The 57,671-nt window shown below is 70.8% G+C and carries 47 protein-coding genes and 3 pseudogenes (1 of these 50 running past the window's edge); 21 read left to right on the forward strand and 29 right to left on the reverse strand.

Annotation, left to right across the window (positions count from 1 at the left end; all coding sequences use genetic code 11):
- Positions 1-214 precede the first annotated feature (214 nt).
- The gene (locus tag HTV45_RS24955; RefSeq protein ID WP_215208119.1) at positions 215-1,390 is read left to right on the forward strand and encodes a hypothetical protein; all 1,176 of its coding nucleotides are present in this window, start codon (positions 215-217) and stop codon (positions 1,388-1,390) included.
- Positions 1,391-1,630: 240 nt separating this feature from the next.
- On the opposite strand, the gene HTV45_RS34885 is transcribed toward HTV45_RS24955, so the two are convergent.
- From HTV45_RS34885 to HTV45_RS24965, 3 genes are all read right to left on the reverse strand, one after another.
- Positions 1,631-1,756 carry a hypothetical protein gene (locus HTV45_RS34885; protein ID WP_285899682.1) on the reverse strand — a complete coding sequence of 42 codons (126 nt, stop codon included), beginning with the start codon at positions 1,754-1,756 and terminating at the stop codon, positions 1,631-1,633.
- A 192-nt stretch (positions 1,757-1,948) separates the two neighbouring features.
- Positions 1,949-3,277 (reverse strand): class I SAM-dependent RNA methyltransferase, encoded by a 1,329-nt coding sequence (locus HTV45_RS24960; protein WP_215208120.1) that lies wholly within the window; start codon positions 3,275-3,277, stop codon positions 1,949-1,951.
- Positions 3,278-3,345: 68 nt separating this feature from the next.
- On the reverse strand, positions 3,346-5,391 hold the full coding sequence (locus HTV45_RS24965) for an APC family permease (RefSeq protein ID WP_215208121.1): 2,046 nt from the start codon (positions 5,389-5,391) through the stop codon (positions 3,346-3,348).
- A 670-nt stretch (positions 5,392-6,061) separates the two neighbouring features.
- On the opposite strand from HTV45_RS24965, the gene HTV45_RS24970 reads away from it, so the two are divergent.
- Both HTV45_RS24970 and HTV45_RS24975 read left to right on the forward strand, forming a co-directional pair.
- On the forward strand, positions 6,062-6,733 hold the full coding sequence (locus HTV45_RS24970) for a TrkA family potassium uptake protein (protein ID WP_215208122.1): 672 nt from the start codon (positions 6,062-6,064) through the stop codon (positions 6,731-6,733).
- Positions 6,733-7,401, forward strand: a complete 669-nt coding sequence (locus HTV45_RS24975) for a TrkA family potassium uptake protein (protein WP_215208123.1) — start codon at positions 6,733-6,735, stop codon at positions 7,399-7,401. Before HTV45_RS24970 ends, HTV45_RS24975 begins: the two co-directional genes overlap by 1 nt.
- Before the next feature lie 128 nt (positions 7,402-7,529).
- Here HTV45_RS24975 and HTV45_RS24980 read toward each other — a convergent pair whose 3' ends face one another.
- The 7 genes from HTV45_RS24980 to HTV45_RS25010 all read right to left on the reverse strand — a co-directional run bounded on the left by HTV45_RS24980 (position 7,530) and on the right by HTV45_RS25010 (position 14,466).
- On the reverse strand, positions 7,530-8,300 hold the full coding sequence (locus HTV45_RS24980) for a DUF3159 domain-containing protein (protein ID WP_215208124.1): 771 nt from the start codon (positions 8,298-8,300) through the stop codon (positions 7,530-7,532).
- 3 nt (positions 8,301-8,303) lie between these two features.
- Positions 8,304-8,702, reverse strand: coding sequence for an OB-fold nucleic acid binding domain-containing protein (locus HTV45_RS24985; RefSeq protein ID WP_215208125.1), 399 nt, complete (start codon positions 8,700-8,702; stop codon positions 8,304-8,306).
- A gap of 110 nt (positions 8,703-8,812) precedes the next feature.
- Complete coding sequence (locus tag HTV45_RS24990; RefSeq protein WP_215208126.1) at positions 8,813-9,493, reverse strand: response regulator; 681 nt, start codon at positions 9,491-9,493, stop codon at positions 8,813-8,815.
- Positions 9,490-12,102: a sensor histidine kinase KdpD gene (locus HTV45_RS24995; protein WP_215208127.1), complete on the reverse strand. Its 2,613-nt coding sequence runs from the start codon at positions 12,100-12,102 to the stop codon at positions 9,490-9,492. Before HTV45_RS24995 ends, HTV45_RS24990 begins: the two co-directional genes overlap by 4 nt.
- Before the next feature lie 456 nt (positions 12,103-12,558).
- A complete protein-coding gene (locus tag HTV45_RS25000; protein ID WP_215208128.1) occupies positions 12,559-13,317 on the reverse strand; it encodes a DUF3710 domain-containing protein in 759 nt (252 codons plus the stop codon).
- 1 nt (position 13,318) lies between these two features.
- Entirely contained in the window at positions 13,319-13,885 is a 567-nt protein-coding gene (dut, locus tag HTV45_RS25005; RefSeq protein WP_215208129.1) for a dUTP diphosphatase, read from the reverse strand.
- A complete protein-coding gene (locus HTV45_RS25010; protein ID WP_215208130.1) occupies positions 13,882-14,466 on the reverse strand; it encodes a PaaI family thioesterase in 585 nt (194 codons plus the stop codon). Before HTV45_RS25010 ends, dut begins: the two co-directional genes overlap by 4 nt.
- A 58-nt stretch (positions 14,467-14,524) precedes the next feature.
- Between HTV45_RS25010 and HTV45_RS25015 the strand changes: the two genes are divergently transcribed.
- Complete coding sequence (locus HTV45_RS25015) at positions 14,525-14,995, forward strand: DUF3093 domain-containing protein (RefSeq protein WP_215208131.1); 471 nt, start codon at positions 14,525-14,527, stop codon at positions 14,993-14,995.
- Between the two features lie 346 nt (positions 14,996-15,341).
- Here the strand turns inward: HTV45_RS25015 and HTV45_RS25020 are convergent, their stop codons facing one another.
- From HTV45_RS25020 to HTV45_RS25035, 4 genes are all read right to left on the reverse strand, one after another.
- Positions 15,342-16,250, reverse strand: a complete 909-nt coding sequence (locus HTV45_RS25020; RefSeq protein WP_215208132.1) for a hypothetical protein — start codon at positions 16,248-16,250, stop codon at positions 15,342-15,344.
- Positions 16,251-16,263: 13 nt separating this feature from the next.
- The gene (locus HTV45_RS25025) at positions 16,264-16,560 is read right to left on the reverse strand and encodes a DUF4193 domain-containing protein (RefSeq protein ID WP_003993510.1); all 297 of its coding nucleotides are present in this window, start codon (positions 16,558-16,560) and stop codon (positions 16,264-16,266) included.
- A 394-nt stretch (positions 16,561-16,954) separates the two neighbouring features.
- A complete protein-coding gene (locus tag HTV45_RS25030; protein ID WP_215208133.1) occupies positions 16,955-18,196 on the reverse strand; it encodes a HAMP domain-containing sensor histidine kinase in 1,242 nt (413 codons plus the stop codon).
- A 5-nt stretch (positions 18,197-18,201) separates the two neighbouring features.
- Positions 18,202-18,855 (reverse strand): response regulator transcription factor, encoded by a 654-nt coding sequence (locus HTV45_RS25035; RefSeq protein WP_007387794.1) that lies wholly within the window; start codon positions 18,853-18,855, stop codon positions 18,202-18,204.
- Positions 18,856-19,304: 449 nt separating this feature from the next.
- Here HTV45_RS25035 and HTV45_RS25040 point away from each other — a divergent pair, with 449 nt between their 5' ends.
- Positions 19,305-19,478 carry a hypothetical protein gene (locus HTV45_RS25040; protein ID WP_015657365.1) on the forward strand — a complete coding sequence of 58 codons (174 nt, stop codon included), beginning with the start codon at positions 19,305-19,307 and terminating at the stop codon, positions 19,476-19,478.
- Positions 19,479-19,617: 139 nt separating this feature from the next.
- Here the strand turns inward: HTV45_RS25040 and HTV45_RS25045 are convergent, their stop codons facing one another.
- Both HTV45_RS25045 and HTV45_RS25050 read right to left on the reverse strand, forming a co-directional pair.
- A complete protein-coding gene (locus HTV45_RS25045; RefSeq protein WP_215208134.1) occupies positions 19,618-20,433 on the reverse strand; it encodes an inositol monophosphatase family protein in 816 nt (271 codons plus the stop codon).
- Between the two features lie 8 nt (positions 20,434-20,441).
- Positions 20,442-21,569: a ferrochelatase gene (locus HTV45_RS25050; RefSeq protein WP_215208135.1), complete on the reverse strand. Its 1,128-nt coding sequence runs from the start codon at positions 21,567-21,569 to the stop codon at positions 20,442-20,444.
- A 147-nt stretch (positions 21,570-21,716) separates the two neighbouring features.
- Here HTV45_RS25050 and HTV45_RS25055 point away from each other — a divergent pair.
- From HTV45_RS25055 to sepH, 3 genes and pseudogenes are all read left to right on the forward strand, one after another.
- Positions 21,717-22,380: pseudogene (locus HTV45_RS25055) on the forward strand (MFS transporter).
- A complete protein-coding gene (locus HTV45_RS25060; protein ID WP_215208136.1) occupies positions 22,340-23,659 on the forward strand; it encodes a D-arabinono-1,4-lactone oxidase in 1,320 nt (439 codons plus the stop codon). Before HTV45_RS25055 ends, HTV45_RS25060 begins: the two are co-directional and overlap by 41 nt.
- Positions 23,660-23,971: 312 nt before the next feature.
- Positions 23,972-25,021 (forward strand): septation protein SepH, encoded by a 1,050-nt coding sequence (sepH, locus tag HTV45_RS25065; protein WP_215208137.1) that lies wholly within the window; start codon positions 23,972-23,974, stop codon positions 25,019-25,021.
- A 91-nt stretch (positions 25,022-25,112) separates the two neighbouring features.
- Here sepH and HTV45_RS25070 read toward each other — a convergent pair whose 3' ends face one another.
- Positions 25,113-25,964, reverse strand: a complete 852-nt coding sequence (locus HTV45_RS25070; RefSeq protein WP_215208138.1) for a sulfurtransferase — start codon at positions 25,962-25,964, stop codon at positions 25,113-25,115.
- 207 nt (positions 25,965-26,171) lie between these two features.
- Here HTV45_RS25070 and HTV45_RS25075 point away from each other — a divergent pair, with 207 nt between their 5' ends.
- Both HTV45_RS25075 and HTV45_RS25080 read left to right on the forward strand, forming a co-directional pair.
- Positions 26,172-26,981 carry a VOC family protein gene (locus HTV45_RS25075; protein WP_215208139.1) on the forward strand — a complete coding sequence of 270 codons (810 nt, stop codon included), beginning with the start codon at positions 26,172-26,174 and terminating at the stop codon, positions 26,979-26,981.
- Between the two features lie 490 nt (positions 26,982-27,471).
- Positions 27,472-30,942: a helicase-related protein gene (locus HTV45_RS25080; RefSeq protein ID WP_215208140.1), complete on the forward strand. Its 3,471-nt coding sequence runs from the start codon at positions 27,472-27,474 to the stop codon at positions 30,940-30,942.
- 72 nt (positions 30,943-31,014) lie between these two features.
- On the opposite strand, the gene HTV45_RS25085 is transcribed toward HTV45_RS25080, so the two are convergent.
- From HTV45_RS25085 to HTV45_RS25100, 4 genes are all read right to left on the reverse strand, one after another.
- Complete coding sequence (locus tag HTV45_RS25085; RefSeq protein ID WP_215208141.1) at positions 31,015-32,685, reverse strand: Hsp70 family protein; 1,671 nt, start codon at positions 32,683-32,685, stop codon at positions 31,015-31,017.
- Positions 32,686-32,752: 67 nt separating this feature from the next.
- A complete protein-coding gene (locus HTV45_RS25090) occupies positions 32,753-34,885 on the reverse strand; it encodes a hypothetical protein (RefSeq protein WP_215208142.1) in 2,133 nt (710 codons plus the stop codon).
- 63 nt (positions 34,886-34,948) lie between these two features.
- The gene (locus tag HTV45_RS25095; RefSeq protein ID WP_215208143.1) at positions 34,949-35,371 is read right to left on the reverse strand and encodes a hypothetical protein; all 423 of its coding nucleotides are present in this window, start codon (positions 35,369-35,371) and stop codon (positions 34,949-34,951) included.
- A complete protein-coding gene (locus HTV45_RS25100) occupies positions 35,371-37,218 on the reverse strand; it encodes a hypothetical protein (protein WP_215208144.1) in 1,848 nt (615 codons plus the stop codon). The genes HTV45_RS25095 and HTV45_RS25100 overlap by 1 nt, the downstream gene beginning before the upstream one ends.
- A gap of 150 nt (positions 37,219-37,368) precedes the next feature.
- Here HTV45_RS25100 and HTV45_RS25105 point away from each other — a divergent pair, with 150 nt between their 5' ends.
- Both HTV45_RS25105 and HTV45_RS25110 read left to right on the forward strand, forming a co-directional pair.
- Positions 37,369-38,322, forward strand: coding sequence for a helix-turn-helix transcriptional regulator (locus HTV45_RS25105; RefSeq protein WP_215208181.1), 954 nt, complete (start codon positions 37,369-37,371; stop codon positions 38,320-38,322).
- Positions 38,319-38,534: a DUF397 domain-containing protein gene (locus tag HTV45_RS25110; protein ID WP_215208145.1), complete on the forward strand. Its 216-nt coding sequence runs from the start codon at positions 38,319-38,321 to the stop codon at positions 38,532-38,534. Before HTV45_RS25105 ends, HTV45_RS25110 begins: the two co-directional genes overlap by 4 nt.
- A gap of 62 nt (positions 38,535-38,596) precedes the next feature.
- Here HTV45_RS25110 and HTV45_RS25115 read toward each other — a convergent pair.
- Positions 38,597-39,346, reverse strand: a pseudogene (locus tag HTV45_RS25115) (hypothetical protein); the annotation flags it as partial.
- A gap of 285 nt (positions 39,347-39,631) precedes the next feature.
- On the opposite strand from HTV45_RS25115, the gene HTV45_RS25120 reads away from it, so the two are divergent.
- Positions 39,632-40,240 carry a hypothetical protein gene (locus HTV45_RS25120; RefSeq protein ID WP_215208146.1) on the forward strand — a complete coding sequence of 203 codons (609 nt, stop codon included), beginning with the start codon at positions 39,632-39,634 and terminating at the stop codon, positions 40,238-40,240.
- 191 nt (positions 40,241-40,431) lie between these two features.
- The gene (locus HTV45_RS25125; RefSeq protein WP_251692721.1) at positions 40,432-41,385 is read left to right on the forward strand and encodes an EcsC family protein; all 954 of its coding nucleotides are present in this window, start codon (positions 40,432-40,434) and stop codon (positions 41,383-41,385) included.
- A gap of 201 nt (positions 41,386-41,586) precedes the next feature.
- Here the strand turns inward: HTV45_RS25125 and HTV45_RS25130 are convergent, their stop codons facing one another.
- The 4 genes and pseudogenes from HTV45_RS25130 to HTV45_RS25145 all read right to left on the reverse strand — a co-directional run bounded on the left by HTV45_RS25130 (position 41,587) and on the right by HTV45_RS25145 (position 46,174).
- A complete protein-coding gene (locus HTV45_RS25130; protein ID WP_215208148.1) occupies positions 41,587-42,039 on the reverse strand; it encodes a GNAT family N-acetyltransferase in 453 nt (150 codons plus the stop codon).
- Between the two features lie 99 nt (positions 42,040-42,138).
- Positions 42,139-42,936, reverse strand: a pseudogene (gene istB, locus HTV45_RS25135) (IS21-like element helper ATPase IstB).
- Positions 42,933-44,567, reverse strand: a complete 1,635-nt coding sequence (gene istA / locus HTV45_RS25140) for an IS21 family transposase (protein ID WP_215208183.1) — start codon at positions 44,565-44,567, stop codon at positions 42,933-42,935. The pseudogene istB and the gene istA overlap by 4 nt, the downstream one beginning before the upstream one ends.
- Positions 44,568-44,800: 233 nt before the next feature.
- A complete protein-coding gene (locus HTV45_RS25145) occupies positions 44,801-46,174 on the reverse strand; it encodes an MFS transporter (RefSeq protein ID WP_308309747.1) in 1,374 nt (457 codons plus the stop codon).
- Between the two features lie 148 nt (positions 46,175-46,322).
- Between HTV45_RS25145 and HTV45_RS25150 the strand changes: the two genes are divergently transcribed.
- The 3 genes from HTV45_RS25150 to HTV45_RS25160 all read left to right on the forward strand — a co-directional run bounded on the left by HTV45_RS25150 (position 46,323) and on the right by HTV45_RS25160 (position 50,535).
- Positions 46,323-47,072, forward strand: coding sequence for a TetR/AcrR family transcriptional regulator (locus tag HTV45_RS25150; RefSeq protein WP_215208150.1), 750 nt, complete (start codon positions 46,323-46,325; stop codon positions 47,070-47,072).
- Between the two features lie 29 nt (positions 47,073-47,101).
- Complete coding sequence (locus HTV45_RS25155) at positions 47,102-49,234, forward strand: SDR family NAD(P)-dependent oxidoreductase (protein WP_215208151.1); 2,133 nt, start codon at positions 47,102-47,104, stop codon at positions 49,232-49,234.
- Between the two features lie 425 nt (positions 49,235-49,659).
- The gene (locus tag HTV45_RS25160) at positions 49,660-50,535 is read left to right on the forward strand and encodes a PhzF family phenazine biosynthesis protein (RefSeq protein WP_215208152.1); all 876 of its coding nucleotides are present in this window, start codon (positions 49,660-49,662) and stop codon (positions 50,533-50,535) included.
- Positions 50,536-50,602: 67 nt separating this feature from the next.
- On the opposite strand, the gene HTV45_RS25165 is transcribed toward HTV45_RS25160, so the two are convergent.
- On the reverse strand, positions 50,603-52,411 hold the full coding sequence (locus tag HTV45_RS25165; protein WP_215208153.1) for a cell wall metabolism sensor histidine kinase WalK: 1,809 nt from the start codon (positions 52,409-52,411) through the stop codon (positions 50,603-50,605).
- Positions 52,401-53,108, reverse strand: coding sequence for a response regulator transcription factor (locus HTV45_RS25170; protein ID WP_215208154.1), 708 nt, complete (start codon positions 53,106-53,108; stop codon positions 52,401-52,403). Before HTV45_RS25170 ends, HTV45_RS25165 begins: the two co-directional genes overlap by 11 nt.
- Positions 53,109-53,426: 318 nt before the next feature.
- Between HTV45_RS25170 and HTV45_RS25175 the strand changes: the two genes are divergently transcribed.
- From HTV45_RS25175 to HTV45_RS25190, 4 genes are all read left to right on the forward strand, one after another.
- A complete protein-coding gene (locus HTV45_RS25175; RefSeq protein WP_308309748.1) occupies positions 53,427-53,924 on the forward strand; it encodes a hypothetical protein in 498 nt (165 codons plus the stop codon).
- The gene (locus HTV45_RS25180) at positions 53,914-55,320 is read left to right on the forward strand and encodes an efflux RND transporter periplasmic adaptor subunit (protein WP_215208155.1); all 1,407 of its coding nucleotides are present in this window, start codon (positions 53,914-53,916) and stop codon (positions 55,318-55,320) included. The genes HTV45_RS25175 and HTV45_RS25180 overlap by 11 nt, the downstream gene beginning before the upstream one ends.
- Positions 55,317-56,006: an ABC transporter ATP-binding protein gene (locus tag HTV45_RS25185; RefSeq protein WP_215208156.1), complete on the forward strand. Its 690-nt coding sequence runs from the start codon at positions 55,317-55,319 to the stop codon at positions 56,004-56,006. Before HTV45_RS25180 ends, HTV45_RS25185 begins: the two co-directional genes overlap by 4 nt.
- 110 nt (positions 56,007-56,116) lie before the next feature.
- Positions 56,117-57,307: an ABC transporter permease gene (locus HTV45_RS25190; protein WP_308309749.1), complete on the forward strand. Its 1,191-nt coding sequence runs from the start codon at positions 56,117-56,119 to the stop codon at positions 57,305-57,307.
- 55 nt (positions 57,308-57,362) lie between these two features.
- Here the strand turns inward: HTV45_RS25190 and HTV45_RS25195 are convergent, their stop codons facing one another.
- Positions 57,363-57,671, reverse strand: partial view of a thymidine kinase gene (locus tag HTV45_RS25195; RefSeq protein WP_215208158.1) — the 3' end only. Its footprint extends 339 nt past the window's final position; only the last 309 of its 648 coding nucleotides appear in the window; the start codon falls outside the window, past its right edge; the stop codon is at positions 57,363-57,365.

Genomic DNA, 57,671 nt, shown 5'->3' on the forward strand with positions numbered 1-57,671 from the left:
GAGCTTGACCACCTCGGCTCAGCACCCCCGCGTCACCGCAGACGCACCCGAGGCTGGGGACCGGCCATCGGTCACAGGCCGGAGTAGTCGACTCCTCTCCTTGCAACTACCACTGCATGACAGCGACTTCACGTCGCACTGAAAGCGCGAGGCTAATGTTTAGCTCTGCCCTTACCCCAGACCGAACCACTTCGAGCAAGGATGCGTCGTCGGCATGACGCTGCGGGACCAGGAGGAGATCGTCGACGCCGAACTCGTCGAGGACGGGGAGTTGGTGCGCGCCGCGCCGACTGCCCGTCCGCTCGTCGACGCGCACACGGTGCTGATGCCGGGCGAGGAGATCCCGACCAGCGACGACCCCCGCATGACGTACACGGAGCGGGACCTGTACGTCAGCGAGGAGACCGCCCAGGCCCTCAAGGAGGCGGAGCGGGAGGGGTCGCCGCAGCGGCGTACAGCGATGCGGTTGTTCGAGGCGTGGTGTGCGGAGCAGGGGCGCGTGGCGAAGCCCTGCACGACGGCGACGTACACGGAGTACGGCCGGCACCTGATGGCGAAGGGCCTCAAGGTCACGACGATCCGGCACTACATGTCCCTGATCCGGACGTCCATGCCGCCCGGGAAGAAGCCGGACAACAGCCTGTTCATGCTGCTCCTGGGGCAGTACCGGAAGAAGAACAAGCGGGCGCTGCGCAGGAAGGAAGCGTTCCCGATCACGCTGCCGTACCTGGTCCCGATGATGGAGAAGGCGGAGGCGGATGACCGGCCGATCGGCTGGCGCGACTCGGCAATGTTCGCCTTCGGGTACCGGTTCCTCGGGCGCAGCATCGAAGACGTCGACCTGGACCTCGAGGACCTGACGATCATCGACGACCGCGTGTTCGTCTGGCTCGCCGAGGACAAGACCCACCAGGGCGAGGAGCAAACGATCACCCTGCACGACCGGGAAGACCTGCGCCTCATCTTCCGCCTGCGCCGGTACGTCAACTGGCTGGCCGAGCAGGGCATCACCACCGGGCCGGTGTGGCGGGAGATCCTGCGCAGCGGAAAGGTCGCGTCGCCAGAGACCCGGGCCACGAAAGGGGGCGGGGCCACCAAGCGCGGCCTCTACCTGCGCCCGCAGACCGTGAACGACCGGGTGAAGCACTGGTTCGCCACGGCCGGGCTCAAGAGCGACGGGCGCCCCGTCTCCTCGCACGGCCTTCGCGCCGGCGGCGCCACCGACCTCGGCACGAGCGGCGCGACGGACGAGGAGCTGGAAGCGGCCGGCCGCTGGAAGAAGGGCTCACGCATGCCTCGGGAGCGGTACGTCCGGCCGACCAAGAACGCGGCCCGAGACCTCTTCAAGAAGGTGCCGGTGCACGACCCGAACGCCCAGGCACAGGAGTGACCTGAGCATGTGACGGGGGCCCGCACAGCCGTGTACGGGCCCCTTCGGACGTGCTCAGGCGGGGAGGGGAACACGGCGCGCATAGCGGCCGCGGTGAGGACGCAGAGGATGCCCGCAAGACGTCGCTCAGCTCCCCCAGGGCGTTAAAGGGCGGGCTGCCGTTCGGGGCAACGTCGAGCACGGACTGGACGGCGGAGCGGGCCCGGCCGGTGGCGTCGATCTGCTACTCGACGTCGGCCATCACTTCGGCGGGGAGAGCTGGAAGGTGCAGGACAGGGCGGCGGCGTTGTCGAGGGCGATGAGCGGGTCGACGGTGAGGGGGACGATCAGGAACCTGCTGGACCCTCTGCTGATGCGGCCGAGCATGACTGTTTGACACCAAAATTTCCGGCGCCCCTGCCTCGTGAGCTTCCCTATCTGGCCAGCTGACCAGCGAGGCAAGGCACCTGACACCCCATCAGAACGAGCGTCAAATGAGCGTCACGAGCGTCATTTCAGCGTCAAGATATCGCCCGTAACGCCCACACCGCACATAATGCGCACGGGTAAAGTCGCAGGTCAGGACCCCTTCGCGACCGGTTCAAGGGTCGCGACACACTCCACGTGGTGCGTCATCGGGAACAGGTCGAACACCCGTAGCGTCCGCACCCGGTAGCCGCCGTCGCGGAAGTACGCCAGGTCGCGCGCCAGGGCCGCCGGGTCGCAGGCGACGTAGGCGATGCGGCGGGCGCCCAGGGACGACAGCTGTCCCACCGTCTTGCGGCCGGCGCCCGCGCGGGGCGGGTCGAGGACGATGAGGTCGACCTCGTCGATGCCCGTGCGGGGCAGGACCGACTCGACCTTGCCCTGCTCGATGCGGACGCGGGGGAAGTCCTCGAGGTTGTGGCGGGCGTCCTCGGCCGCGCGCTTGCCGGACTCGATGCCGAGGACCGCGCCCGCCTCGCCGACCCGGTCGGCCAGGGCGCCCGCGAAGAGGCCGACTCCGCAGTAGAGGTCGAGGGCCATGTCGCCCTTGCGGGGCAGCAGACCCTGCATGACCGCGGTGACGAGGGTGTCCGCGGCCTGCGGGTGTACCTGCCAGAAGCCGCCGCCGGCGACGCGGTGCGTGCGGCCGTCCGCGCGTTCACGGACGAAGGGGCGGCCGTGGACGCGGTGGAGCTGGCCGGAGCGTTCGTCGACGCGCATGACCGAGACGGGGCGGTCGAGTTCGACCAGGGGGAGGCGGGCGCCGGGCTTGGGGGTGAGGACGACCTGGCGGTCCTGGGAACCGGTCGCGGCGATCGCCTCGACGGAGTCCATGCCCGTCCAGTCCCGCTTCTCGATGCCCAGCTCGCTGACCCCGTCCGCGGCGATCATGCAGTGGTCGATCGGCTCGACCTCGTGCGAGCGGTGCCGGCGCAGTCCCGCACGGCCGTCGGCGGTGACGGCGTACTGCACGCGGGTGCGCCACGCCGGGACCTGGCCGGCCGGGACCTTGTCGCCCTCGGCCGGCATCACGGTGCCGTCCCAGCCGGCCTCCTCGGGCGTCAGCCCGGCGAGGTGCCGCAGCTGCTCGGTGACGACCTCGCCCTTGAGGCGCCGCTGGGCGCCGGGCTTGGCGTGCTGCCAGTCGCAGCCGCCGCAGCGGCCGGGACCGGCGAACGGGCAGGGGGCGTCGATGCGGTCCTTGGAGGCGTCCAGCACCCGCACCGCGTCCGCGCGCAGGAAGCGGGCCCCCTCCTCGCCCTCGGTGACCTGGGCGACGACCCGTTCGCCGGGCAGGGCGTGCCGGACGAAGAGGACCTGTCCCTCGGAGGTACGGGCGATGCAGTGGCCGCCGTGGGCGACGGGGCCGATCTCGACCTCGTACTCCTCCCCCACCAGTGATTTCCTCGGTTCTGCCTGCATGGCGGGGTGACTCCACAACATCGGGAACGGTCGGGCCGCGAGGCCCGGGACAACAACAACCAACCAGTCTACGTGTGCGGGGAGGAGTCCTTCCCCCGCTCCTTCGGGCCGCGGCGCACCGAGCCGGGGGCGGCCCAGTCCGCCCGCCTGCGGGCCCGCTTCCTGGCCACCTCGGAGGATTCCAGCTGGTACGGCACCGAGGTCACCATCACACCCGGGGTGAACAGCAGCCGGCCCTTCAGGCGCAGCGCGCTCTGGTTGTGCAGCAGGTGTTCGTACCAGTGGCCGACCACGTACTCGGGGATGATCACGGACACGACGGCGCGCGGTGCCTGGTTGCGCAGGCTCTTGACGTACTCGATGACGGGCCGCGTGACCTCCCGGTACGGCGAGTCGAGCACCTTGAGCGGTACGTCGATGCCACGCCGTTCCCATTCCTGGCGCAGTGCCCTGGTCTCGTCCGGGTCCACGTTGACGCTGAGCGCCTCCAATGTGTCGGAACGCATCAGCCGGGCGTAGGCGAGCGCCCGCAGGGCGGGGCGGTGGATCTTGGAGATCAGGACGACGGAGTGGACCCGGGACGGCCGCGCGCTGTCGTCGGTCGGGGTGTCCGGCGCCGCGATCTCCTCGGCGACCCGGTCGTAGTGCTTGCGGATCGCCGTCATCGTCACGTAGAAGACGCACATCCCGAGCAGCGCGACCCAGGCGCCGTGGGTGAACTTGGTGACGAGTACGACGACCAGGACCAGGCCGGTGAAGAAGGCACCGAAGGTGTTGATGGCCCGGGAGCGGATCATGCGGCGGCGTTCGGTCCGGTCCCGCTCGGTGGCCAGCAGCCGGTTCCAGTGCCGGACCATGCCGGTCTGGCTGAGGGTGAAGGACACGAACACGCCGACGATGTAGAGCTGGATCAGCCGCGTGGAGTCGGCTCCGTAGATCCCCACCAGCAGTCCGGCGGCGCCCGCGAGCAGCACGATGCCGTTGGAGAAGGCGAGGCGGTCGCCGCGGGTGTGCAGCTGGCGGGGGAGGTAGCGGTCCTGGGCAAGGATCGAACCGAGCAGCGGGAAGCCGTTGTAGGCGGTGTTCGCGGCGAGGAACAGCACCAGCGCGGTGGCGGCGGCGAGGATCACGAACAGAACGCTGCCGTGGCCGAAGACGGCCTCGGCGACCTGGGAGATCACCGGGTCCTGGACGTAGTCCGGTCCGAGCGGTACGCCGTCGTGGGTCAGGTCCTCGGCGGGGTTCTCGGCCATGCGGACGCCGGTGGCGGAGGCCAGCGCGATGATGCCGCAGAACATGGTGACGGCGAGCAGGCCCATCATGGCGAGCGTGGTCGCCGCGTTGCGCGCCTTGGGCCGGCGGAAGGCGGGGACGCCGTTGGAGATCGCCTCGACTCCGGTGAGCGCCGCGCAGCCGGAGGAGAAGGCGCGCAGGAGCAGGAAGAGCAGAGCGAAGCCGGCGAGGCTCGAATGCTCGGCCTCGATCTCGAACTCCGCGGTCGGTGCCCGCATGTCGTCGCCGAGCACGACCGAGCGGAAGCTCCCCCACGCGATCATGAGAAAAACGCCGGTGACGAAGACGTAGGTGGGGATCGCGAAGAGTGTGCCCGATTCCCTGACCCCGCGCAGATTCATCAGCGTGAGCAGCACGATCACGCCGATAGCGCAGGCCACCTTGTGCTCGACGACGAACGGGACGGCCGAGCCCAGGTTCTCTATGCCGGCGGAGATCGACACGGCGACGGTCAGGACGTAGTCGACGAGCAGGGCGCTGGCGACGGTCAGACCGGCTCTGGGGCCGAGGTTGGTGGTGGCCACCTCGTAGTCGCCGCCGCCGCTCGGGTACTCACGGACGTTCTGCCGGTAGCTGGCGACGACGGTGAGCATCAGCAGGACGACCGCCACGGCGATCCAGGGGCTGAAGTGGTACGCCGACAGGCCCGCGATGGACAGGACCAGCAGTACCTCGCCGGGGGCGTACGCCACGGACGACAGCGGGTCGGAGGCGAAGACGGGGAGTGCGACGCGCTTCGGCAGGAGCGTTTCCCCGAGCCGGTCGCTGCGCAGTGCGCGCCCGATGAGGATCCGTTTGGGCACGTCGGTCAGTTTGGACACAACAGTGGATCGTAGGCCGTGGGGCAGAGGGTGGCGCACTCGCCACCCGACATCCGTACGGGGTCCGTACGGCCTCGGCTCTCCGGGTGAATTCACCAGGGCGCGAAGCCCGGATTCCGCAGGTCGCGGATGTTCCATGCCTATATGACTAACCCGGCCGCAGTCGCCACTCCCCGTGGAGGTCCCATGCACACGACCGCAGAACTGATCGGCGCCGCGGCCGCGCTCGTCGCCCTCGGCGTCCTCACCGTGGCGAGCGTACGCAGCATCACGCGACGCTGACCGCGTCACCGGGCGTACGACGGTCCGCGCAGGCGGCCGCGCCCGCCACCCGCCGAGCCCGGACGGGACGGGTGGGGCGGGGAAGGGCGGGCGTCAGGGGCGACGAGCCGGGGCCCGCTCCCCGCGGGAGATGCCGGGCCGGCGCATCACATTCGGCTTCCTCCCCCGCCCGGTCCCCGGGTGTCCCCGGGCGCCGGCGATACGTTGGACTCGGCACACGGACACGGGCCGCCGGGCCCCGGAGGGCGTCAGGACCGCGGTCCCCCGGCATGATGTTGTCCGGCGGCCCGCTTTCAGGCCGCGAAGTCCTGCCTGGCGAGCCGAAAGAGAGACATGAGCACCAAGGTCATGAAGGTCGAAGGGCCTGCAGGAAGCGCGGGGTGACGCGATGCACATTGTCATCATGGGCTGCGGAAGGGTGGGTTCCGCCTTGGCCCAGACCCTGGAGGAACAGGGACACACGGTCGCCGTGATCGACCGGGACCCCACCGCCTTCCGCCGGCTCGGCTCCTCGTTCGGCGGCCGCCGGGTGACCGGCATCGGCTTCGACCAGGACACCCTGCGTGAGGCCGGTATCGAGGACGCGGGCGCCTTCGCCGCCGTCTCCAGCGGCGACAACTCCAACATCATCGCCGCGCGGGTGGCCCGGGAGATGTTCGATATCGAGAACGTCGCCGCCCGCATCTACGACCCCCGCCGCGCGGAGGTGTACCAGCGCCTGGGCATCCCGACCGTGGCGACCGTGCGCTGGACGGCCGACCAGATGCTGCGCCGGCTGCTCCCCTCGGGTGCCGAGCCGCTGTGGCGCGACCCCACCGGCGGCGTCCAGCTCGCCGAGGTGCACACCTCCACGGCCTGGGTGGGGCACCGGATCAGCAGACTGCAGGACCATACGGGCGTGCGGGTGGCCTTCCTGACCCGGCTCGGCGAGGCGATCCTGCCCAGCTCGCAGACGGTGTTGCAAGAGGGGGATCTGGTGCACGTGATGATGCGCACCGATGAGATCGACCGGGTCGAGGCGGCGTTCGCCAAGGGTCCCGAAGAGGAGGGCGGTCACTGATGAGGGTCGCCATTGCCGGGGCCGGTGCCGTCGGCCGCTCGATCGCGGGCGAGCTGCTGGAGAACGGCCACGAGATCCTGCTGATCGACAAGGCGCCGACCGCCATCTCGGTGGAGCGCGTGCCGCAGGCGGAGTGGCTGCTGGCCGACGCCTGCGAGATCACGTCCCTGGACGAGGCGGCGCTCCAGCGCTGCAACGTCGTCATCGCCGCGACCGGCGACGACAAGGTCAACCTGGTCGTCTCCCTGCTCGCCAAGACCGAGTACGGCGTTCCGCGGGTCGTCGCCCGGGTGAACAACCCGAAGAACGAGTGGCTGTTCAACGAGTCCTGGGGCGTGGACGTCGCCGTCTCCACCCCGCGGCTGATGTCCGCCCTGGTGGAGGAGGCGGTCAGCGTCGGCGACCTGGTCCGGCTGCTGCGCTTCAGCCACGGTGACGCCAACCTGGTGGAGCTGACCCTGCCGGAGGAGTCGGCACTGGCCGGCACCCAGGTCGGGGACGTCGAGTGGCCGCAGGACACCTCGCTGGTGACCATCATCCGCGGCACGCGCGTGCTGACGCCGACGCGGGAGGACTCCCTGGAGGCGGGCGACGAGCTGCTCTTCGTGGCCGCCCAGGCCCGCGAGGAAGAGCTGGAGGACCTGCTCTCGGTCCGCAAGCAGATGTAGGAGCTCGCACCGGTTCGCCGCTCGCCCCACCGGGTCGTGGACCCGGTGGGGCGAGGCGACGGTGGGGCGAGGCGACACGGAAGCGGGGGCGCCCGGACGGTTCCGGGCGCCCCCGCTGTCCGTACGGGCTAGGGCTCGCGGCGGTGGCGGCCGGCCGTGGCCGCCCCTTCGCCGTCCTGCGTCTGCGCGGCGGCGGCCTTCCGCTCTTCCTCCGCGCGCTCCTCCGCCTCCATCTCCGCGAAGACGTCGATCGGCGGCGGCGCCTTCGCCAGGAACACCCAGGTGAGATAGACGGCCAGCAGGAACGGCGGGATCTTCAGCGCGACCAGTACCCAGCCCAGCTGGGTCGTGTCCGCCCACCAGTACAGGGGGAAGAGGATCGCGCTCTTGGCGAGCAGGATCAGTCCCCAGGCCCAGCTGGCCTTGGTGTAGGCCTTCTTGCGTCCGGGGTTACGGGTCCGCCAGGACAGGTTCTCCTTGAACACCGGGCCCAGCATCAGGCCGATCAGCGGGACGCCCGCCATCGCCGTCACGATGTACGCCAGGGCCAGGCCCAGCGTGTAGAGCATGCCCGGAAGGTAGAAGTCCTTGGCGTTGCCGGTCATCATCGCGAAGACCACACCGAAGGCCACGCCGAAGACCCCGCTGAAGGCGTGCTTGACGGTGTCCTTGCGCACCAGCCGGACCACGACCATCACCAGCGCCACGGCGAGCGCCGCGATCGCCGACATGTGCAGGTCCTTGTTGACCGTGTAGATGCTGACGAAGAGGAGCCCGGGCAGCACCGTCTCGACCATGCCCCGCACCCCGCCGAACGCCTCGAACAGGGCAGCCTCCGTCACCGCCCGGGCGTCGTCCGCGGATGTGTCTTCGGTTGTCGGCTTGTCGAGCGACGTCACCGGCTACTCCCGTCCGAGGGGTCTCAGTTCGTATTTGGGATTGAACAGCACCCGGCGGCCCCGGCTCATGGAGATCCTGCCCGATGCGATCAGCTTGCGCCCCGGCTCGATCCCGAGGATGGAGCGCCGGCCGAGCCACACCACGTCCAGCGGGGCGGAGCCGTCGAACAGCTCGGCCTCCAGGGCCGGAACTCCCGCACGCGGTCGCTGCGTGACCGTGCGCAAGGTACCAGTAACGGTGACGATCTGCCGGTCGCGGCAGTCGCCTATCCGCGTACAGCCGGCGGTCTCGGCGTCCTCGCGCAGCTCCTCGGACTCCAGGTCCTCCTGAGACGAGGAGAGCCGGTCGAGCATGCGCCGGAACCGGCCTGCCGGCTTCTCGGAACGAGGAACAGCACTCATATCTGAAGCGTACCGGGGTGCACTGACGGTTACGTACCCCCTGCGCCCCCGGCCCGAACCGGCCACCGCCCGGGCTCTCGGGGCGGGGCGCAGCGGGGCGCCCCTGACCTTCACTTCTCGAAGCGGTACCCCATGCCCGGCTCGGTGATGAGGTGGCGCGGGTGTGACGGATCCGCCTCCAGTTTCCGCCGCAGCTGCGCCATGTACACGCGGAGGTAGTTGGTCTCCGTCCCGTACGACGGCCCCCACACCTCCCGCAGCAGCTGCTTCTGCGCCACCAGGCGGCCGCCCGCCCGCACCAGCACCTCCAGCAGATGCCATTCGGTGGGGGTCAGCCGTACGTCCCTGCCGTCGCGGTTGACCTTCTTGGCGGCCAGGTCGACGGTGAACCCGGTGGTCTCCACCACGGCGTCTCCCCCGTCGCCGGCGGGCTCCGCGCGGCGTACGGCGGCCCGCAGCCGGGCCAGCAGTTCGTCCATCCCGAAGGGCTTGGTGACGTAGTCGTCGGCGCCCGCGTCCAGCGCCTGCACCTTCTCGTCGGAGGCGTGCCGCGCGGAGAGCACCAGGACCGGGACGCGGGTCCAGCCGCGCAGCCGCCTGATCACCTCGACGCCGTCCATGTCGGGCAGGCCCAGGTCGAGGACGACGACATCGGGGTGGTGCGCGGCGGCGGCCCGGAGGGCGGCGGCGCCGTCATGCGCGGAATCCACCTCGTAGGAGCGGGCCTTGAGGTTGATCACCAGGGCGCGCACGATGGCCGGGTCGTCGTCGACCACCAGCACACGGGTCATGAGGACTGCCTTTCCGGTTCTGCGGGGTTCGCGCGGGTCGCGGTGGCGCCGGGGGCGGCGGCGGGTGGAGCGGACGGTGCTTGAGGAACGGCTGCCGGTGCGGGTCCGTGGTGTGTTCCCGCGGCGCGCAGGGTGAGCGCCATGGTGAGACCGCCGCCGGGGGTGTCCTCGGCGGTCAGTGTGCCGCCGATGGCCTCGGCGAAGCCCCGGGCGACCGCCAGGCCGAGGCCGACACCGGCTCCGCGCGGGGCGTCACCGTGCCGCTGGAAGGGTTCGAAGATCCGCTCCTTGGCCTCGTCGGGGACGCCGGGCCCGCGGTCGACGACCCGTACCTCGACCCGGCCGGCGAGAGCGCTGGCGGCCACCAGCACGGGCCTGCCGGGAGGACCGTGGGTGACGGCGTTCTCGATCACGTTGGCCATCGCCCGCTCCAGCAGGCCCGGGTCCACCGCGACCATGGGAAGGGCCTCGGGGATGTCCAGGGCGACACTGCCCTCGGGCACCCCGCCGAGCGCCATCGGCACCACCTCGTCCAGGTCGATCTCGCGGATCAGAGGGGTGACCGTGCCGGTGTGCAGCCGGGACATGTCGAGCAGGTTGCCCACCAGGTGGTCCAGGCGGTCGGCACCGTCCTCGATGCCCTCCAGCAGTTCGGCCCGGTCCTCGGGCGACCAGTCGACGTCCGCGGAGCGCAGCGAGGAGACGGCCGCCTTGATCCCGGCCAGCGGCGTGCGCAGATCATGGCTGACGGCGGCCAGGAGGGCGGTGCGGATGCGGTTGCCCTCGGCGAGGGCGAGGGCCCGGTCGGCCTGTTCGCGCAGCCGGCGGCGGTCCAGGACGACGGCGGCCTGTGCGGCGAAGGCGCCGAGCACCCTGCGGTCCTCGGCGGGTGGCACCCGGCCGGTCAGCGCCAGCGCCATGTGGTCCCCGACCGGCACCTCCACGTCCGCGTCCTCGGGCCGATCGACCGGCCGGCCCCGGCCCGCCCGGCCCGCGCAGGTCCACGGCTCGACGTCGCCCGCGCGTTCGAGCAGGGCGGCCGAGTCCATGCCGAAGGTCTCCCGGACCCGTTCCAGCAGGTCCTCCAGTCCGGTCTCACCGCGCAGTACGTTGCCGGCGAGGAAGGAGAGGATCTCCGACTCGGCGCGCAGCCGGGCCGCCTGATGGGTGCGCCGGGCCGCGAGATCGACCACGGACGCCACCGACGCGCCGACCGCGATGAAGATCACGATGGCGATGATGTTCTTCGGGTTGGCGATGTTCCAGGTGTGGAGCGGCGGGGTGTAGAAGTAGTTGAGCAGGAGGGAGCCGGCCGCCGCCGAGGCCAGCGCGGGCCACAGTCCGCCGAGCAGGGCGGCCGCCACCGTCAGCGTCAGGAACAGCAGCATGTCGTTGGCGAGTCCGAGGTCCCCGGCGCTGAGCAGCACCGCCAGCGCCGCCGGGCCGCCCAGCCCGACCGCCCAGCCCCAGGCCAGCCGGGAACGGCCGAGCCGCGCGCCCCGCGCGCCGGGCAGTCCGCGGCCCTTGGCCACCTCCTCGTGGGTGACGATGTGCACGTCCAGGTCGGGTCCGGAGTCCCGGGCGACGGTCGCGCCGACGCCGGGGCCGAAGACGTACTGCCAGGTCCTGCGGCGCGAGGAGCCGAGGACCAGCTGGGTGGCGTTGGCACCGCGCGCGAAGGCCAGCAGGGCGGCGGGTATGTCATCGCCGACGACGTGGTGGAAGGTACCGCCGAGATCCTCGGCGAGGGTGCGCTGCTCGGCCAGTTCCTTGGGCGAGGCGGCGGTGAGCGCGTCGCTGCGGGAGATGTAGACGGCGAGCAGTTCGCCGCCCGCTCCCTTCTCGGCCAGCCGCGCGGCCCGCCGGATCAGGGTGCGGCCCTCGGGTCCGCCGGTCAGGCCGACGACGATCCGCTCGCGCGAGCCCCAGATCGCCGAGACCTCGTGCTCGCTGCGGTAGCGCTGCAGGTGGGCGTCGACCCGGTCGGCCACCCACAGCAGCGCCAGTTCCCTGAGCGCGGTGAGGTTGCCGGGGCGGAAGTAGTTCGAGAGTGCGGCGTCGACCTCGTCCGGCCGGTGGATGTTGCCGTGCGCCATACGGCGGCGCAGCGCCTCGGGGGTCATGTCGACCAGCTCGACCTGGTCGGCCCGCCGCACCACCTCGTCCGGCACGGTCTCCGGTTCCCGCACCCCGGTGATCGACTCCACGACGTCGCCCAGCGACTCCAGGTGCTGGATGTTGACGGTCGAGAGCACGTCGATGCCCGCAGCCAGCAGCTCCTCCACGTCCTGCCAGCGTTTGGCGTTGCGGCAGCCGGGCGCGTTGGTGTGGGCGAGTTCGTCGACCAGGGCCACCTGGGGGCGGCGGGCGAGGACGGCGTCGAGGTCCATCTCCGGCACCCGGGTCCCGCGGTGCTCCGCTTCCCCGTACGGGATCTGCTCCAGCCCTTCCAGCAGCGCCTCGGTACGGGGCCTGCCGTGCGGTTGTGCGAAGGCGACCACGCAGTCGGTGCCGCGCTCCGCGCGCCGGTGCGCCTCGGCGAGCATGGCGTACGTCTTGCCGACGCCCGGTGCCGCACCGAGGTGTATCCGAAGTCTGCCGCGTGCCATGACCCCATTGTCCTGGGCCGTGCCACGGAGCCGACGGCGGGCACCGGCGGAGGCACCGCTGGACGGCCGCGACGCCGTGCACGAGGACCCGGGCGCGGGAAAGGGCCGTAGCCCGGAAGGGATACGACCCTGTGCCGCGTCTGTCACCGAAGACTCCGGCGGATGCCGACGAGCTGTCGCCGGGGCCGAGCGGGGCTCGGCCCGCCCGGAACCCCGGCGGACGCCTGCGATCCAGCACCGGGGAGTCGGGGGCCGGCGACCTGCCGCCGCGCAGGAACGGACCCCGGCGACCCGCCACGGAGAAACGAACCCCGGCGACCCGCCACGGACGACTCCAGCGGACCCCCGCCTCTTCACCGGAGCCCCGGGCGCACCCGGCGATCCACCGGCGGAGGCTCCGGGCGCCCCGTCGCCGGAGACCCGAACGGACCCCCGTACCCCGCGTCGCCGAAGGCTCTAGCGGACCTCGGTGATCTCCGGGCCGCGCTGGAGCTGGCCCATGCCGCCGGCGAAGCGGGAGCCGCCCTCCTCCTGCTGCACGTTCTCGGGGACCATCTGCGCGTCGTTCGGCAGCTGGAGGACGATCGGGTCGCGCGGTGCCATCGGGCCGTCCCCGCGGACGACGACCGTGTCCCGGAAGATCTGCTCGAGCAGTCCGGCGGCCTGCGGCTGCACCGCGCCCTGACCCGAGATCACCCCGCGCAGGAACCAGCGGGTGCCGTCCACTCCCACGAACCGTACGACCTGGTAGCCGCCGGTGCCGTCCGGCAGCTGCACCGGTACCTGGGCACGCAGCTCCCAGCCGAGCGGGCCCTCGACCTCGTCGATGATGCCGCCCTGCTGGGTGATCCCGGAAGCGATCTCCTCGCGCACCTCGCTCCAGATGCCCTCACGCTTGGGTGCGGCGAATGCCTGCAGCTGGATGGCGCTGTCGCGCAGCACGACGGTGGCCGCGACGATCGCGTCACCGGCGACCTCCACCCGCAGCTCCATGCCGTCGACGCCCGGCACGAACATGCCGCCCAGGTCGACCCGGCCCTCTCCGGGCTCGCGGACCTCGGTGCTGTCCCAGGGCCCGTCGGGGCGCGGCGCCGGCTCGAGCCTCAGCCGTCCGGCCTCCGCGCCGCCCGCCTCCGCGCCGACACCGTCGACGACCTGCTCGGCCTCGCCGGCCGCACCGTCGGCGGCATCCTTATTCTTGCGACGTCCGAACACGTCACTGTCCTTCCCGGTCGGATACGACCGAAGCGTATCGATTCCCACCCGCTGTACCGCCCACGGCGGCCTGAACGCTTGTGCCGCTCTTACCCTCTTCTTCCACCGCGGCATGGCCGCCGGTGGACCCGAAGCCCCCCTCGGCCCGGGCCGAGGGGGGAAGCTCCGCGACGGACACGAAGCGGACCCTCTCGACCTGCTGGACGACCAGTTGGGCAATCCGGTCGAAACGCTCGAACCGCACGGTCTCGCGCGGGTCGAGATTCACCACGATCACCTTGATCTCCCCACGGTACCCGGCATCAACCGTCCCCGGGGCATTCACCAGGGCGACGCCGCAGCGGGCGGCAAGACCGGATCGCGGGTGCACGAAGGCCGCGTACCCCTCGGGCAGCGCGACAGACACCCCGGTCGGCAGTACGGCCCGCTCACCGGGAGCCAGTTCGCGGGCCTCGGTGGTCCGCAGGTCGGCCCCCGCGTCGCCCGGGTGCTCGTACGACGGCAGCGCTACGTCGGGGTCCACACGCCTGATCAGCACCTCGAGGGCGGGCTGTCCGAAGGCGCTCACGGATTCACCTCGAAGGCACGCGCGCGGCGGACCTGGTCGGGGTCGCTCATGGCGGCCTGGATCTCCTCCGCGCGGCCGTGGTCGATGAAGTGATCGACCTTGACCTCGATGAACAGGGCGTCGGCGCGGACCGCGACGGGCCCGTCGGGGCCGCCGATGCGGCCGGTGGCGGTGCAGTAGATCTTCCGTCCCGCCACCGCGGTCGCCCGGGCGTCCAGATGCAGCACGGTGCCGACCGGCACGGGCTGGACGAAGTCCGTCTCCAGCCTGCCGGTCACCGCGATGGTGCGCAGCAGCCAGGTGAGGGAGCCGAGCGCCTCGTCCAGGGCGGTGGCGAGCACCCCGCCGTGCGCGAGTCCCGGTGCGCCCTGGTGGGCGGCCTGCACGGTGAACCGGGCGGTGATCGACACGCCTTCACCGGCGCGGGCCTGGAGGTGCAGGCCGTGCGGCTGCTCGTCGCCGCAGCCGAAGCACTGGCCGTAGTGGGCGCCGAGGAGTTCGCCGGGTGCGGGGGCGTCGGGGTGACGCACCGGGGTCACGGCGTCTGCGGGGGGCTGAAGAGCTGCGGAAGTACCACTCACAGGCGCAGACCTTACCCGCGCGTGAGCGCACTCCCGCCACCGTGCCAAGCTTGGGTCCATGCAGCTCTCCGCCGCCCCGTACGAAGAACGCCTCACCGCCCCCCGCTCCTGGTGGCTGCTCTCCTTCCTGGCGGGGGTCTCCATGGCGCTGATCCTGCTGCCGTTCGGCACGCTGCCGATGCTCGGCGGTCTGGCCGGCGGGACCGCCGCCGCGGCGGTCGTCGCCAGTTCGTACGGCTCGGTGCGCATCCGGGTCGTGGGCGGTCATCTGATCGCGGGCGAGGCGAGGATCCCGGTGTCGGCGCTGGGAGAGGCGGAGATCCTGGACGCGGAGGAGGCACGGGCCTGGCGCACCCACAAGGCCGACCCGCGCTGCTTCATGCTGCTGCGGGCGTACATCCCCGGCGCACTGCGGGTGGACATCACCGACCCCGAGGACCCGACTCCCTACGCCTTCCTGTCGACGCGCGAGCCGGAGCGTCTGGCGCAGGCGCTCCGGGCGGCCCGGGAGGCGGCGGGCACCGCGTAGCGCCTGTCCGGCGGAGCATGGCGGGGGCAGGGTCGCTCCGGCGCCGGCCGGCGGCGTCTGCGGAGTCGTACCACCGTCGCGCGGTTCCCCGCGCCCCTGGGAGAGCTGCTCCGGCTCTGGTCGCCGGCGTGCCCGAGCCGCACGGAGCGCCGGGCTGGAATCAGCCCGTCCGGCGTCTGACGGCGAGGCCCGTTCAGGCAGAAGGGGACTGGGGGCGCGGCCCCCAGGGCGATGGGGTGCCCGCGCTCGAGCGAAGCCGGGAGTGGGGGGAGGGAAGGGCGACGGGGGCGACCTCGCAGGGCCGGCCAGGGCCGTGGGGGTGCCGTCCGTGCCCGGGAGGCGGCCTTCAGGGGGTCGGGGGGCCGCCGAGTTCCTTGAGAACGTCCTCGGGGTGGTCCAGGGCGGGCAGTGCCGGCAGGGCGTCCCAGGACACCTGGATTCTGCGCAGGTCGGCCCGGATGCGCTCGGCGAGCTTTCTGGTGTCCCGGCGGTTCATCACGGCGCCCACGGCGGCCCCGACCAGGAACGGCATCAGGTTCGGCAGATTTCGGACCGTGCGCTTCATGATCCGCTGGCGCAGTTCGCGCTTCATACGGCTGTTCAGGGCCGCGCTCACGGTCGAGGGCCTGGTGGCCTGCACGCCGCGCTCCTCCGACCAGGAGTTGAGGTACACGGTGCTGCGCTGGGCGAGGGTGCCGGGCGGCCGTACGCCGTAGACCTCGTGGAGTTCGGCGATCAGCTTGAGTTCGATCGCGGCGACGCCGGTGATCTCGGCGGCCAGTTCCGTCGGCATCGCGGGTGGGACGGGCATCATCGCCGCGGCGCCGACTCCGGCCCCGACCGTGGCGGTTGCCTTCGCGGCACCGGCCACGAGCTTGTCCGCGAGCTCCTCGGGTCCGAGTCCGGGGAACTGGCGGCGCAGCGTCGCGAGGTCCCGTACGGGCACCCGCGGGGCGATCTCGATGATCCGGTCCGCCAGGTGCGCCAGACCGGCACGGGCGCGGGCGCCGCCGTTGCGGACGCCTTCCCGGGCCTTCTGACGGAACGCGGCGGCCCTTCTGTGCGCCGCGGGCGCGGTGACCTCCAGGGATGCCGGGAGGTCACCCCGGCCGGATGCTGCTTCGAGCGAGGCCTCACCGTCACCGGCCGGGCCCCGCTCTGGGTCACGCGTGTCGTGCTGCGGGCCCCGGCGGGGCCCTTTGTCCGCTCCCTTTGCGAAGAAGCGGCGCTTCCTCGGAGGGGTCGAGCCAGTCACGGCCGACCCCGCCTCAGTCGCAGTCGCGGCAGATCGGCTGGCCGTTCTTCTCGCGGGCCAGCTGACTGCGGTGGTGCACCAGGAAGCAGCTCATGCAGGTGAACTCGTCCTGCTGCTTCGGCAGAACCCGGACGGCGAGTTCCTCGTTCGAGAGGTCCGCGCCGGGCAGTTCGAGGCCTTCGGCGGCCTCGAACTCGTCGACGTCGACGGCCGAGGCGGACTTGTCGTTCCGCCGGGCCTTCAGTTCCTCGAGACTGTCCGAGTCGACGTCGTCGTCGGTCTTCCGTGGAGTGTCATAGTCGGTTGCCATGGTCGCTCTCCCCCTCTGGGTGTATGCGGTGTCTCCAGCGCACGTAACGCGTGAGAGGCCGGACTTGTGCCCGACCTGAGGCGGAGATTTTGCCTCACATCAAGGTCTGTTACTCAATCGACACCCAACCGGATCCCTCATGAGTGATCGGCTTGGATGGCGATGGGGACCGTACACGGTCCCAACGCCGCACTTCAAAGGCGCCTCACCGTGTACTTCCCGTGATCGGGGCCCTTGAAAACCGGGACTTTCCCGACCTTCCGACGTGGTACATGATCACGGAGAGTGGATGAACGGGAAGTCACCCCTGTGATCGATCACACACGCGAATCCCCGGGGCGCCCCCCGGAAATTCCGCGCAAAGCGAACACCCCGTTGTGTCGGGGGCATGATGTCAGATCGGCATGGTGACGCGCATCACGAGTCCGCCCCCCTCTCTCGGCTGCGCGTAGATGTGCCCGCCGTGCGCCCGGGCGACCGACCGCACGATGGAGAGTCCGAGCCCGACGCCCTTGTCGCTGCCGGTGCGCTCGGTGCGCAGCCGACGGAACGGCTCGAAGAGGTTGTCGATCTCGTACGCCGGCACGACGGGGCCCGTGTTGGACACCACCAGGACCGCCTGACCGTGCTGGACGTCGGTGGTGACCTCGACCCAGCCGTCCTCGGCCACGTTGTAGCGCACGGCGTTCTGGACCAGGTTCAGGGCGATCCGCTCCAGCAGCACACCGTTGCCCTGGATGACGGCGGGCCGGCGCTCACCCCGGATCACCACCTGCCTGGCCTCCGCCTCGGCGTGCACCTGGTCGATGGCCTGACCGGCGACCTCGGCGAGGTCGACGGGCCCCCGCTCGACGATCTGGTTGTCGCTGCGGGCGAGCAGCAGCAGGCCCTCGACGAGCTGTTCGCTGCGCTCGTTGGTGGCCAGCAGCGTCTTGCCCAGCTGCTGGAGCTCCACCGGCGCGTCCGGATCGGAGAGATGCACCTCGAGCAGCGTGCGGTTGATCGCCAGCGGGGTGCGCAGCTCGTGCGAGGCGTTGCCCACGAAGCGCTGCTGGGCCGTGAACGCCCGCTGGAGCCGCTCCAGCATGTCGTCGAAGGTGTCGGCCAGCTCCTTCAGCTCGTCGTCCGGACCGTCCAGCTCGATCCGGCGGGACAGGTCCGAACCCGCCACCGCGCGGGCGGTGCGGGTGATCCGGCCCAGTGGCGACAGCACGCGGCCGGCCATGGCGTAGCCGAAGGCGAAGGCGATGATCGCGAGACCGAGCAGGGCAAGCAGCGAGCGGCTGAGCAGATCGTCCAGGGCGTGCTGACGCTGCTCGTTGACGCATTCGTTGAGCGCCCGGTTGAGGTCGTCCGCGGGCAGCGGGGAGCTGCGCAGGTTGCAGAGGTCGCTGGACACCTCGCCCGAGAGGATCCGGAAGGGCAGGTCGCTGCCGACGTTGAGCGCGTTGGCGGCGAGCAGGTAGATGATCGACAGCAGCATGATCCCGGCGATCAGGAACATGCCGCCGTAGAGCAGGGTCAGCCGTATCCGGATGGTCGGGCGCAGCCAGGGGAAGGGCGGTACCGGCCTGCGGGGGTCCCAGGTGGGCTTCGGTGGGGCCTGCGGGGACGCCGGTGTGGGGGTGGCGGCCATGGGGATCAGATCCGGTAACCCGAACCCGGCACGGTCACGATGACCGGCGGCTCGCCCAGTTTGCGGCGCAGGGTCATCACGGTCACCCGCACCACGTTGGTGAACGGGTCGGTGTTCTCGTCCCACGCCTTCTCCAGCAGCTGCTCGGCGGAGACCACCGCCCCCTCGCTGCGCATGAGCACCTCCAGCACGGCGAACTCCTTCGGCGCCAGCTGGACCTCCTTGCCGTCGCGGAACACCTCGCGGCGGTTGGGGTCGAGCTTGATCCCGGCGCGCTCCAGCACGGGCGGCAGCGGCACGCTCGTGCGCCGCCCGAGGGCGCGCACGCGCGCGATGAGCTCGCTGAACGCGAAGGGCTTGGGCAGATAGTCGTCGGCGCCGATCTCCAGTCCCTCGACCCGGTCGCTGACGTCGCCGGACGCCGTGAGCATCAGCACCCGCGTGGGCATGCCGAGCTCGACGATCCTGCGGCAGACGTCGTCGCCGTGCACCAGGGGGAGGTCGCGGTCGAGGACGACCACGTCGTAGTCGTTGACGCCGATGCGCTCCAGGGCGGCCGCACCGTCGTACACGACGTCGACGGCCATGGCCTCCCGGCGCAGTCCGGTGGCCACCGCATCGGCGAGCAGTTGCTCGTCCTCGACGACGAGTACGCGCACGTCGCTTGTCCTTCCTCATGTCCCGGGCCGCGCAGCGCCGGACGGCGCACGCGGGCGGGATGCTTGGTGGGTGTTGCCTCCATCCTGCCCTTTTCGGCCGTAAGTCGGCTGTAAGGCGGGGGGACGGCCGGTGGCGATCGGCCGCGGGCCGGGGAACGCCGGGGAACGCCGGGGCGGACGAAGCGGGAATACGAGATTTTCTCGCGCGTTGAGGTTTCCGCGAAAGGGAGCCTGGGGAGGACGGGTTTACATCCCACGATCACGCTCTGCATGTACCGCACCACCATGCGGTGCGACGCAGTCCGCTTCCGCAGAGCGGCCGTGGATGTCCGGCACCGTCGCCGCCCCGCCGGGTGGCGCTGGGCATCCGCTCCGGACGTGATCGTCCCTTTCGATCGGCACACCCCCGTGCCACCGACCCACCCACCCAGGACGAGGGGGCGCAGCGCATGGACGCATTCACCGCAGGACTTCTGCAGCGCATAAGGGCGACCGAGTCCGATCTGACGCGGGCACGTGACGAGGGCGACGACTTCCTCGTCGAAGTGGAGCAGGGCGAACTCGACGACCTGCGCCGCCTCGCCGCCGAGCACGGCGTGGAGGTCGGCGCGTACAGCGTCTGACCGGCTCGCGGACGAACGGGCCCCGGCGAATCCAGCGCCGGGGCCCGTTCGCGTTCACCTCCCGTACGGCAGGACGCCGGGCCTGCGTACTGCGCCCTGCGCCCTGCGCCCTGCGCCCTGCGGATGAACGGTGATCCGGTCAGTCGTGCCAGGCGCCCAGGTCCTCCAGGAGCCGCTGGAGGGGCTCGAAGACCCCGGGGCCGGCCGCGACGGTCAGTTCCCGGGAAGGGCCGTCCCCGACGCGTCCACCGGTCAGCGCACCCGCCTCCCGGGCGATGAGAGCTCCGGCTGCGAGGTCCCAGGGGTGCAGTCCGCGCTCGTAGTAGCCGTCGAGACGGCCCGCGGCGACATCGCACAGGTCGATCGCGGCCGAACCGCCGCGCCGGATGTCCCGCAGCAGCGGGATCATCCGCTGTGCCACGTCGGCCTGGTGGGCCCGGACCTCGGTGACGTAGTTGAAGCCGGTCGAGACCAGGGCCTGGTCGAGGGGCGGCGCGGGGCGGCAGCGCAGCTCCCGCTCGCCCTCCCACGCACCGGTCGCCCACGCCCCGCCGCCGCGCACCGCGTGGTACGCCTCGCCGCGCATGGGGGCCACCACGGCTCCGGCGACGGTCTCGCCGTCCTGCTCGGCGGCGATGGAGACGGCCCAGGTGGGCAGGCCGTACAGGTAGTTCACGGTGCCGTCGAGGGGGTCGATCACCCAGCGGACACCGCTGCTGCCCTCGGACGAGGCGCCCTCCTCGCCCAGGAAGCCGTCGTCCGGGCGGCGCCCGGCGATCAGGGTGGTGATCAGCTTCTCCGCCGCGATGTCCATCTCGGTGACGACGTCGATCGGGCTGGACTTGGTCGCGGCGACCGCGAGGTCGGCCGGACGGCCGTCCCGCAGCAGGGCGCCCGCGCGCCGGGCCGCCTCCCGGGCCAGCTCCAGCAGTTCCGTGTGCAGGGGGTCGGTCACGGGGCTCCTCATGCGTAGGGACTGTCGGCGCCCGCAGCGGCGGGACGCGGGGCGCGGGCCGGGCAGCAGCCCACCGGGCAGAGGTCGTGGCTCGCGCCGAGCGCGCCCAGGGCGCAGGGCGTGACGTCCTGTCCGCGTTCGCGCCCCGCCCGCTCCACGATCAGCTCGCGGACGGCGGCGGCGAACCGCGGGTCGGCGCCGACCGTCGCCGACCGGCGCACCGGCAGCCCCAGCTCCTCCGCCTTGGCCGTGGCCTCCGTGTCGAGGTCGTAGAGGACCTCCATGTGGTCGGAGACGAAGCCGATGGGTGCCATCACCACGGCCGGGGCCCCGGCGGCGTGCCGCTCCTCGAGGTGGTCGCAGATGTCGGGTTCCAGCCAGGGGATGTGCGGCGCGCCCGAGCGGGACTGGTAGACGAGCTGCCAGGGGTGGTCGACGCCGGTGCGCTCCCGGACCGCGTCGGCGATCAGCCGGGCCACGTCCAGGTGCTGGGCGACGTACGCCCCGCCGTCCCCGTGCTCCTCCACGGGCCCGGAGGTGTCCGCGGCGGTGTTCGGGATGGAGTGGGTGCAGAAGGCGATGTGCGCGCCGTCCCGGACGTCCTCGGGGAGGTCGGCCAGCGAGCGGATCACTCCGTCGATCATGGGTTCGACGAAGCCGGGGTGGTTGAAGTAGTGCCGCAGCTTGTCGGTCCTCGGCGGCTCCAGGCCCTCCGCCTCCAGGGCCGCGAGGGCGTCGGCGAGGTTCTCGCGGTACTGTCGGCAGCCGGAGTACGAGGCGTAGGCGCTGGTGGCGAGGACGAGGATGCGGCGGCGGCCGTCCCGGACCATCTCGCGCAGGGTGTCGGTGAGGTAGGGCGCCCAGTTGCGGTTGCCCCAGTAGACCGGCAGGTCCAGGCCGTGCCCGGCGAAGTCCTTGCGCAGCGCGTCCAGCAGGGCGCGGTTCTGGTCGTTGATGGGGCTGACCCCGCCGAAGAGGAAGTAGTGCTGCCCGACTTCCTTGAGGCGTTCCTTGGGGATACCGCGCCCGCGGGTCACGTTCTCCAGGAACGGGACCACGTCGTCCGGGCCTTCGGGGCCGCCGAAGGAGAGCAGCAGCAGGGCGTCGTAGGGGCTGGCATCGAGCACGTCAGGCATGTCCCGATCCTCCCACCCGGCACCGACGGCGGGGACACGGCGGGGGTGCCACCCGCCCTGCGGCGGCCCTCCCTGATCCGTTCGGGTGACCTCGGCCCGAGTCCGTACCGGCTGCGCTCGCGCCTTGCCGAGACCTCCGGAGCCCTCGTGCCGAGCCCTTGTCGCGCCGTGTTCGCCGCACCCGGCAGCAGGGCCTTCTGCGCCGCGGGGTTCCTCGGCCGGACGCCGCTGTCCATGAGGGGCACCGGCGGGGTGACGGTGATCTCCGGGCTGACCGGCCGGTACGGGCCGGCCGGCGCCCTGCCGGCCACGATCGCCCTCGCCGCGGCGGTGGCGGGCCCGCAGGTGTCGCGCCTGGCGGGTGCCGTGTTCGGGCTGCTGCGCTTCGCGGGAGCGCCCGGCGCCGTTGGCTGCTGGGCGTCCGCGCCATGGCCGTGAGTATGATCCCACTCCTACTGGTCGGGAACTTGCCGTTTCTGGCCGTGGCGCTGTTCGTTGCGGGACTGGCCGTCGATCCGACGGTGATCACGACGATGTCCCTCATCGAAGAGCACGTACCACGCGCGCAGCTCACCGGGGGCATGCCCTGGGTGAGCACCGGGCTCACCGCCGGGGTCGCGGCCGGCTCCTCCGTGGCCGGCTGGGTGATCGACGCGGCCGGGGCGCGCGCCGGGTACGGGGTTCCGGCGGTGGCCGGGGCCGTCGCGGTCGCGGTCGGTTCCTCGGGTACCGCCGGCTCAAGCGGCCGGCTCCGGGTCGGGGAGGCTCCGTTGGGCAGCACAGCGAGCGCGAGGAACGGCACATGGCGTAACTGGGGAGGCACCGTCGCCGCTCGCCCCGCGCGCGAGGTCACGCCCGCCTCGGTCGACGAGCTGACCGCCGCCGTGCGCCGGGCCGCCGAGGACGGTCTGCCGGTGAAGGCGGTGGGCAGCGGGCACTCCTTCACCTCCATAGCCGCGACGGACGGGGTACTGATCCGCCCTCACCTGCTGTCGGGCATCCGCGACATCGACCGCACGGCCGGCACGGTCACGGTCGGGGCCGGCACTCCGCTCAAGAGGCTGAACGTGGCCCTCGCGCGCGAAGGGCTGTCGCTGACCAACATGGGCGACATCATGGAGCAGACGGTCTCCGGGGCCGTCAGCACCGGCACCCACGGCACGGGTCGCGACTCCGCCTCCCTCTCCGCGCAGATCCGGGGGCTGGAGCTGGTCACGGCGGACGGCTCGGTGCTCAGCTGCTCCGCGCAGGAGAACCCGGACGTCTTCGCGGCCGCGCGGACCGGTCTCGGTGCCCTCGGTATCCTCACCGCGGTCACCTTCGCGGTGGAGCCGGTCTTCCTGCTCACGGCCCGCGAGGAACCGATGTCCTTCGACCGGGTCTGTTCCGAGTTCGACCAACTACACGCCGAGAACGAGCACTTCGAGTTCTACTGGTTTCCCCACACCGGTAACACCAACACCAAGCGGAACAACCGCAGCGCGGGCCCCGAGCGACCGGTACCGCAGCTCAAAGGCTGGTTCGAGGACGAGTTCCTCTCCAACGGCGTCTTCCAGGCGGCCAACTGGGTCGGCCGCGCGGCACCCGGGACCGTCCCGGCCATCGCCCGGATCTCGAGCAGGGCGCTGTCCGCGCGGACCTACACCGACATCCCCTACAAGGTGTTCACCTCGCCGCGCCGGGTCCGTTTCGTGGAGATGGAGTACGCCGTCGCGCGCGAGGCCCTGGTGGAGACAGTGCGGGAGCTGAAGGCGATGATCGACCGCTCGCCGCTGCGGGTCAGCTTCCCGGTCGAGGTGCGCACCGCGCCGGCCGACGACATCACCCTGTCCACGGCATCGGGCCGCGACACCGCGTACATCGCCGTCCATATGTTCAAGGGCACCCCCTATCAGGGGTATTTCACCGCCGCCGAGCGCATCTTCACCGCCCATGGGGGACGCCCGCACTGGGGGAAGATCCACACCCGGGACGCCGGGTACTTCTCCGGGGTGTATCCGCGTTTCGGGGAGTTCACGGCACTCCGGGACCGCCTCGATCCGGAACGTCGCTTCCGGAACGACTACTTGCGGAGGGTTCTGGGGACGTAGAGGATGCGTGGGGCGGCGCGCCGATCCACGCACGTGGTCCGAATGGAGTACTGTTGCGAGCCCTGGGTCCGGTCTCCCGTCAGGGTGCCCGGATCTTGAGGACCGCCGGGAGGGGGCTAGTTGCACACGCTGACGCAGTTGGTCACTTAGCGTTGCGAATAGGTAACCGTGTCATAACGGCGATCCAGGGCCGGCGCCCGACACGCCGGGCAACTCGGCAAGGTTGTGGCAGGCTGCACCCGGGCAGGCCACACTCGACTAGCGGAAGCAGCGACGCACGTGACGTCGGCAGGCACCACCCGGGAGGTCCCCATGCCCGAACTGCGTGTCGTGGCCGTCTCGAATGACGGCACACGGCTGGTGCTGAAGGCTGCGGACAGCACGGAGTACACGCTTCCGATCGATGAGCGGCTCCGCGCCGCGGTGCGCGGTGACCGTCCGCGTCTCGGCCAGATCGAGATCGAGGTGGAGAGCCATCTCCGCCCCCGTGACATCCAGGCACGTATAAGGGCCGGCGCGACCGCGGAAGAGGTCGCGCAGACGGCCGGCATCCCCGTGGACCGCGTACGCCGCTTCGAGGGCCCCGTCCTCGCGGAGCGCGCGTTCATGGCAGAGCGTGCCCGCAAGACCCCCGTCCGCCGCCCCGGCGAGAACTCCGGCCCCCCGCTCGGCGAGACCGTGCAGGAGCGGCTGCTGCTGCGCGGTGCGGAGAAGGACACCGTCCAGTGGGACTCCTGGCGCCGCGACGACGGCACCTGGGAAGTGCTGCTGGTCTACGTGGTCGCGGGTGAGCCGCACTCGGCGAGCTGGACGTACGACCCGCCCCGGCGGCTCGTCCAGGCCGTCGACGACGAGGCGCGCTCGCTGATCGGCGAGTCCGACGACCTCGCCGCGCCCGAGCCCAGCTTCCCGTTCGTCCCGCGTATCGCGCGGCTGCCGCGCGACCGTCCGCTGGACCGCCCCGGAGACCGCGAGCGGCCGAATCTGCCCGCACCGGTGTCCGAGCCCGCCGAGGAACCCGCCACGGCCACCGCCTCGGGCGAGCGGGACTCCCTGACCAGTCTTCTGGAGGCGGTGCCGAGCTTCCGGGGCGACCTGGTGGTCCCCGAGCGCACACCGGAACCCGAGACGGAGGAGCCGGGTGCCGAGCCCGAGGCGGAGGAGCCCCCGGCGCCCGCGGCGTCCGCGGGTTCGGCCTACGCGGACGTCCTCATGCCGCGTGCCGTCACCAGCCACCGGGACCGTCTGATCGGCTCCACCGATCGCCAGGCCGAGGCGGACGGCGTCCGCCCGGGCCGCCGCGCGGCTGTGCCGAGCTGGGACGAGATCGTGTTCGGGACGCGGCGCAAGAAGCAGGAGTAAGCCTTTCGTGCCGTCCGCGCCCGCGGCCGGTTGACGCGCAGCCGGTGCCCGAGGGGACCCGCCATGTGGCGGGCCCCCTCGGCACTCCCGTCTACTGCGGGTCCGGGCCCACCGCGACCGGCCGCTGCGGATCCGACGACCACTCCGACCAGGAACCGACGTACAGCGCCGCCGGAATGCCCGCGACGGCCAGCGCCAGCACCTCGTGGGCGCCGGAGACGCCCGAGCCGCAGTACACGCCGACCGGCGAACTCGCCGACACGCCCAGGCTCCTGAAGCGGGCGCCGAGCTCCTCCCCCGGCCGGAACCGGCCGTCGGCTCCGACGTTCTCCGTGGTGGGCGCCGAGACCGCGCCCGGGATGTGCCCGCCAACCCGGTCGATCGGCTCGACCTCACCCCGGTACCGCTCCCCCGCGCGGGCGTCCAGCAGCACTCCCGAACGCGCCAGCCGCGCCGCGCCGTCGGCGTCGAGCAGTCCATCCCTCCCGGGCTCCGGCACGAAGTCCCCTTCGGCCGGCTGCGGCACCGCGGTCTCCAACGGCCCCTCCCAGACCGGCAGCCCGCCGTCGAGGACCCGCACATCCGGGTGACCCGTCCAGCGCAGCAGCCACCACGCGCGGGCGGCGCCCCAGCCCATGCCCCCGTCGTACACGACGACCGGCGTCGAGGACGACACCCCCGCCCGCCGCATCGCGGCGCCGAACACGGCGAGGTCCGGCAGCGGATGACGGCCGTGTCCGGCCGGCGCGGATGCCAGTTCCTCGTCCAGGTCGACGAAGACGGCACCGGGGAGATGCCCGGCCAGGTACGCGGCCCGTCCGTCGAACTGCGGTTGCCCGGCCGCCCGGGCCGTGCTGAGCTGCCAGCGGACGTCGAGCAGCACCGGCGGATTCCCGCCCGTCAGTTCGCCGGCGAGTTCGGATGCGGAAATGATGGCGTTCATGGTCACCATCTTCGCGCACGGGGTGGCCGAGCCGTCCTCGTCCGGCTACTGTGCTCGGCCGGGCAGGTCCGATCACGAGGCGTACAGTACCGGGCACATACGGTGTCGGCGCCGGTGCGGGAACGATCCGCCGAGCGGACGGGTTACGCCTCCACAGGGGCGAGTTGACCACGGCCGACGCCATGAGCGGCCGGGAGAAGAGTGACGATGACCGAAGCACGGGGGAACGCCCGCCCGAACGGTGAGGCGCCCGCTCGGTACGCACCCGGCACACCCTGCTGGGTGAGCCTGATGGTGCATGGACTGGAAGCGACCGAGCGGTTCTACGGGGCGCTGTTCGGCTGGGAGTTTTGCCCGGGACCTGGACCTGAGCAACTGGGCCCGTACGTGCGTGCCTTACTGGACGGACAGCCGGTGGCCGGCATCGGTGTGCTGCCCCCCGACCGGCATCTGCCGGTCGCCTGGACCCCCTACTTCGCGTCGGACGACGCGGATACGACGGCCGCCGCGGTGCGTATCTGCGGCGGCACGATCGGAGTGGGCCCGCTGGACGCCGCCGACGCCGGACGCCTGGCGATCGGCTCCGACCCGTGCGGCGCCGTCTTCGGTATCTGGCAGCCGGCCGCGCACACCGGCCAGGCACTCGTCGGCGCACCCGGCACCCCTGCCTGGAACGAGCTGACGACATACGAGACCACCCATGTGGCCAAGTTCTACGAGACGGTGTTCGGCCACGAGGAGGAGCGCACGGCCTCCGCCGACCGCGACCACGTCACCCTGCGCCTGGCCGGCCGTCCCGTCGCCGCCGTCCACGGCCTGGGCGACGCCCTGCCCCGGGACCGGGGGCCGCACTGGACGACGTACTTCACGGTGGCCGACACCGATGACGCGGTGGACCAGGTCCTCCACCTCGGCGGTCGGGTGCTCACCCGGCCCCACGACTCCGACCACGGCCGCGTCGCCGAGGTGGCGGACCCGGAGGGGGCGCGGTTCGCGGTGGTACAGGGCCGACGCTGACCCGTGGCTCAGTCGTCGGTGATGGGGAGCTTTACGGCACAGGGGTCCGGATCGCCGGTGAGCGGGTCCAGACCGGCGACGAGTCGAACAAGCGAAGACTCTCTCAGGAGAACGACAACCGGGGGCAGCTTTCGCACAGAAGACATGTCGTCACCGACCGTCACCAAGTAACCTTGCTCAGGCCATACCGGCTTCCCCGAACGGTTCTGGCACGCGCAGTAGCTCGGCAGCACATCATTCCCCTCCCCCGTTGGCCAGCTCGACAGATCCGGCCATACCGGTCCCCCGGAGCGGCGGGCGGCGGGCGGCGATCCACTCGAGCTCCTGGGCGCGCTCGGGATTCACCGGACAGGGGGACAGGGGAGGGGACAGGGTGAGGGAGAGAACAGCGTCAGAGGGCGGAAACCCTCCGGCGGCAGGTGTGCCACTCGACGACGACAGGCTTCGTCTGCGGTACATCCCTTGGGGAGAAGCGCTCGGTGGGACGGCCTTGGACGGTCTCAGCGAAGCGCAGCACTTCTTCTACGACAGCCCGGAGTGCTCCGAACGGATCCCGGTGCCCGCGCCACGACAGCAACCCGTGCCGCAAGCACACGGCGGCGACCCCCTGAGCGTTCTGCCCAGCGGCATCTACGTCTTCGAGTCACGAACCGACCGCATACTCGTCGGATTCGCGTTGAGCAAGAGTGCGGCCGCCGACGCTCCCCAACGAAAGCGCCTTCGTGACATCGACGACGGTCACCTGCTGCACCGGGCCCTCCTCCAGTACAGGGACTGGTGCGCCGCTGTCCCCGAAGAGGTCGCACCCGCGTTCGCCCGGGGCGAACTCGTCCGTCTCGCGGGCGGGCGCGAGACCTTCACCGTGGTCAAGGTGACACCGACGCGGGACGGAGGCGTCCAGTACAGGCTGCAGGACGCGACCGGTGGACGCTCACGCATGGCCTTCGAAGAAGACCTTGAGGCGCTTCCGCCGAGTACGGACGACCCGGAGGACTGGATCCTCCGTCCGCCCGCCCCCGCCGACCGGACCGCGCTCGCGCTCACCCTCGCCAAGCTGAGCACACCCCTCACCGATGTCGTGTACTCGTATCAGTCGAGCCGCACGGTGTTCCGGCCCTACCAGTTCCGGCCCGTGCTGAAGCTGATGAGTTCGGACCGCCAGCGCTTGCTGATCGCGGACGAAGTCGGCCTCGGTAAGACCATCGAAGCCGGGCTGATCTGGAACGAACTGGAGCAGCGCACACACCTGCGGCGGACTCCGGGACGGCGCGGCGGCACGCATTTTCGAGGGCTCGTCGTGTGTCCCGCCGCACTCGTCACCAAGTGGCAGAACGAGATGCGCGACCGTTTCGACCGGGACCTGCGTGTCCTCGACAAAGAGGGCATGGCGCAGCTGGTGGAGCTGTTCCGCAGCGGGGACACCAGCGAGCCGTTCGCCGGAGTGGTGTCCCTGGAACGGCTGCGGCGGGCCGGGCAGCTCGATGAACTCGTTGACCTTCAGCCCCGTTTCGACCTCGTGATCGTGGACGAGGCGCACTACCTGCGCAACGCGAGCAGCCGGAGCCACGCCGCGGCAGCTCTGCTCGCCGACTGGGCCGACGCGTTGATCTTCCTCTCCGCCACCCCCCTCAACCTCGGCAACCAGGATCTCTACAACCTCGTTCACCTCCTCGACGAGGCGTCCTTCCCGGAGCCCAAGGTCTTCGAGAACCAGCTCGAGCCCAACCGCCACCTGAACGCGGTGGCCGTCGGTATCGCCGAGGGTCGCGCGGACAGCGCAGATGGTGCTCGGGCTCTGCACTCCCGGCTCATGCAGGTCCAGACGTCCACGTATGGAAAGATCACCGCCCGGCGACCGGAGTTCCGCCGTCTCCGGGAACTCCTAAGCTCCGGTGAACCGCTGTCCTCCCGTCAGCGCGCCGAAGCACGGCGGTGCATCGCCGAACTCAACGCCCTGGCGGGTGTCGTCAACCGGACGCGCAAGGCCGACACCCCGGACCGCAAGGCCCTGCGTGAGGCCGAGGACGTCGCGGTCCACTGGACCCCGCAGGAACGGGCGTTCTACGACGGTCTGCACGCCTGGTGCCTCGAACGCGCCGCTCGCAGTGGCATGGCCGCAGGCTTCGCCGCGCAGATGTGGCTGCGGCAGGCTGCCAGCTGTATCCCGGCCATGCAGCAGCGGCTGCGGGAGCGGTTCTTCCCGCGGCCGGCCGAGGAGGAGGCCGCCGAGGAAATTCTCTATGACTCGGAGGTCGTCGACGACTCCGAGGATGCCCCGAACATCGGCCGTACGAGATCGGCCGCCTCTCCCGAGAGTCTCGCCCGCGAGGTTGCGGAGCAGGCTCGCGAAATGGCTGAGCAGGCCGACGAACTCTCGACGTTGCGCCCTCTGTTGCGGGAACTTCCCGTGGACACCAAATTCGAGCGTTTCAAGGACATGCTGCGTGACGCCCGTACGAAGGGCCTGCGGCAGGCAATGGTCTTCTCCTTCTTCACCCGCACCCTGGAGTACCTCGAGGAGAGGCTGACGCCCGAGTTCAAGGTACGGGTCATGCACGGCAAGACCCCGCCGGCCGAGCGTGAGCGCATCATGAAGGACTTCCGTGCCGGGGCGTTCGATCTGCTGCTGGTGAGTGAGGTGGGCAGCGAGGGCCTGGACTTCGAGTTCTGCAACGTCCTGGTCAACTACGACCTGCCCTGGAACCCGATGCGGGTCGAGCAGCGTATCGGACGGCTCGACCGGTTCGGGCAACAGCACGAAAAGATCTTCATCTTCAACATGCAGGTCCCCGGCACCATCGAGACCGACATCTTCCAGCGCCTCTACACACGCATCGGTGTCTTCCAGGACTCCATCGGAGAACTCGAACCGATCCTGCGCGGGCGCCTGAAGGAGTTGCATCGCATCGTCCTGGACCCTCACCTCTCCACGGAGCAGCGGCGCCGCCAGGTAGACCGGATCGCGGTCGCGCGGGTGGACCGTGAGAAGGACCTGGAGAGCCTGAATGAGGCCCAGGCCCTTCTCACCGGCTTGGACGGCCTGCTCATCGAGGGATTCGACGAATCCAGCCCGGGCAAGGGACGCTACCTGGGCCCCCAGGAGATCCGTGGACTTGTCGAGTCCTTCCTCACCGACAGCGGATACGGACTGCTGCGCGACGTCCCCCGCCAGGACCACCTGGTGGACGTGTCAGGCAGCGGCGACCTGCTCAAGGTGATGTACGAGGCGATGGACACGGGCGCCTTCCCCCACCCTCGCGACGACCTGCTGGCCAGACTCAAGAGCGACTCGCCAACGCGCTTCAGTCTGACCACAAGCGCCTCGTCGGCAAGTGGGGCTCCGCTGCTCAGCGTCCGTCACCCGCTGGTGCGCACCGCCCAGTGGTGGTACGAGCAGCACCCCGAGCCGCTCCTGCGTTACGGGCGGGTCCGGCTGCCCGGCCTGCCGCCCGGCTCCCACTATCTGGTGGAGGTCCGGCTGGCGCGTACGGACGGCACTCGTTCGCGCCGCGAGCTGTGGACCACCGCGGTCGACATCCGGACGATGCGGGAGGTACCCGAGGTCGGGACCGCGCTGCTCACTTCTCTCGCCCGCGGTGAACTCACCAATGCCGGGAGGGAGCTACCCGCCGATGTCGACACGTTGCTCACCGAGGTCCTGGAAGAGGTGCAGGCGCTTGCGGCCGTGCAGGAACGCATGACCAAGCGGCTCTACGAAGCCGAGAACACGCGGCTGGCCGAGGGCCGTCGCGCCACGGTGAGCGACACCTTCCATGTGAAGATCTCGCGGTCCCGTCGTCTCGCCCAGGAGGTGAGCCACCCATCCATCCGGCGCCTCTACGAGAGCCGGGCGACTCACCTGGAGACCCGGCGGGACGTTCTCCTGGCGCAGATGGAGCGGGAGGCCCGCTTCAGTCTCTCCACCGAGACGGTTGCCCTCGTCCTGGTCGAGGGCGACTGACCGGCCGGTGGACGGTGATCGACCGGATGTCCGGCGGTGACCCAGGACAGCTCCGGGCCACCGTCGGGCACCTCACTGCCACGGATGGGAATACATGTCGGTGAAGGACGCCCGCTGGTGCACCAAGGCGTCCTTCCGCACCGGCGTCAGACGGATGGCCTCCTGCCCTCCCTTCCGGAGCACGGGCCACCGCTCCACCCTGAAAATCATGGGCCGGGCGGTCGAATCGTGGACGACCATTTCCCCGTTGAGCCGCAGGGCGAGCGAGAAGGCTGTCCTCGGGTGGAGTTCGACGAGCAGATACGGCAGTGCGGTTCCGTCCACCGAGAAGTCCATCGGCTCCCCGTCCACGGCCTTCGCCCGGAGCCGGCCTTTGGTGACCCGATGGACCTCCGGTGTCCCCCGCCAGCGGTGGGCCAGTTCCTCCCCGCGCACCACCCGGTGCGGCTCGTAGAGGGGCTGGAAGGCCGGATAGAGCAGCTCGCTGCGCAGGCCTCCGCCCAGGTCGTCCCACTCCAGCACCAGGTCGAATCCGGGCCTGGGGAGGTTGAGCCGGTGGTAGTTGTGCACCACCATGCCGGTCACGACCGACTGTTCCGGTGATTCCAGGGACCTGTCGAACTCCACCTGCGCCTGGGAGAAGTTCTCCTCGAAAAGCCTGCGTACCAACGGCACCTGGGACATGCCACCGGCGAGCAGCACATGCTGCACATCGGTCGCCAGTTCCCGCAATGGCATACGCCTGAGACGCTCGATGTCGGGCGTGGTACGCCGACGCAGCCGTGCCTCGCACAGGGCGGCCCTGACATACTCCAGGGCTTCCAGCATCTGTGGCTGGAATGCCTCCTCCAGCCGCCCGCGCGTGTAGGTGAGCAGGGGCAGGTTGGTGTATCCACCGCCTACCGGGACCGCTTGTTCGTCGTACCGTGTCTCGGAGAGCAGCACCTTGAGCCGTCGGGCTGCCGCCAGGATCAGCGCCCTGACGGTGGCGGGGTCGGGCAGTCGGTCCACCACAATGCCCTGCGTCTTCAGATCCTGTTCCAGATCCCGGGCGATCCGGAGGTCCAGATCATCACCGGCCCTGGCCACACCGCGCGCCGAGAGCACGGTGAGCTCGGGAGCGCCGTCCTGGAGCGACTCGGTGACCTCGACCACGGCGATGTCGAGAGTACCCCCGCCGAAGTCGAAGACCAGCGTGGTTCCGTCGGGCCGCTCCTCGCCGAGTTCCCAGTAGAGCCCCTCCGACCAGGCGAGTCCGGCGGCCACGGGCTCGTCGACGACGTCCCCGATGGCCACGGGGATACCCGCGGCCCTGGCCAGGGTGGCGAGCCGCCTGCGCCGTGGTCCGTCCCAGATCGCGGGACAGGCGAGGCGGAAGTGGGCGTCCTCGGTGTCCGCTCCGGCGGCCCTGGCACGCAGCAGTACGTGCTTCAGCAACTGCTCGATCATGTTGTCGGCAGAGTGCCGGACCGAGCCGGCCCCCTCCCGGCCCGGCAACTCGTCCGGCGTCAGATCGAGAGTGATGCACTGCTTCACCGACCGCAGCGCCGACGCCCCGGCCGCCGCCTCGGCGCCTTCGCCGAACAGAAGGTCACCGGAAGGGGATACGGCGATCACGCTCGGCATCCAGGATGTACCGTGACCGACCGGCACGATCTCCGGAGAGCCGCCGGGAAGCCGCTGGCTCACCAGGGTGGTCGCGGTACCGAAGTCGATACCGATCAAGGGCTTGTCGTACTGCACCGATGTCCTCCCTGGACACTGGCTGGCGGGATCCTCGGTCCCGGCAGCGGATTTCAACTGCCTTGCCCTACTGCTCGACCCCGCGGACAAGAGCCTGTTCCAGCACGACGGGCTCGGGCTCGCGCGGGCCCTGCCATACAAAGCCGGGCCGTTCCACCACCACGCGTGCCGCCGGTCCACCCGGGGCTCGGTGCATCACCGGGTCGTAGTCCGTCTCTTCTCCGAGTGCTCCCACGTCCAGCACCCCCGCTGCTGCCGCGCGTGCCAGGATTCTGCGGTACAGAGCGTGGGCCGGCCCTGTCTCGTCGTCTTCGTGGATCGCCTGGTCCGCTACTTCGGTGAGCCCTGCGGCGAGCACGCGCAGCGTGTCGATCCTGGCCTGGCGCAACTGCGCCTGTGAGGCCCCGCGCGCGGTCTGCCGGGCCTGTCGAAGCTCGTCGTCCCGCCGCCGGAGCTGACGTGTCATCGCCTCCACGCGCTGCTCTGCCTCTTCCAGGCCTCGCTGCACGGACTCCGCCGTGGCCTCGGCGGCGCGGGCACGTGCCTCGGCCTCGGCGCGGTGCTTCTCCTCGTCCGTGATGCGGAGCCGCAACCGATTCACCGTCGCTGCCGCCTCGGCCAGCGCGTCCGAGGCGTCCCGGTGCCGCCGCTCGTGCTCGGCACGAGCCGTCTCGGCACTGCTTCGTTCCTCCTCCAGCAGGCGCTTGAGAGCCTCGATCTCGGCTTGTGAATCCCGCTCGGGCTCCTGCGCCGCTTCGGATGTCCCGTCTGAGGTGTCCTCCGTCTCCTCCTGGAGGGGTTCGTCACTCACGGTCGTGGCTTCCGCGGACCCGACGGTGCCGACGTCGCCTTCACCCTCGATGTCCGTGGACTCGGTCTCCTCCACAGAGACCGTGAGCGCTTCGGGTACGGCCTCGGCTTCCCGGCCTTCCTCGGTCCTCTCGTCGCCGTCGCCCGTACCGTCCGCCTCCGCCGCGTCGGCGGCTTCGGCCGAAGCGACGTCCTGGACTGCTCTGGCTGCTTCCCGGATCTCAGCCGGAATGCCCGGGTGGTCGGCTACGTGCTGGGCCCACTCCCGCACGGGTCGGTTCCGTTGCTCCGACATGCGGGGATCCGCAAGCAGCGTGCAGGCCCGGAAGGCCATCTCCTCCGCAGAGTCCAGCCATGGAAGGTCGTCCTCCCTGGGCCGCTTCTTCAGTGCCGTCTTCAGGAGTCCTCCGGCCCTGGTCGAGAGAGACGTCAACCGTTCCTCTCGGTCTTGCGAATCCTCGGATTCGGAGCTGACGGACAACGCCTGCTTGAAGCGCTCCATTACCGTGCGCAGGGCGTTCCATGCGTGCTCACCGCTGAGAGCCTTGGCCGCCTTGTCCGCAGCAGGACTCGACACGGGCATCGCGACGAGAGGGACGAGCAGCGTCAGGAGTTCGAGGGAGGAGGGGATCTCCGCCGCTTTGATCGCGGGTGGGCTGGGCTCGGTGCCGGGGAGCACGATGCGGCTCCGGGCGCGTGACATCTCGATGATGTGCTCGGCGGCGATCAGGCGGATCTCTTCAGGGACGCGCTCTGGGTGGGACTTCGTCCACTGGCGCGGCCACTCGGTCACCGGTACGCCACGCGCGTGCGCCGCGAGGAGTTCGTACGGTGACAACGCGTCGAGCCCGGCGGATACGGCGGCGGACAACGACTGCTTGGTGTCCTTCGTCTTGCGGGTGCCGCTCACCAACGCTGCGAGCGCCTCGGACGCCGACAGGTGCCTGCCTGAGCTCGCTGCCTTGCTTCCGGCCCCATCCCATCGCAAGCCGTTCTGTCCGTCTCGCTTGACATTCGGTACAGCCAGGAGCAGCCGACGTGTATGGCCCCACTGATCGGCGATACCCCCTGTATCGATGCCCAGCCCTTCGACTTGCTTCCGCAGTGCGGTCATGGTGGTCCGCTCACCTGTTTCACGGACCAGTTCTGCCAGGATCTTCACGGGGTCGGCCTCGAACTCGCTTTGCAGTGCGGCGAGGTCGGTAGCGGCCTTGTGCCGGACGGTCCCTGGGACGAGCGTCCTCACTGACTCCGGTACAGGTAGGGGCAAGTACTCCCTTTCACCCCCCATCCATTCCACGACGACTTCCCTCTCATCCAGCGAACGAACGGTACCTACCCGGCGTACGGCATTGCCGTCGCATTGCTCAACCAAAGATCCGATTTCCACAGCGCGAAACCCTATCGGCCGGTGCGGCGGTTCCCCGGTCCGGAGCCCGATACCGCTGGTCCTCTACGTGCCCGCCTGCTGTGGGGACGCCACCACCACTTTGGCTGCGCCGAGTTCCGCGACAAGCGTCCCGACGGCCGCCCGCCAGGTGTGCACCTGGGCGTGACGCGGCCCCATCTCGTCGTGGTGGTACTTGCAGGCCTCGCTGAGCCGGTTCCAGAGGGCGTTGACGCGATGAGCCAGAGCCGGGCCGGCGTAGTGGCGCAGACAGAGCAGCTTCGCGCGCATGCTGATGGTGCCGAGCCCGGCTTCCTCAGCCGCGAGGGTCGCGTCGACGGCTGCTTCCAGGGCGATCCGGAGGGCGTAGGCCGCACCGCGGACACGGCCTGCCGGAGTCAGGGGACCGCCGCCGTCAAAATTCTCGGCGAGGATGGCGTCGGCGGTCGCGAGGAGGGCGGTGACGGCACCGGTGCGGGTGGCGGGCATCAGGCGTTCACCTCCGGGGTGCGGATGCGGGCGGCGAGGACCTCGACCCGCCGGACGAAGGCGACCGGGTCGTGCGGGAGGAACCCGCCGGGGTGGGCGCCCTGCTGACACTGGTGGATCAGAGTCGTGCTCTCGTTGCCGTAGAGGGCGCGGAGCCTGCTCCGGACCTCCTCGTCGGGGTGGACGAGGCCGTCGTCGAAGAGGGCGAAGGACGCGAGCGGGAGGAGCCGTTCGGTCGTGTCGATGGCGGACTGGATGTGTTCGGCGGGGAGGCCGGTGCGGTTGCGGCGGAGCCAGGCCACCTCGACGATCGCCGTGGCCAGGGCCTCGCGGCACAGGGACGGCAGGACGTGGCGCAGGGCCGTCTCGGAGCAGTTCTCCGTGCGGGCGAGGGCCATGGCGTTGTCGACGGCCTCCTTGACCGGGTCGGTTCCGCAGGTGACGTGCACCTTGGACCTCTCGTCGCGCTCCACCTTGAGCACGGTCACCGGCAGGCCCTGGCTGCGGAAGGCGTGCGGAAGCCGGGTGTCGTGGGTGAAGACGACGACCTGCCGGTCACGGCCGAGTTCGTCGAGCACCTGGGCCAGGCCGTCGACCTTCGCCGGGTCCATGGACTGCACGGGGTCGTCGATGACGACGAAGCCGAAGGGGCTGTCAGCGGTGGTGGTGCGGGGCAGGAACAGGGAGAGGGCGAGCGAGTGAAGTTCGCCCTGGCTCATGACGCCCAGGGCAGAGGCCGCCTCGGTGTCGTCGACGGTAACGTCCATGACCAGCTTACGGACGTTGGCCCGCTCGCTGCCGTGCAGGCCGACGTGGGTCAGGTCGACGCTGCTCTGCTGGCGGAGCTTCTCCCAGATCCGCAGCGTGTGGCCGGCGAAGGCGGCGACACGCAGGTCGCGGACCTCGGTGGTGAGCTTCCTGACCCAGGTGAGGGCGGCGTTGACCGCCGTCCGGCGGGGCTTGACGGCCTCCCCCTCCCGGGAGAGGTTCGTCCACTCCGCGAGCAGACTGACGACGGCGTGCCAGCGCTCGTCCATGGCCGCCAGTTCCTCGCGCGCCGCACCGGCCACGATCGCGCACGCGTCCGTCAGCGTCACCGCCGTCTTGAGGGCGCGCTCGGCGAGTTCGGCGGGGTCGGTGATCCGCCGGCAGTCACCCCAGGCCCTCCACGGCTCGGCGAGCGCGGCCGGAGTCTCCCGCGGCGGGAGGACCAGGTCGTGCAGGGCGCGCGTCGCGGTCCGCAGACGGGCCTCTGCCTCGCGCACGGCTTCGGCTTCGCGCAGGAGGGCGGCGATTTGCGCCTCGGCACGCCCGGCCCACTCCCGGCCCAGGACCTGTTCCGTGCCGCAGACCGGGCAGGCCGTGTCGTCGGCGTGGCGGTCACTGTGGCTGAGCGCCGCCTGGAGCAGTTCGGCCCTGCTGTGGGCGTCGGCGGCCGCGGTGCCCTTCAGGGCGTCGGCGTCGGCGACGGCGATCCGCAGCGCATCGACGGCGGCGCCGACCCGGTCCAGGTCGGGGCTCTCGGTCTCGGCGGCGGCCTCCAGGCGGGCCTCCCGCAGTCGGCCCTCGTCGGCCGTGGGCGCACCGACGATCAGCGCGTCGAGCACGGCGTGGTCGGGCCCGCCCTTCTCCTCCATCGCCACAAGGGCCTTGAGCGCCCGGTCGTCGTGTCCGACCTCCTCCAGCGCCGCGTGCAGAAGCGGCTTCCTGTCCTTCGCGGCGTTGACGACGGCGTCGAGTTCCTTCTTCGCGGCCGTCAGCCGTCGCGCGGCGGCGTTGAGGTCGTCGAGGCCGAGGATCGCGGCAATGTTGTCGGTGTCGGTGGGATTGATGGGTTTCGTCTTCACGCCCCTCACGGTCCCGTCGGTCGCGTAGCGTGACCAGTGGTGACGCAGCGACAGGGGGCGGCTGTACCCGTGTTGTACGCGCGTGTCGGAGCTGTGCGGCGTGACGGCGTCCCTTGCGGGGGCGTTGAGCGAGAGAAGGCGGTGGTGGACATGGCGGAGTACGCGGGTGCGGAGGCCGGGGCCGAGACGGTCCCCGGGGAGCGTGAGAACGGCGAGGGCAACGGCGGCGGCGCGGGAGCGGCGGTCGTGAGTCTCGGGGACGGGTGGGAGAACGACGGCAGGGCCGGGCGGCGGCCGGAGGACGAGGCCGGGCGGGGTGTCGTGGTCGCGTTCGGGCAGACCATGAAGACGCTGCGGGTGCGGGAGGGGCTGGAGCGCGAGGAGTTCGGCCGGCGGCTCGGGTACTCGGCGTCCACCATCGCGTCGTTCGAGCAGGGGCGGAGGATTCCGACGCCGAGGACGATCGAGCGGGCGGATGAGGTGCTGGGGACGGGTGGGCTGCTGTGCTTGTGGAAGGAGCAGGTGGAGCGGGCTCAGTATCCGGGGTTCTTCCAGGGGATGGCGGTGTTGGAGAAGGAGTGCCTTGAGCTGCTGATGTATGACACCCATGTCGTCAACGGGCTGCTTCAGACCGAGGAGTACATGAGGGCGCTGCTCGCGATGCGGCGTCCGCCCCTGGACTCGGAAACGGTCGAGCAGCGGGTGACTGCTCGGCTGGCCCGGCAGGACATCTTCGACCGCAAGTCGGCCCCGCTGCTGAGCTTCGTAGTGAACGAGGCGGTTCTGCGTCATCGGTACGGCGGCACAGACGTGCTGCGGGGACAGCTGGAGCTCATTCTCCTCACCGGTCAGAAGCAGAACGTCGAGATCCAGGTCATGCCGACCGAGTGCGAGGAGAACGCAGGCGTGAATGGGCCGTTCACGGTTGTCACCAGGAAGGATGGCAAGAAGTTCGTCTACGCAGAGACGCACACGACCAGCTCTCTTGAGACCGACCCGGAACAGACGGCTCTCGCAGCTGCGCGCTATGGGATTATCCGATCACAGGCTCTCAGTCCGCGAGAGTCGACGAAGTTCATCGAAGGGTTGCTGGGAGCGCTATGAACAACGCTGAGTCCTCGACCATCGCCTCGGACCTCGCCTGGTTCAAGAGCAGCTACAGCGGAACCGAGGGCGGTCAGTGTGTAGAGGTCGCGGCCGGTTCGGCTGCTGTGCACGTCCGTGACTCGAAGGCTGACGCCGGTCCCGTACTCACTGTCTCCCGTGAGGCATGGGCAAGCTTCATCGAGTTGCCCTCGTCGGAACGGCGCGTCTGAGGCTGGGCCGCAGCTGACGCATCCGGGCTCACAAGGACCCGGATGCGTCAGCTGAGGGCTCTCTACCTGGATGCGGCGTCGTCCCCGTCGGACTGTTCGACGTAGTCCGTGACGGAGGGTTCGTCCTCTCGCGCGACCTCGACGCCCTCGACCCGCAGGGTGGGTTTCGTCATGTCCAGCCCGGCGAGGTGGTTCTTCAACTTCTTCGTCATGGGGCGGAAGGTCGCGAACGTGAGACCGCCGGAAACTACGGCGCCGACGACAGGGACCGCCTTGGAGACGGTCCTTGCGAAGGTCTGCTTCGTCATCTCCTTACCGAGGTGACCCGCGATCTTCTTCACGAGGGGGTAGATGAAGCCCTTCGTGAGTGCCTTCTGGGGTAGTTTCTTGGCGACCTGCTTCGACATCGCCTCCGCGACCTTCCCGACAGCGGTGTTCGCCGAATGGGTGCCGAACATCACGCCGACGAAGAGTGTGAGCACTCCCTCGGTCGCGTCATCCATGTCCTCGCCGTCTCCGGAGAACAGGTCAGGCCAGCTGTAGAGGTAGGCGAGCTTCTGGGCGATGCGCAGCATGTGGCCCATGTACTGCGCCAAGTCGGCCGGGATCGTGACGGGAAGAAAAACCAGGCCGGGCAGTCCGGCAGCCGCGGAAGCGGCGCTGACCTTGGCGGTCTCGTACTTGATGGAGTCGTTGGCAGCCTTTTCCAAGATGTCGAGGGGGATGCCCGCCGCTGCCGGAGTCTCTTCGATCGCTTCTTTGATCTGCTCTTCGGAGCAATGGCGAGACAGCGCCTTCCGAAGGTACGCCTCTGAACTGCTACTGGGCGCGTACCAAGGACGCCTCCGGGGAGTTCGGGGCGATCATCGCCAACGACAACCTCCAGGGCCAGGGCCGGGTGACGGTCAACAAGGGCGAGTACTTCGAGACCAACGGCTGCCAGGAGTGGACCAGGACCGGCTGACCGGCCGCCGCGATACGCCGCCGCGCTCGTGGGGGGGCGCGGCGGCCATGGGGCGGGCGGTCCGTCGAGAACGGACCGCCCGCCCCTCCCTTTCCCTACCGCCATCCGCCCCCGCTCGAAAGGAAGTCCCGCAATGTCCGTCCCGGAGCAGCCCCCGCACACCCCTCCCCCGCACATGCCTCCCGAGATTCCCGGGGTGGCGACCGAGGAGCCGGGGTCCGCGGCCGTCTCCGCTTCCCGCTGGTCGCGGCTGTCGCGCGGCGCGGTCCTCGCGATCGGTGCTGGTCTCGGCGCCGCCGTGGTGGGGACGTGCTGGGCGGGGATGTCGCTGGTCGGTGGTAGCAAGACCGACGCAGCCGCAGCCGGTGCGTCCGCTTCCCCCTCCGTGAGCGCCGAGCAGGCAGAGGACGTGGAGGGGCCGTTCAGTACCGACGGGACGCTCACCGTCGCGGGGATCGGCGCGGGTCTGGACCCCGAGGAGCTGTGCTCCAGGACGGGCGGCTACTCCGACATCGACTTCGGCACCCAGGTCAATGTCACCGATGTCGGCGGCACCCTCGTCGCCGTGGGGAGCCTGGGACTCGGCCATAAGACGGAACGGGGCTGTGAGTTCCCGTTCACGGTCGACGACGTCACGCCGGGCTCGAAGTTCTACACGGTCGAAGTCTCCCACCGGGGCGGACTCACCCAGACCGAGGAGGAACTGCGCGCGGGTGGCCTCACGTTCACCCTCGGCGACTGAACGGCCAAACGATGCAGGGCAACTGCTCAGTATCTTCCCTGCGCATGCCCACTTCTTTCGGAACTTCTCACTGAACGATTCAACTCACCCACGTGTCGGCCGGTAGGGAACCGTGGTCCCCACGATCACAGTTGAAAAGGAGAACCTCAATGAGCACGGACGCCGGTCCACCCGTCGACGGTGCGCCTCCAATGAGCACGTATGAGCGGCAGGTGTGGGACACGCTCAACGAACACTGGCAGCGCCGCAAGAACCGCCGCGCTCTGCCGAACCGGGCGAGCGTCGTGCTCGGTCGCACCAATCAGCTCGCGGGAAACACCGTAAGACGGGTCAGGGACGCCGTGCCGGAGGCGGTCGCGGAACCAGTCCGTCGCGCGGGCGAAGCGGTCGCCGACACAGCCGTGCGGCCGGTGCTTGCAAGCGCTACGGCGTTGCTCGAGCTGGGCAACGACTTGGCCCTGGAGCTCAACAACCCGAAGAGCGTTGAGGAGCTCGCCCGTAAGAAGGGCTTCGACATCGACAGTTTCACCGCACTGCGGCAGCAGGACCTCAAGGTCTGCGACCGGCTGCTGACCCGCAACACCCTCACGTGGCGGGCCATCGGCGCGGTCGAAGGCGGCGCCATGGGCATGCTGGCTACGGTCCCCGTCGCAGGCACTCTCACTGCGATGACAGCGGACATCCTCGTCGTCCAGGTCCTGAGCACCTCTATTGCAGCACGCATCACGTACTCCTACGGCTACGACGCCAAGGACCCCAAGGAGCAGGACTTCATCCAATGCCTGGTACAGCGGTCCTTCATGGAACAGGCGGCCAAAGCCAAGCCGTTGCGTGACACCGCACGGGCAGCGGACGCGGTCAAGGGACGCGTGAACTGGTCGCAGAAGCTCCGCAACGACCACCGCCTCCTGGCCACCCTGGAGAAGGTGATGCAGCGACTGGGCCCGGCCGGCTCCAGGGCGCCCGTCGAGAACGTCGCCAAGGCCGTGCCGTTCGTGGGTGTCCTCATCGGTGCCAGTGTGAACGGTGCGGTCCTCGGCAGGGTGGCCACCGACGCCCAGCGGTACTGCCAGACCCGCTTCCTGTGCGACAAGTACGGGCTGCCGCTGCCGGCCGCACTGGCGGCTGGCTTCGTTGATCTCTAGGAACAGCGTTTGTCGACCGGTTCTGGAGGCGGTTGGTGATCACCCAGCTCGCGGATGTCGATGACAAATGACGGCGCTGTCGTGTCTGGGGATACGGGACGGCCAGCCGCCCTGACGGGCGGCTGGCCGTCGAAGGTGGGAGTAGTGGCAGAGGTCGACCGGAAGAAGACCGGGGACGGTTCAGGCCACGTATGAATTGGTTTACGGCGCCATGTCACGCAGATCTGGGCGGTTCCTGGGCAGTCCGAAGCCCGCCATCTCCTTTTCCTCGTAGGACAGGAAGCCCAGACTCCGGTAGAACGCGTGGTTGCGCTTGCCCTCCGGTGACGCCTCGTGGTCCGTGGACAGGAGGAAGAAGCGGCAGTGCGAGTAGCGCGGCATGAGGTCCTCGATCAAGGCCCGGCCGATGCCCTGCCTGTGATACTCGGGGTTGACCACGACGTCCTGGACGTAACAGATGTGCTCGTCGTCAGAGATGGTCCGAGCCAGTCCGAGGAGCGTTCCTGAACCGTCTCGTGCCGTGATGACGAGGTGCGAGTTCAGCAGGCCGCGGCAGAGCTTGTCGACGTCTTTGGTGTAGCCCTCCCAGCCGACCGAGTCGTAGAGGCCGAGCATCTCCTCAGGATCGAAAGCATCCTCTTTCGCTATGAACACACCAAAACCCCTATGCAGCGGTACCGCTTCTGATGACGAACTCGACACCGCATCTGACTTCACGCTCGTCCGGCACGTCAAGATCGACAACCACCGAACTCAGCCGGCCTTGACTGGTTCCTCGGCGCGTGCGCGGGTGCTGGCGAGACGGTAGGAGTCGGTGCCGGTCTCGATGATGGTGCCATTGAAGGTAAGGCGATCCACGATGGCCGCGCAGAGACGGGGGTCGGTGAAGGTCTTGGTCCAGCCGCCGAAGGACTCGTTCGAGGCGATGGCGACGCTGTTCTTCTCCTCGCGTTCCGTCAGAACCTGGAAGAGGAGCTCGGCGCCGCGACGGTCCAGTTCCATGTAGCCGAGCTCATCAATACAGAGGAGATCGACGCGGCCGTAGCGGGCGATGGTCTTGTTCAGCTGCTTCTCATCGGCAGCCTCGACCAGCTCGTTCACCAACTTCGTGGCGAGCGTATAGCGAACTCGGTAGCCCTTCATGGCGGCCTCGGTGCCCAGGGCGATGAGCATGTGGGACTTGCCGGTGCCGGAGTCCCCGATCAGGCAGAGAGGCTGACTCTTCTTGATCCACTCTCAGCTGGCGAGGGTGTGGATGGTGGCTGCGTCGATGTTGGGATTCGCGTCGAAGTCGAAGGCCCGCAGGGACTTCTCCCGCGGGAAGCCGGCCGCCTTGATCCGCCTTTCCGAACGGCGACGGGACCGGTCGTCGCACTCGGTCATCAGCAGTTCGGCGAGGAAGCCCCGGTAGGTCATCTGGTCCTTCATCGCCCGGTCGGCGATGTCGGAGAACTCGTTGCGGATCGACGGCAGTCGCAGGAGCCGGCAGGCGCTGTCGATGGCGGCGTCGGCGGCCTGCTCGGTCAAGCCTCGCTGGCGGGGCAGGGTCACTGGGCTTCTCCCTCACGTTGGTCGCCGCCGCTGGTGCGACGGCGTCGGAGCAATTGGTCATAGGGGGCCACCGAGGGCAGCGGCCTGGTGTCCGCAGGAAGGTGCGCGAGCCGCCACTCGTGCAGGGACGTCACCGTCGCCGACGGCTTCCCGGGAACCAGCCGGTCCGCTGCGGGGGCGGGCTCGGTCTCCGCCTGGGCGGCCTTGCGGGCTTCCAGAGCGACCGCGTCCGCGGTCATCGCCCCTGCCCGCAGTGCCGCAGCCAGGCCAGCGACGACATGCTCATGGGGCAGATGACGCCCCAGCAGGAGTACCTCGATCAGGGCCCGGGTGCCGTCCCGCTCGCCATGGATCTTGCGGGCCTGGTCCCACCAGGCGTCGTGGACCGGGGTGAACCTGCCTGCCGAGCGGGCCTGTTCGAGGGCTGTGGAGCCGGGGAAGGCGCCGGGCTTGCGGACCAGGACTTCCAGGTAGTGGTCCAGGTTCAGACGGACGGCACCTTTCGCGATCAGCCGTTCGTGCCGGGCGACTTCCACGTTCTGGTCGTAAACCACAAGGTGAGAGGCGTGGAGCACGACGCGCACGCGTTTTCCGATCAGCCGGATTGGGACTGAGTAGCGGTTGGTGCGGACCGGGATCTGTCCGTAGCGGTCGACCCGCGGGGTGAACAGCCTGCCCGTCTCGAACGGTTCCTCGGGCAGCGGCATCAGCAGCGGTTGTTCGAGTGCGAAATACTCGGCGACCGTCTTGGGCCTGGAGCCGATGCGGCGGGCGTCGTCCTGCTGGTCCCACTGCTCGACCATCTCGTTCAGCTCGGCGAGCGAGGCGACCTCGGGGACAGGGACGAAGTGGTTGCGGCGGAAGTAGCCGATCATCCCTTCGACTCCGCCCTTCTCGTGGGCGCCTTCGATGCCGGGCCGGCAGTAGAAGCTTTCGATGCCGAAGTGCGAGCGGAAGGCGATCCACCGGTCGGCCTCAACTCTTCCTCGGCTCTGCCCCAGCACCCTGGCGACGGCGGCCTTCAGGTTGTCGTAGCGGACCTTCGTCCTCGGCACCCCGCCCAGCGTCCGCAATGCATGAACGTGGCCTTCGAAGAAGGCTTCCTGGCCGCAGGAGGCGAACACGCGGTGTACGGCCTTGCCCGAGTACGACAGCCGGAAGGAGAAGAGGTAGCAGGTCACCAGCTCGCCGCCCAGGCGCACGGTCACGTCACCGAAGTCGACCTCCGCTTCGTGACCGGGCAGGTGTGTCTGCGGGACGAATGCTTCCAGCGGCGCTTTGCCGGACTCGACCAGGATCTCGGGCTTCCGGCCTGCGACGTAGTAGCGCACGACCCCGTAGGAGACGTCCGCCCCGTGCTCCTCGACCAGCCGGTGAAAGATCCGGGTAACCGTGTGCCGCTGCTTGCGCGGCGCGTCCAGGTCCGTCCGCAGGATCTCGTCGATCACCGGCTTGTACGGGTCCAGCGTGGTGGCCCGGGGAGGCAGCTTCTTACGGGGCTCAGGCCAGGAGGAGTCCAGCGCCTTCCGTACCGTCCGCCACGTCACGCTGTGCTTGCGCTCAAGCTCCCGCATCGACATGCCGCCGCGATGGTCACGCCGGATCGCCGCGTACAGCTCGACCTTCGACATTTGCGGCATGACCAGGACCTTTCACCAGGAACATCCCGATGCTGCCCTGGCAAGAACCCCAGTGCCTCCCGAACTCATCAACATCACCCGACCGTGGTTCTGGGCGCCTCCCAAACCCGTCGACAAGTGACGTCGCTACTGCTCGATAAAGCCACATCAACATCTTGACGCCGACGATCAGCCCGTAACTTCACGGCCTTGGCCTTTGGCCCTGTGAGGACCGTCCGAACCGGTCAGGCCTTGGTGACCGGGCCGTCCGCCGAAGCGGTGGGCCGCGTCATCTGTGCGTCCAGGCGGTAGCGGGACTGCACGGCGAGGGCCGCTGCCATCAGGAGGGCGGGCAGGAGGGTGAAGCCCAGGAGGATGGCGGTGTGGGCGGCGCCGGTCTGGGTGATGTCCTCGCCGGCCCGCGCGGCGGCGTATCCGCCGAGGGCGAGGGCGGCCGAGTATAGGTAGGGACCGGCCGCGGCCCCCGTCGACTCCGTGGCGGTCCACACCCCCGTGTAGGCGCCGGTCCGTTCGATCTCGCTGCCGCCCGCCGCGCGGACGGTGTCGGGGACCATCGAGAACGGGAAGAGCTGGAGGCCCGCGAAGCACACGCCGAGGACCAGGGTGCACAGCACGGGGACCGCGATCCCGGCCGAGTCGCCCGCGGCCAGGCCGAGGGATCCGGCGGCGAAGAAGGCCTGGCACAGCAGCAGGCAACGCTGTTTTCCCCAGCTCCGGGAGAGGCGGAACCACAGGGGGGTGGTGAGCAGGGCGGGTGCGACGAACGCCGCCATGAGGACGGTGGTGAAGCCGGGGCGGCCCAGTTCGTGCCGCGCGTAGTAGGGCAGGCCGGCGAGGACGAGGTGGGTGGTGGTGGAGACGAGGAGGTAGCCGAGGACCAGGACGCGGAAGGACGGGTTGGCGCGCAGCACGTCCCGCGCCTGGGTCAGGGCCGGGCCGTGTGCCTTGCGCTCCGCCTCCCGGCCCTCCACGTCCGGCCGGGGTGCGGTGGGCAGGAGGTCGCGGACGCCGCCGACGCCGACGGTCTGGAAGGCCACCATGAACACGCCGAGGACGAGGGCCATGACCGCGTACCGGGTGACCGAGTCGCCCTCTCCCGCCAGCAGCGGGGCCAGTGCGCCGCCGACCAGGATGCCGACGGTGAGGACCACCATGCGGAAGGAGAGCACACGGGTCCGGCCGTGGTAGCCGACCGTCATGTCGGTGGGCGTGGAGAGGTACGGCACCTGGTAGGCGGCGAAGAGGGCGTTGGCGACGACGAACCAGCCGGCGACCCAGACGGCGGCGGCCCACGGCCGGTCGGCGACGGGGCCCGGCACCGCGAAGAGCGCGACGAACGCCGGGGCGAGGGCGCAGCCGGCCGCCAGGAGCCGCAGCCTGCTGCCCCGCCGGGCGCGCTCCCGGTCGGAGAGGGAGCCGACGAAGGGGTGCAGGACGATGTCCACGGCCTTCGGCAGCAGCAGCGCCAGTCCGGCCAGCCAGGGGGCCACACCGAGGGTGTCGGTGAGGAAGTACAGGAGCAGCAGGCCGGGGACGGTCACGTAGACGCCCATACCGGCCGAGCCGAGGGCGTAGCGCAGGAGCGCGGGACGGGGCACGTCCGCTCCGTCGCCGGTGTCCGCGGTGTCCCCGGTGGCGGCGGGGGCCGGGTGTCCGGGGGGAGGGGCTTCTGATCCTGTGGCGGCGTTCATCAATCCCTCAGGTGCTTGATTGCGAGGTCTGCGGATCCTAGCCAGACTGTGCCGGATGAGGAAGAGCAGTGAGACACCCGATGAGCGGCCCGCCCGGCGCGGGCCGGGCCGGCCCCGGCGCGCGGAACGGGAAGGGCCCTCCACGCGTGAGCTGATCCTGCGGGAGGCGACGGCGTTGTTCGCCGCGCGGGGGCCGGAAGGGACCTCGCTGCGCGACATCGCGGCCCGGGTGGGCATCGACGTGTCGAGCCTGCACCATCACTTTCCGGCGAAGGACGCGCTGTACGACGCCTGCTTCGAGCGGGTGCACGAGGCGGAGCGGGCGGCGCTCGCCCGGCTGGTGGAGGACCTGGGCCGGGCCGCGACGGCGGGCGGTCCGCCGCTGGCGGCGGCGCTGCGGGCCCTCGCGGACGGCTTCGTGGAGTTCCTGGAGGAGCACCCGCACACGACGTTCCTGTGGCTGCGCCGATGGCTCGATCCGACGCGGGGCACGAGCCTCGACCGGGCCTACGCGCTGCCGCTGTACGGCGAGGTCGAGCGGGTCCTGCTGGAGGCCGCCCACGCGGGGACGGTTCGGGAGACGACCCCGCACGTCACGGTGCGCAGCCTCGTGTGGGCGGCGCACGGCCATGTCACCGCGCTGGCGGCCGCCTCCCCCGCCGAGCGGGAGCGCGAGCGGTACGAGTTCCGCCTCTGGGTGCGCAGATTTCTGGACGCGCTCTACGGCGCGCCGCCGGCCGGCGGCGATTCGGGGTCTGGTGCCGGCGACGGAAGTGACGTAATAATCCATCGCACGTTGGATTAGCTTGTCCGGTTCGAGGAAGGCGCGGGGCGATGGGCACAGGGCGGGGCACGGCGGCGCCGGGGCGGGTGGCCGTCGTCGGGGGCGGGATCGCGGGCATCGCGGCGGTCAAGGCGCTGCTCGGGGCGGGCGTCGAGGTGATCGGGCTGGAGCGCGCCGGGGAGCTGGGCGGGCTGTGGCGGCTCTCCGACGACACCGCCGCGTACCAGGGACTGCGCCTCAACACCTCGAAGCCGCGCACCGAGTTCAGCGACCACCCGATGCCCTCGGAGTGGCCCGACTACCCCTCGCGCGCCCAGCTCCTGTCGTACGTCCGGGGATACGCGGAGCGCTTCGGCGTCCCGCCGCACTACCGCCTGAGCACGGAACTCATGACCGCGCGGCGCACCGAGGAGGGCTGGCTGCTCGAACTGGACGGCCCCGACGGCTCGTACGCGGAGTCCGTCGCGCACCTGGTGCTGGCGAACGGGCACAACCACACGCCGCGACTGCCCGAACCGCCGTACCCCGGCACGTTCGAGGGCACCTCCTCGCACGCGCACACCTACCGCGAGCCGGCCGGGTTCACCGGCCGGAGGGTGCTCGTCGTGGGCACCGGCAACTCCGCGATGGACATCGCGACGGAGCTGGCCGGGCAGGCGGACGAGGTGCTGATATCCGCCCGCCGCGGTGTGTGGGTGCTGCCCAAGCGGCTGCTGGGCCGCCCCACCGACCAGTGGAACGGCGCGCTCGCGGCCGTACTGCCGTGGCGGCTGCGCCAGCGGGTGTCCCAGGCGATGCTGCGGCTCGCCGACCGGGAGAAGGAAGGGCCCACACTGCCCCCGTCGCCCGAAGGGGTGCTCCAGGACCACCCCACGCTGAGCGACACGGTTCCGGCGCTGGTGGCGGCCGGGAAGATCGGCGTACGGGCGGGCATCGAGGGCTTCGAGGGGCGCCGGGTGCGTTTCTCCGACGGGCGGGAGGACGAGGTGGACCACATCCTGTGGTGCACCGGATACCGGGCGACCGTTCCCTTCCTCGACCCGAAACTGGTTCCGGACCCGGCGCGGCTGCCGCTGTACCGGCATGTGTTCCCGCTCGACGAGCCCGCGCTCTCCTTCGTGGGGCTCATGCAGTCGACCGGTTCGGCGCTGCCGGTCGTGGAGGCGCAGGGCAGGCTGCTGGCCGCGTACCTGTCCGGGCGGCTGCGCAGGCCGCCCCGGGACCGGATGCTGACCGAGGTCGTCGCGGAACTGCACGCCGCGCGGGCGCGGTGGGGGTCGAGGCGTCCGCACATGCGGATCGACGTGGACCGCTACCTCCGCCAGGTGGCGCGGGACCTCGCCGGCGGACGGCGCCCCGTACGCTCCCTCGCGGGGCGGCGGGTCATCGTGACGGGCGCCGCGGGGACCTTCGGCCGGGCACTCGGCGCCCGCTTCACCGAACTCGGCGCCCGGGTCGTCGGTCTTGACCTGGTGGCGGACGAGACGGCGCCGGTGCCCGTCGTGGGCTGCGACCTGACCGACCCCGAGTCGGTGGCCAAGGGGGTCGAGGAGGCGGTGCGGCTGCTCGGCGGAGGCGTGGACGTGCTGGTCAACAACGCCGGCCGGGGCGGTCCCGCGCCCGCGGAGCTGCGGCCGTCCGAGGAGGTGCACACCCAGATGCGGCTCAATCTGCTCGGCGCCTGGGAGGTGACGGCCGCCGTGCTGCCCCATCTCGAACGGGCGCGTGGCCGTGTGGTGTTCATCGCCTCGCGGATGGCGCTGCTGCCGTTGCCGCTGGCCGCCGCCTACGGAGTCTCCAAGCGGGCGCTCGCCGCGTACGCGGACACGCTGCGGCTGGAGGTCGGCACCCATGTCGGGGTGACGACCGTGTACCCGAGCATGGTGCGCAGCCCGATCCACGACAGCACGCGCGAGGCCGGTCTCTCGCTGGACGGGGTGTCCCGGCCCGAGCCGCTCGACGGGGTGGTGTCCGCGGTGGTCTCCGCGGTCACGGCACGGCACGCGCCGCGCGACGTGGCGACGACCCGCCGGGGCAGGACCGAGATGGCACTGGCCCGGCACGCCCCGGCCCTGGCCGACCGGATCGTGCGGCGGACGGTCGCGTCCCGGCTCGCGGCGGGCGCGTTCGCGAAGGCCCCGCTCGCCGAAGGGCTGCGGCGCAGGCACGGCGACACGGCCTGAGCGGACTGAGCGGGCTGAACGGGCTGAACGGTGCCGACGCGGCCGCCGTGTCGACCGGACGCACCGCCGCGCCTCGGGGCCCCGGAGCCGGACCGGCGTCGCTGCCTCCCCGCCCCGGCGGGACGGAGAGCGGTGCGGGCGCGATCGCCTGTGGCATCGGCGGCTCCTGACGTCGGGCGCCGGCTCACGGTCTCTCTCCTCGGTACCGGCGACGGAGGGCACCCCGGTACCTGAGACACACGTCCACCGCTGTCCCGGGACGAGGACGCCGACGACCGTGCAGGCCGCCCGGCCGGGCCGGGGCCCCGGCTCGCCGGACCGTGTACGGGGCCGTCGATGACCGGTCGGCGGGTCCCGCTCCGGGCGGCCGGGCGGGAGGGGACCGACTCGGAATAGCCGCGGCCCGCCCCCGTGTTGCCGCGAGCATGACGACGAACGCGCCGCGGCCCGAGATTCTGCGCTACACCGCCTTCTCCGGCTCCCCCGACGGCGGGAACCCCGCCGGCGTCGTACTGGACGCCACCGGTCTGGACGACGCCGCCATGCTGGCCATCGCCGCGGAACTCGGGTACTCGGAGTCCGCGTTCCTGACCGCACCCCCGGAGGGACTCGACGGCCCGGAGGGGCGGGCGTACGGCATCCGGTACTTCAGCCCCCGGGCCGAGGTGCCGTTCTGCGGGCACGCCACCGTCGCGACGGCCGTCGCACTCGCGGAGCGCCTCGGCGCCGGGGAACTGGTCTTCGCGACGCGCGCCGGCACGGTACCGGTGGAGGTGACCGAGGAGAACGGGTCGGTCCGGGCCACCCTCACCAGTGTCGAGCCGCGCATCGAGGAGATCGACGCCGCGGACCTCACGGAGGCGCTGGCCGCGCTCGGCTGGCCGGCCGACGATCTCGACCCGGCCTTCCCGCCCCGGATCGCGTTCGCCGGCGCCCGCCATCTCGTGCTCGCGGCGGCGACCCGCGCCCGTCTCGCGGACCTCGCCTACGACTTCACCCGCCTCGAAGCGCTCATGCACCGACTGGACCTGACCACGGTCCAACTGGTGTGGCGGGAGTCGGCCGCCGTCTTCCACGTCCGTGACCCGTTCCCCGTGGGCGGTGTCGTCGAGGACCCGGCGACCGGCGCCGCGGCCGCCGCGTTCGGTGCCTACGCCCGTGAGCTCGGTCTGGTCCCCGAGGACGCCGTCCTCACCCTGCACCAGGGCGAGGACCTGGGCCGCCCCGGCGAGCTCACGGTGACGCTGCGCGCCGGTGACCGACGGGTCCGGGTCGGCGGCGCGGGAGCACGTATCGGCTGACACACCGGTCGTGACGGCCGTGCGGGCACGGGTGTCGTCCACAGCAGGAGCGCGGCCCCCATCCGGGCTACGGCCGGCCGGTTCGGGAGGCGTCGCGGGGAAGCCGGACGGTGAAGACCGTCTCGGTGCCCGGGACGCTGGTCACGGACACCTCTCCGCCGTGAGCCCGTACCAGCTGTCTGACGATGGACAGTCCCAGACCGCTGCCTCCGGTCTTCCTGCTGCGGGACAGATCGCCCCGCCAGAAGCGGTCGAACACGCGGGGCAGATCCTCCGCACGGATTCCGGTGCCGGTGTCGGTCACCCTGAGTTCGACGCCCTCCGCCGCGTGGTGGGCGACGAGAGCGACACGGCCGCCGGGAGGGGTGTGGCGCAGGGCATTGGACAGGAGGTTGCCGATCACCTGGCGCAGCCGTACCGGATCGGCGTGGATCGGCAGATCGCCGACGGCGTGCACGAGCAGCTCCACGTTCTTGGCCTCCGCCCCCGTCCGGTGCGCGGCCGCGGCCTGCCCCATCAGGTTCTGGAGGCGTACGTCCCGCGGGCTGAGGCGCAGCGTCCCGGCGTCGGCGGCGGCGAGCACCTGCAGGTCGTCGATGATGTGCTGGAGCAGGTGGGCCTCCTCCTGGAGCGAGGCGAGGAGGGCTGAGTCGGGTTCGGCGATGCCGTCCTGCGCCGCGTCCAGCCAGCCGCGGATGTTGGTGAGCGGGGTCCGCAGCTCGTGTGCGATGTCGCTGACCATGGCTCTGCGCTGCTCCTCGGTGCGTTCGCGGCGCTCCGAGAGGTCGTTGAGGGCGGCGGCCAGGTAGCCGGTCTCGTCCTTGGTGGTGACCGGAATGCGGATGTGCTGTCCGGCGGGGGCACGGGCCGCGTCGGCCAGCGCCCGCAGCGGACGCACCAGCCGGACGGCGACGACCGCGGTCAGCGCGGCGGTCACGGCGAGCACCGATGTGGTGGTGCCCACGATCCGGAGGGTTCCGGACGGGGACAGGTCGACCACGCGGACGGCCGCTCTGGGCGAGTCGGTCACGAACAGCAGGGCCGCCGGGGCGACGTGGCCGATGAGCTGCTCGCGCCGCCCCTCCTCGACACACTCGTCCACGATCATCTGCTCCTCCTCGGATCCCTCGTACTCCGGCCGGAGATGTACGTCGATCCGCACGGAACCGGACGAGGGCACGTCATGGCGCTCCGCGCAGAGGCGGACGAGCCGTTCGAGTTCGGCGAGGGCCCGGGCTTCCGTCCTGGTGGGTGCCGACATGTCCTTGGAGAAACACGCCGGGGCGGGATCGTCCCGCGTCCGGGAGAGCCGGACCTCGGGCCGGCCGCTGAATCCCTCGATGATGTATGCTGGCCGTCCCCTCACCCTGCTCAGGCACGAGGCCTCGGCGCGCGCGAGCCGGCGCAGTTCCTCCCGCTCCCCGGCAGGCAGGCGGTAGGGGCCGACGGCACGCGGGTCGATGCGGGAGAGCTGTTGCTTGGGATCGATGCCCTGCCCCGGACGGGCCGTGACGTGCAGCGGGTCTATGACCGCCGAGGCGTTGACGGGTAGTTCCCCGGCTCGCTCCCGGCCGGACGCGGCGATCGGCCGGCGCGCCCGCGTGGTCAGGACGATGCCGCGGCCGGTCCGGCCGGCCAGGTCCCGCACCTCGCGCTCCACCCCCGCCCAGCTCCGGTGCGACGCCGCGAAACCCGTGAGCGTGTCCTGGATGGCGGCGTCGTCCGCGAGCACCTGACCGCGCTCCTGCTCGATGGCCAGGCTCGTGCCGCGCACCGTGAGCCACGCGGTGGCCCCGATGGACAGCAGGGAGATCACGACGGAAGTGAGCAGCAGGCGCAGCAACAAGCTGTTGCGCAGGGGGACTTCACCTGCCACGGCGACCGCTCGTCAGCTTGTATCCGATCCCGTGGACGGTCAGCAGGAGAGCGGGGTCGCGCGGAGAGACCTCGATCTTCTTCCGCAGATTCATGATGTGCACGTCGACCGCGCGTTCCGTGGTGACCCGGTCGTAGTCCGTGGTGAGCTCCAGCAGTTGAGCTCTGGTGAACACCCGGCCGGGCGCGGCCGCCATGGCACTGAGGATGCGGAACTCCCCCGGGGTGCAGCGGACCGGGCGGCCGTGGGAGGAGACCTCGTGACCGGCCGGGTCCACGGTGAGCGGCCCGACCTCCAGGGCCGTTCGTGCCTGATGCCCCCCGTCGTCCGAACGCCGGGTGCGCCGTAGCAGGGTGCGGACCCTGGCCACCAGTTCACGCGGCCGGTAGGGCTTGGTCATGTAGTCGTCGGCGCCCAGGTCCAGCCCGAGCAGCACGTCGTCCTCGGTGGAGCGGGCGGTGAGCATCAGGACGGGCAGGTCCCCCTCCGCCCGTATCCGGCGGCACACCTCCAGTCCGTCCAGGCCCGGAAGCATCCAGTCGAGCACGATCAGGTCCGGTGGCCGTCGGACGGCCTCGTCCATGACCGTCCGGCCGTCATGCACCACGGTGACGTCGTGGCCTTCGTGGACGAGGTAGAGCCGGATCAGTTCGGCCTGCTTCTCGTCGTCCTCGGCCACCAGAACGTTTGCGCACATGGCCCGATGCTAGTCCGGAAGAACGCGCCGGGGAGCCGGTCGCCCCTTTCTCTTTCCTGACAACTTCCTGACAATCCCGTGCTATTGCCGAGGGCGTCGAGGCCGGGTCTCGCCCTGCCGAAGCCTACTCACATTTCCCTGACAATCCTCTGCCACAGTCACCGCATGGATAATTCTCCGGACTGTTCTCGTTCCGTTTCCCGCATACGGCGCTCATGTCGCGGTGCCCTGGTCCTCGCCGTCACCGGGATGGCATTCACTCTGGCCTCCGGCTGTTCCGGCGACGGCGACGGCGGCCGGGACTCCGAGGTGGCGTCCGTGGCCTCCGGGAAGCATGACGGGAGGGAAGAGGCGGCGGCCGGGGAGTCCGGGGCGAAGACCGGCGAACCCGAGGCCGGGCGTCCCCAGCTCCGACTGGACACCACGACCGAGGAGGAGGTCCGGATGTACCAGGGCTACCTCCGGTGCCTCAGGGACCAGGGGGTGGACATCCCGCGCTCGGGAGGCAAAGGCGGTGACGGGGTCGATCCGAACGCCCTGTGGTTTCCCGGCGTGGACGTGTCCGAGGAACACCCCGAAGCAGAAAAGAAGTGCCTCTCCAAGAAACCGATGGAGCCCCCGGAGCTCGACCGGAAGAAGAACCCGGACTACATGAAGGACTACCGCGAGTGGATCGAATGCAATAACCGCAGGGGCCTCAAGGTCGACCCGCTTCCCGACGGCAGCGGATGGAATTTCAAGGAAGACGGGGACATACCGGAGAACGCGAGCCAGATCGATGGCGAGTGTCAGATCGAGGCCTTCAGTGAGCAGTGAACGCGACCCCGCTGACACCGTGGCCCTGCGCGCGATCGCCCCGGAACCCGCGCCGGACCGGGACCCGGCCTCCCGCGAACCCTCGGCGCGGCGCGGAAGCAGGTTCACGCGTCCCGGCGTCGTCACCGCGACCGCTGTGCTCCTGACGGTCGGGATCGGCGCCGGACTGCTGTGGGCCCGCGACGACGGCGCCGGCCCGGCGACCGGCAGTGGCCCCGAGATCAGGACGGTCGCCGTGACCAGGACCGATCTGGCGGGCACCCGAGAGATCCAGGGCACGCTCGGGTACACGGCCCCGCGCACCGTCCGGGGCCCCGCGGAGGGACGGACCACCTGGTTCGCCGCACAGGAGAAGACGGTCGAGCGCGGGCAACCGCTGTACCGGGTCGACGAGCGTCCCGCCGTGGTCTTCTACGGCAGCACGCCCCTGTACCGCAGACTCGACACCGTCGGCCTCACCGGCCGGGACGTCCAGGTCGTCGCCGACAACCTCAAGGCGCTCGGCTACGACATCGGCAGCCAGCCGTCCCCCGGCGCGCGGATCCAGCCGTCGGCCCCTCCGGCCGGCGAACCGTCCGCTGCGGACCGACAGGAGGGGGAGCGGAGGGAGGCGCCGGCCGCGGAGGGCTCCTCCGGTACCCCGGGGTCCCCGGGCTCGGAGGAGAGCGGCGCCCTGTCCTCAGACGCCACGGACGCCACGGGCTCCTCGTCCTCCGGGGCGTCGGCCGAGGGTCCGGACGCGGCTCCCCCGCCGGTGACGGTCGGGGAGGGCGACGGCGTGCTCACCTCGTCGCTGATCTCCGCCATCAGGCGCTGGCAGCCGACCGTGGGCATGGAGCCGACCGGCGTCCTCGAGGTCTCCGACGTGGTGGTGACGCAGGCCGCCGTGCGGGTCGGGGAGGTCCTCGTCCAGCCCGGGGACGAGGCGGCGGCGGATCTGATGACGGTCACCTCCACCACCAAGTCCGTGACCGTGCCGGTGGAAGCACTCGACATCGGGTCCATCAAGAGGAAACAGCGGGTCACCGTGGTGCTCCCCGACCGGTCCACGGCCACGGGCCGGGTCACCGCGATCAGCAGCGTCGTCCAGAGCGACCAGGACAGCGAGAGCCGGCCGGGACGCACCAGGATCAACGTCTCCGTCTCGCTCGACGATCCGCAGGCCGTGAAGGGCTTCGACTCCGCTCCGGTGCAGGTGCAGTTCGAGGCGGAGTCCAGGAAGGACGTCCTCGCGGTGCCCGTCGGCGCCCTGCTCGCCCTGCGCGAGGGCGGTTACGCCCTCCGCCTCGCCGAGGGGCGGCTCGTCCCCGTCGAGACGGGCATGTTCTCCGAAGGACTGGTCGAGATCAGCGGCGGCGGAGTCACCGAGGGCATGAAAGTGGAGACCACGGCATGACCCCCGTCATCACCGTGCGCGAGGCGACCATGACCTATTCCGGCGGTGTGCGGGCGCTCGACCGGGTGTCGCTGTCCGTCGGGCCCGGCGAACTGCTGGCCATCGTCGGCCCTTCCGGCTCCGGCAAGTCCACGCTCCTCAACATCATGGGCACACTGGACCGGCCCACCGGCGGCGACGTGATCGTCGAAGGGCAGAACGTGGCGGAGCTCCCCGACCGTGAGCTCTCCGCCCTGCGCGGCCGGCGTCTCGGCTTCGTCTTCCAGCAGTTCCACCTGACGGACGGACTCACCGCGGCGGAGAACGTGGCCACCGGCCTGCTGTACGCCGGAGTCCCCCGGCGGCAACGGCGCCGGCTGGCCGAGGAGGCCCTGGCGCGGGTCGGACTGGCGCACCGCACCCGCCACCTGCCCCGGCAGCTCTCCGGAGGGGAGCGCCAGCGTGTGGCGATCGCCCGCGCGCTGGTCAACGAACCGGCCCTGGTTCTCGCCGACGAACCGACCGGAGCGCTCGACACCGCCAACGGCGCCGCGGCGCTGGCCCTGCTGAGAGCGCTCAACGAGGAAGGCACCACGATCGCGGTCATCACCCACGACCGCGACATCGCCGCCCGGTTGCCCCGGCGGGTCCAGCTGCGGGACGGCCGCCTCGTCGAAGACACCGCACTGACCGAGGGTTCGCCATGAACGCCCCTGACTCCCCCTCCCGCCGGAAGCCGCGAAGAACTCGAGACGCCCGACGGAGCCGAACGGCTCGGAGGGCTTCCCGCCCCGCCCTCGGCCGCACGGCCAAGCCGGTGCGTCTGGCTCCGTCGGACCTTCTCGGGCTCGGACTGCTCGGTCTGCGGACCCGTAAGCTCCGGGCCGCTCTGTCGGCGCTCGGGATCTCGATCGGCATCGCCACGATGGTCGTGGTGACGGGCATCCCCGCCTCCAGCCACCGGGCGCTCATGGACGAGATGTCCGCGCTCGGCTCCAACATGCTGCGGGCGCAGTCCGTGTCCGTGCAGAGCAGGCCCGTCCCCCTGCCGGAGGAGTCGGTCGGCATGGTGCGCCGTATCGGCCCGGTCACGGCGGCGAGCGCGGTGGCCAACACCCATGCGCAGGTACAGCGTTCCGACCTGACCGCCGGGGACGACTTCTCCGGCACGGGCGTCACCGTTCTCGCGGCCCGGCGTGATCTGCTGGACGTGGTGGGCGGGTCGGTGTCGTCAGGACGGTTCTTCAGCCGTGCCGACGAACAGTTCCCCACCGCCGTACTGGGCTTCCGGGCCGCCACCCGACTGGGCATCGGCAAGATCCACGCCGGCGACCCGCCCCCGCAGATCCGGATCGACAGCTCGTGGTTCACCGTGATCGGCGTTCTCCGCACCGTTCCCCTGGCCGACGACCTCGACCACGCCGTACTGACCGGATGGCCTGCCGCCCGGAAGACACTGCGGTTCGACGGCAATCCCACGGTGATCTACGTCAAGGCGCGGGAGGCGTCCCTCGAGGGCGTCCGGGACGTGCTTCCCGTTACCGTGTTCCCCGAGCAGCCCGGCCAGGTCCAGGTCAGCCGTCCGTCGGAGGCCCTGGCCGCCAAGCGCGCCACCGAGAACTCGTTCTCGTCGCTCTTCCTGGGCCTCGCCGGAGTCGCCCTGCTGGTCGGCGGGATAGGGGTCGCCAACACCATGGTCATCTCGGTGCTGGAGCGTCGCAGGGAGATCGGGCTCCGCCGGGCCCTGGGCGCGACCCGGGGCCAGATACGCGTCCAGTTCCTCACCGAGTCGGTGGCGCTGGCGGTGCTGGGCGGTGCCGCCGGAACCGCGCTGGGCGTCCTCGCCACCGCCGGCTACGCGACCTACCAGGGCTGGCCCCCGGTGATCTCCGCGCTCTCGGTCGTCGGCGGCTGCCTCGGTGCGGCGGTGGTCGGCGCGGCAGCCGGTGTCTACCCTTCCGTCCGGGCCTCCCGGCTGTCACCCACAAAGGCCCTGGCGTCGACGTAGGCCGGGGCGTGGGCCCGGACCGGACCGGGCGGCTTTCCGGGGGGGCGTCCGTCCGTCAATGGGTGACGGGCAACACGTCCGGGGACAGTGCCGCCGCGCGGGACGTCGCCGCCGTCATGCGGCGGCGGTGGTGGCGGCGGCACAGGACCTCGTAGCCGATCTCGTCCGTGGAGCCGGTGACGTCGCCGACGACCACCTGTGCGCCCTCGACGACCATCACCCCGCCGACGGTGCGGGCGTTGTGCGTGGCGCGGGCGCCGCACCAGCACAGGGCCTCGACCTGGAGCACCTCGACCCGGTCGGCGAGTTCGACCAGGCGCTGGGAGCCGGGGAAGAGCCTGGAGCGGAAGTCGGTGGTGATGCC

This window comes from Streptomyces sp. CHD11 (genome assembly GCF_018638295.1).
Lineage (GTDB): Bacteria > Actinomycetota > Actinomycetes > Streptomycetales > Streptomycetaceae > Streptomyces.

Coding starts and splice junctions, on each gene's coding strand:
- HTV45_RS25170 (WP_215208154.1), bottom strand. CDS start 53,108: ATGTGCGCAAACGTTCTGGTGGCCGAGGACGACGAGAAGCAGGCCGAA.
- HTV45_RS24990 (WP_215208126.1), bottom strand. CDS start 9,493: ATGACCCGTGTGCTGGTGGTCGACGACGACCCGGCCATCGTGCGCGCC.
- HTV45_RS24975 (WP_215208123.1), top strand. CDS start 6,733: ATGAGGGTCGCCATTGCCGGGGCCGGTGCCGTCGGCCGCTCGATCGCG.
- HTV45_RS25025 (WP_003993510.1), bottom strand. CDS start 16,560: ATGGCAACCGACTATGACACTCCACGGAAGACCGACGACGACGTCGAC.
- HTV45_RS24960 (WP_215208120.1), bottom strand. CDS start 3,277: ATGCAGGCAGAACCGAGGAAATCACTGGTGGGGGAGGAGTACGAGGTC.
- HTV45_RS25150 (WP_215208150.1), top strand. CDS start 46,323: ATGAGGAAGAGCAGTGAGACACCCGATGAGCGGCCCGCCCGGCGCGGG.
- HTV45_RS24970 (WP_215208122.1), top strand. CDS start 6,062: ATGCACATTGTCATCATGGGCTGCGGAAGGGTGGGTTCCGCCTTGGCC.
- HTV45_RS25075 (WP_215208139.1), top strand. CDS start 26,172: ATGACCGAAGCACGGGGGAACGCCCGCCCGAACGGTGAGGCGCCCGCT.
- HTV45_RS34885 (WP_285899682.1), bottom strand. CDS start 1,756: ATGCTCGGCCGCATCAGCAGAGGGTCCAGCAGGTTCCTGATCGTCCCC.
- HTV45_RS25015 (WP_215208131.1), top strand. CDS start 14,525: ATGCAGCTCTCCGCCGCCCCGTACGAAGAACGCCTCACCGCCCCCCGC.
- HTV45_RS24985 (WP_215208125.1), bottom strand. CDS start 8,702: ATGAGTGCTGTTCCTCGTTCCGAGAAGCCGGCAGGCCGGTTCCGGCGC.
- HTV45_RS25050 (WP_215208135.1), bottom strand. CDS start 21,569: ATGCCTGACGTGCTCGATGCCAGCCCCTACGACGCCCTGCTGCTGCTC.
- HTV45_RS25160 (WP_215208152.1), top strand. CDS start 49,660: ATGACGACGAACGCGCCGCGGCCCGAGATTCTGCGCTACACCGCCTTC.
- HTV45_RS24955 (WP_215208119.1), top strand. CDS start 215: ATGACGCTGCGGGACCAGGAGGAGATCGTCGACGCCGAACTCGTCGAG.
- sepH (WP_215208137.1), top strand. CDS start 23,972: ATGCCCGAACTGCGTGTCGTGGCCGTCTCGAATGACGGCACACGGCTG.
- HTV45_RS25185 (WP_215208156.1), top strand. CDS start 55,317: ATGACCCCCGTCATCACCGTGCGCGAGGCGACCATGACCTATTCCGGC.
- HTV45_RS25070 (WP_215208138.1), bottom strand. CDS start 25,964: ATGAACGCCATCATTTCCGCATCCGAACTCGCCGGCGAACTGACGGGC.
- HTV45_RS25095 (WP_215208143.1), bottom strand. CDS start 35,371: ATGCCCGCCACCCGCACCGGTGCCGTCACCGCCCTCCTCGCGACCGCC.
- HTV45_RS25125 (WP_251692721.1), top strand. CDS start 40,432: ATGAGCACGTATGAGCGGCAGGTGTGGGACACGCTCAACGAACACTGG.
- HTV45_RS25120 (WP_215208146.1), top strand. CDS start 39,632: ATGTCCGTCCCGGAGCAGCCCCCGCACACCCCTCCCCCGCACATGCCT.
- HTV45_RS25030 (WP_215208133.1), bottom strand. CDS start 18,196: ATGGCCGCCACCCCCACACCGGCGTCCCCGCAGGCCCCACCGAAGCCC.
- HTV45_RS25040 (WP_015657365.1), top strand. CDS start 19,305: ATGGACGCATTCACCGCAGGACTTCTGCAGCGCATAAGGGCGACCGAG.
- istA (WP_215208183.1), bottom strand. CDS start 44,567: ATGTCGAAGGTCGAGCTGTACGCGGCGATCCGGCGTGACCATCGCGGC.
- HTV45_RS24995 (WP_215208127.1), bottom strand. CDS start 12,102: ATGGCACGCGGCAGACTTCGGATACACCTCGGTGCGGCACCGGGCGTC.
- HTV45_RS25110 (WP_215208145.1), top strand. CDS start 38,319: ATGAACAACGCTGAGTCCTCGACCATCGCCTCGGACCTCGCCTGGTTC.
- HTV45_RS25105 (WP_215208181.1), top strand. CDS start 37,369: ATGGCGGAGTACGCGGGTGCGGAGGCCGGGGCCGAGACGGTCCCCGGG.
- HTV45_RS25155 (WP_215208151.1), top strand. CDS start 47,102: ATGGGCACAGGGCGGGGCACGGCGGCGCCGGGGCGGGTGGCCGTCGTC.